Raw genomic sequence first — 56908 nt, 5'->3', positions numbered from 1 at the left:
ACGAAATCTTTCTCTAACACACCTGTGGAAAAAGACAGTACGTCATCTCTCGAGCTCAAGGCCCTCCCACTACCATCTGCCCCAAAAAAGCCCTCGGCTTCGACCTGATCGAAAGCCCCGCCCTCGAAAATTGGTTTACCTGAAGTTGCCTGGCCTCCCACTGTCGGAACTGGGAAATTTGGATCCGCAATTAGCTCCACCGATCCGGGTTTCCCTTCTTCAGTGAGGCGTCCTTCCGGCGACAGATGGAGTACCTGTGCTTTCGCATTCGGAAGGGGCCAAGACGATCCTGTAACCCAACGATTGCTTCCCATCTCAAATAGACGTATCTCGGGAGCAGGATTCTGTTTCTCAACCAAGACTTGGCGCATCCATTCCACACGGTGTTGAACCCACGTATGCCCAAAACCAGCGTCGAAAACAGCCTGCGAGCCAAACCAGAGGTCCCCAGAATTGGGAATGGTACGGTCCCCGTGCAGCCACGGTCCCATAATGAGAGACGGTTTAGTTCCTTTTTGGACAAAGGCGCGATAATTCCGAATCGTGGAAGGAACATACACGTCGTACCAACTTGACATGAAGAGCACTGGAATGCTCGGCATATCGTCATAAAATGCTGCGTTGTGCAGCCCGGGAACATCCCAGTATTCACCGAAAGCCCCTTCTCTCCATTGTCGAAGCAGATACTCTTCGTATTCTGGAAAGTCTGCCAATGGCGAGTTTCCTTCGGACCAAGGCATTTTTCGGAACCAAGCAGCGATCTCCGCCTTTAATTCCTCGGTAGGAGTCTCCTCTCCCCCTGAATGACTAAGGCTATTCAATGCCTTTGACTGCTTGAAAGCCCAAGTGGCCTGCTTTAGATCAAACGCTCCTCCTTGACGAATTCCCCAGCGATATGCGTTATCAAAACCGCCCGAATCAAGCACCATTGTTCTTAAACTAGGAGGATTCAAACACGCCGCCGCGAATTGAGTGTGCGCCGCGTACGATAGCCCAAGCATACCGACATCCCCGTCACACCAATCCTGTTCCGACAACCAGGCAAGTGTGTCATACCCGTCGGTGGCCTCATTAACGTATTTTTCAAATTTCCCCTCGGAGTCATGCCTACCGCGGCAATCTTGATAAACAACTGCCATCCCTTCGCGCACAAATGCTTGCGCGAACTCAGCCCTGTCAATCATTCGCCCATCTCCATTGATTTCTGAACGCGATTGGACAGATTTTCCATATGGAGTCCGCTCTAGAACGACAGGCCACGGTCCGGGTCCTTCTGGCAGATAGACATCTGTGGCCAGCCTCACGCCGTCTCGCATCTCTACGTACAAATTTGGAAATAACTCCACGTCAAGTCTCCTAGTATCCGACTGCCACCGCTACAGTCAGCATGGCAATTGCTATTAGAACCATCAAGCCCCAGAGCGGAAGCACATATTTAGCCCACTTAGTCCAGGGCACCTCTGCAGCGGCAAGAAAGATCAGAAGTCCGGAAGAAGTAGGGGTAATGACATTTGTAAGACCATTGCCCATCAAGAAGGCGAAAACGGTGGTTTGAGGAGTGACGCCAACAATTTCGCCTACCGGTCCCAAAATTGGCATAGTCACAGCAGCCTGTCCTGAAGTAGATGGAATCGCTACGTCGATGAATAGCTGGCTTATCATCATTGCGTAAGCCGATACATAGGGACCGTGACCACCAACAAGGCCTACAAAGAAACCAATAATAGTGTCGAGAACCATGCCCTGTTTTAGAACGATTGCCACTGCTGTTGCCATACCAATGAGGACAGCGGCAATCATGACTTTCTTCATTCCGGAAACGAATTCCGTCGCTACCTTTGAAGGGCCAAATCCTGCCAAGGAGCCAAAAACAATGGCAAGAAACAAATAATAAGCAGCCAACGCATCGGTCTTCCAGTGCCAATACTGGGACGCAAACACCATGAAAGCAACCCCAATTGCCAGGGCCACAAGAATCCAACCTTGACGTGCGCTCATCTCTCCGCCCTGGAATTCCGCTACGATTTCAGAGTTTTTACTTTGATGACGCCGAATAGTGAAGAGCACAAATCCAATCCCAACAAGCATCATGATGCAGTAAGTGAGAACCCGGAGCCACAATCCAGAAAAGACCGGAACTCCAACCAACGGTTGTGCTACAGACAGTGCAAAAGGATTCGTAATCGAAGCTGCATACCCAACCTTCACTGGCACAGCGACAATTGCAAGCCCTATCACCTTTGGTAGACCTAAACGATCCGTCATGGCTATGACAATAGGAATCACTAACAAGTATTCCTTCGCCATCCCCAAAAACGTTGAGCCGAAAGAGAACACCAACATGAGTACGGGAACCAAAACATACACGTTCCCCTTTGCAGTTTTAAGTAGTTTTTCCAATCCGGCGTCAATGGTTCCAGAGGCTTGCAAAACCCCGAACATACCCCCGATAAACATCACCATGATTATCAGATCTGCTTGTTCGATAATTCCTTGCGGAATCGCATGCACCATCTGCAATAGACTCACAGGTGCTGCTTTACCTTCTGCAGCTCCTGTTCCAATAAACACATCCAAAAAGCCAAAATCTTTTTCGATGGTGCGGTAGCTGTCAGGAACAATCTTCTTGCCATCTCGCTCAAAGGCTCCCGACTTAACGATATAAGTCAAGACAGTAGCTAGAGCGACAATTAATCCCATTACAATCGTCGGGTTCGTGGACTTCTTTTCTCCACTCCCCTTTTTCTCCGGACTCACTTGCCCTTCTGAATCATGCAGGGAAGCATCCCCTGCAGATCGTGAAACTTGAGATACCTTATCCCTCATAGTTCCTTCCTTAACCTCTCTTCTAATGACTAATAACTATCCCCAGCTAAACTGCCCGCAATACCCCTAAGCCCCTCTATAAGGGATTCCTTGTAAGGAATAGACATCCGAGCAGTGGGCACCGATGCCGATAGACATGCAATACAACGACCTTCAACAGAAAAAATAGGCACAGCGACCGCCTCTACACCTGCGGTCAACTCTCCAGATGAGTCGCTATAGCCTTGTGCCAGAATTTGACTTCGCAAGGACTCTTCCAGCAACTTCCCCTTATAACCCGAAGCTACGATTTCCTCCGGAGTCATATGAGCGAGCAATAGACGGCCCGAGGCACCAACTCCAAGCGGTCGACGATTTCTTTGGCTAGATATGACACGCAGACGTTGATTGGACTTTCGAGAAAAGACCTGGACATTTTCTGCTCCATCTCGGACACGGATTTGGATGTTCTCATCAAACTCTTCAGCCAGCTCGGCAATACGCTCCTCTGCAGCCCGGACTAACCCAGTTCCTTGCCTTGCATGCTGCCCAATGATCATCGCTTGGAGACCGAGTTGGTAGCCCTTGTCTTCAGACTGAACGACAAACCCCTCCTCTTCTAGGGTTAGGAGAATTCGATACGTCCGTGACTTCTTCACACCAGATACTCTCGCGAGCTCTGAAAGCCCAACGCCTGGGTTGCCGGCAACAGCCTTTAACACTCCCAATGCAGCCTGTACTGACTCTATAGTCACGTCGCCACCCTTCCTTTCCGGTCTGACAGGCGAACCAATGGTCCATCCGTCAACTAAAGCTACCATTGATCTGCATCACACTTCTTGCTGTTTTTGCCTGTAACCACGGGTATAGCCTTCCAGCCTGCACGGTTCTCTCAGCAGACCGGTAAACTCACAGTTACAGCGGGTTTAGGGGAGGCTCTCCACACTTCCCTGCGCGAGTCTTGTCCTGCGTTTCTTAGCTTCAGCGTGAGCATCGACAGCTTTAACTTCCCTGAGCCACTCACCGCTGGTGCCGGCATGGAAAACCTCCGATTGTGGGCTGTGCATGTATATGTCACAAACGAGTGCTTCCTCCCCGAACCCAATGCCCCGAGTTCTCATCAATGACAACCGTTTTGAGGCATGCTAGAAATGACCGTTCACCACAGAGGAGGCACCGATGGGTTTCAATACCAACATGCACCAACTATCGGCACTGATGCGTTCTACCGAGAACGGGGAGATTCAGCTCCCCGATTTCCAGCGAAAGTATAAGTGGGAAGACGAGCGCGTCCGCCAGCTCCTCATCACCATCTTCCGTGGGCATCCGCTGGGCATCATCATGTTGTTGGAAACTGGTAACTCCTCTGTCAGGTTCAAGCCACGCCCCATCGAAAGCACTGAAACTACGGCTACTTCCGAGCCCAAATTCTTGCTTCTCGACGGCCAGCAACGACTAACTTCACTCACCCAGGCTCTCAAAGGCGATGGCGTTGTACACACCAAAGACTCACGTGGCAAGCGTCTCGACCGCAGGTACTTCATCAATATCCAGAGGTCTATTGAAGACCCCTTCGAGCTGGATGAGGCAGTAATCTCTGTGCCAGCTGATGGAGTGATTCGGACCAACTTCAACCGCGATATCGTGCTCGATCTGAGCAGCATGGAGAGACAACACGAAGCGGGTTACATCCCTGTTTCGCTGCTCCTTGATCAGATGGGACTCTTCGAATGGTTCGGCAAACTGGGCGACACCGAACTCATGACAGCCTTCAGCGATGGGATTCTTCGCCAGGTCAACGAATACAAGATTCCCGCAATTGAGCTGGACAAGCAGACGGACAAGGCAGCGGTGGCCACCGTCTTCGAAAAAGTCAACGTGGGTGGACTTCCGCTCAACGTTTTTGAGCTCCTCACAGCAGTGTTTGCAGGCGATGCGGAGTATTACGACAAGTACCAGCGCGATTTCCGCCTCAACGATGACTGGGTGGAGACTAAGGCGCTGTGGAAAGAACACGATGTCCTCCACAAGGTAGAGAACACTGACTTCCTCCAAGCAATCACCATGCTGACGACTCTTGAGCGAAGCAAGCATTCCTCGGGAGGCCGCAAAGTCGGCCTGTCTGCCAAGAGAGAAGACGTTTTAAAGCTTGAGTTGAACGACTACCTCACCTGGCGCGACGCCCTGCGTCAAGGATTCATCTGGGTGGCAGGCTTTCTCGCAGATCTGCATATTTATCGTTTCAGGGATGTCCCCTATCCAAAGCAGTTGGTTCCGCTGGCCGCCATTGCGGTTGTACTTGGCAACGAAGCGGACAAGCACCACGTCAAAGAGAAAATTACGCAGTGGTTCTGGAGTGGAGTCTTGGGTGAGCTCTATGGTTCTGCCATTGAGACGCGCTTCGTACGTGACCTCGAAGGGGTGCCTGCTTGGGCGATGGGTGAAGAAACTACCGCCCCACGCACCGTGCAGGACGCTACCTTCGCTGAATCTCGACTTCATTCCTTGCGCACACGCAATGCCGCGGCCTACAAGGGCATTGCTGCGCTCATCATGGCACAGGGCTCAACAGACTGGGTAGAAGGAAAGCAATTCGGTGCATTCCAATACAGGGATATGGCCGTGGATATTCACCATATTTTCCCTCAGGACTGGTGCAAGAAAAACGGCATTGATAACGAACGCCGCGAGTCCATCGTCAACAAGACGACGCTCAGCGCACGCACCAACCGTGTCATCGGTGGCGTCGCACCGTCGCAATACCTATCCAAGGTTGAAAGCGAATCTGGCTTCGACGCCGACGGCGTGGACGGTGTCCTCCGCGGCCACCTCATCTCGCCCGAAGCACTGCGCCATGACAACTTCGATGCATTCTTCGAGCTTCGAAGGGAATCACTCTGCACACTCATTGAGGGTGCTCTGAAGAAGACGGTTCAGCGCGATGTCAGCGAAGGAAACGCTGTGGAAGACTCGTCATTCTTCGAGGAAGAAGCGCTTGAGGAGCCGAGCCCAGAAGAAGTAGCTCCTCGACCAGAGCCCTAGGGATCGAACTCTCTCGGCTGCCTATATGTAGTTTTAACGAGGGCTTGTTCTTCAAGCCTTTGGTACCCCCGACGACCGACAGACCTGGGTTCACTGTTCGAATTCGACGATTCGAACTCTGAGCTTGCTGTTCCCCTGTTTCCATTTCCCATCCGGCGCGTATACTCCTGATGTTCTTGTTACTCTCTTTCTCTCGTGGGGTTCCTGATATGGGATTTTTCAAGGTTGTCGCTGGGCTCTTAGCCGCCGGTGGAGTGGGCTACGGTGCCTATACCGTATTGGGGCCGGATTCCTCTGATGATGTCATTACGGTCCAGAACGTCGTCGACGGCGATACCATCGACGTAGCGCAGGACGGTGAGACCAAGCGCGTTCGCCTGCTCAACATCGATACCCCGGAGATGGGCAAAGAGTGCTTGGCCGAGGAAGCAAAGCAATACCTGGCCGGTCTGCTGCCAGTGGGCACGGTAGTGACGCTGGAGTACGACGATGAACGCGAAGACAAGTATGGCCGAACGCTGGCCGGAGTTTTCAAAGAAGGCTCGCTCATCAACGCCTCCGTTGCTGAGGAGGGTTTCGCTGTGCCGATGAAGGTGGGCGGCAACACTCGTTTCTTCTCGGAGGTCTCTGCCGCTGCCGACCGAGCCCGTGCTGCGGGCAAGGGCATCAACTCGGCCGGTCCGGAATGTGCCTTTGGCGACGACAGCGCCTACCAGTCCTTCCAGGACGCACGCTCCGCCGTGAATGAGGCGCAGCAGTTCCACTTCAATGACATGTGGAACGACGAGCAGCTCGACAAGGCTCGTAGCCATGCCACCCGTCTAGCCATCGCGAAGTTAGCCGTAACCAAGCTGGAGAAGGCTATGGCTCAACAGTCTGAGTTCCAGAAAGAAGCGTTTGGCAAGGAGCAAGCAAAGCTTCTCGACGAACTGAAGAAAGACGCCACTGAGCGAAAAGAATCTTTGGATCGTGAAATCTCCTCCGCCAATGAGGAACGCGAGAGGAAGCACGCCGAGGAAGAAGCAGCACGCGAGGCTGCGGAGGCCGCACAACGTGAAGCAGTAGAAGCAGCCCGCCGTGCCGAACAAGAAGCTGCGGAGGCTGCCCGTCGCGCGGAGCAGGAAGCACAGCAAGCTGCTCCCGCCTACCAAGCGCCGGCTGCTCCAGCGCCCAGCAATCCAGTGGACAACTACACCGGTTGCCGCGCCTACGGTGGCAACTACGCAATGACCAGCATTGACAAAAAGGGACGACCCTACGCCAAGATTGATTGCACCACGCGCGTGCAGATTGGGTAAACACGAGCTGCCGATACCGGAACTGCCCAGAAGAACGATAGTAGTTAACCCGTGAGAGATACTCGACTGCAATTGCACTGTCGACGATGCTCATACAGCATTGACGGAGAATCTCAACCTGCTCGTAACTCAGCCATTCTTTTGGTATACGGACACGGGACGTCTCCATGAAAATGAAAGGCCCCGGTCATTTATGCGTTCCCCCTCAAGGGGAAAAGGCCTGACCGGGGATCTTTCGTCCGTCAATTTACTACAACACACTACCTCACTGCAGGTGAGCGGTTACGCCTGGACCATAGGGTATTTCAAACGCGAAGAATACAAGGAATACGGCCAAGAAGGTGCAGAAGAACGCAATCGTATAGGGCAGCATGATGCTGATATACGTGCCCACACCCGCACTCTTGTCGTACCGGCGGATATACCCCAGGACGATCGGTAGATAAGGAGATACCGGTGTCACCATGTTCGCTGAAGAATCACCCATACGATAGGCCGCCTGGATGAAGCCAGGGTGATAACCCAGTTGCATAAAAAGTGGAACGAAAACCGGCGCTTCCAATGCCCACTTGGCGCTGCCTGACGGAATAATGAGGTTGAGCAGAGCTGTGAACACGATGTAGCCGATGATCAAGAAGATTCCGGTAAAACCAATTTCCTTCAAGAAATCACTACCGTTGACTGCTAGCCAGATGCCGATGTTCGACCATTCGAAGTACTTGATGAACTGCGCGATGGCAAAGACCATCACGATGTAGCCGGACATGCCGGAAATACCCTCTGCCATATATGACGACAGATCCTTGGAGTCCTTAATCTTTCCCATCAAGATGCCGTAGCTGGTACCGAGGAGCATGAAGAATCCGAGAATAATTGGAATGATGCCCGACATAAACGGAGAATCGATAATTGCCCCGTTCTCGCCCCGGAGTGGGCTGTCGGGGAGCAATACGACTACCGCAATAAGTACAATGTACGCCGTGCCAAGGGCAGAAGAAAATAGCAGAGCTCTGTCGCTTTCCTTTGTCTCTTCCTCTAGGTCCTCGGCATTTATTGAACCTTCGTACCTGCCGAGGCGCTTTTCGGTGATATAGGTAGTGACGAGTCCTCCAACGAGGGTAAGGGCAAAGACACACACAACGTTGAAGTACCAGTTTGCGACGGCTGTTACGTGCGCCTCTGGGTCGACAATTCTCGCGGCTTCGGTGGTAATTCCCGCCAGCAGTGCATCAGTACCGGCAACAAAGAGGTTTGCGGTGAAACCAATGCCCGCACCGGCGAAGCCTGCAGCGACACCGGCAATCGGATTTCTTCCCGCGTGGTGAAAGACGATCCCGATCAAGGGCGGAATGACAACCATCGCAGCGTCGGAAGCGAGGTTGCCGATCACTCCAATGAAAACCGCCGCGTAAGGGAGGGCCGCGAAGGGCACTCGACGAACTGTCTTTTGCACGGCGTGCTGAATGTAGCCGACCTGCTCGGTCAAGCCAATGCCGAGCATCACGGCGAGGACAAGTCCCAGAGGCGCAAAACCGGTGAAGTTTTCCAGCATCGAAGTCAGGATGTACTCGATGCCTTCACCCGACAGAAGGCTACGAATGTGGACGTCTTCCCCGGTTCCTGGGTGGGTGACCGAACCACCGAAAGCATGGCCTATCGCAGACATCACCATGACTGCTAGCGCCAGAATTACAAAAAGCAGGAAGGGATCTGGCAAAGCATTGCCGACCTTCTCGATCGTACGGAGAACATCTCGACCGAACTGACGAGTCGAGCGTGTGGATGACTTTTCCGCACTTTCTTGGGTGACCGGCGATGAGTGGGAGCTAGCGCTAGACATAGCCACTCCTTACTTAGTTTGCTGGGTTGTTATTCGTTGAAAGTTCGCTTCGCTTCTTCCACGACTTCGGGGTCGCGGAAACCGGCTAGCAAGGTGGTGGCGAGAATCAAAGCGCCGTCGATGATCGTTTTCTTTGCAACGGGACCGTCTGCAGCTGCTGCGAACTCACGGGTATGAGGCGGGGCATCCTGGGTCAAGCGGATCATTGGGTGGATAGCGGGGACTACTTGGCTAACGTTGCCCATGTCTGTAGATCCAGAGAACAGTTCGTTCGGAGTAGTCTGGCGTCCGACGGCCGAGAATGCTTCTTCGGCGATGGCGACTAGAGTCGGGTTCGACTTCAGCGAAAGATAGGGCGGAGTAGTCGAGGTGATGCTCACAGTGCAGTCGGTGGCAAGAGCGCCAGCTTCGAAGCAATTCTTAACGCGCGGAACAACGCTCTCGAGAAGATAATCGGAGTCCGATCCACGCACGAAAGTCCGAATTCCAGTTAGCTCAGGAATTACATTTGGTGCCTGCCCACCGTTAGTGATGATCGAGTGGATTCTAATATCATCCTTGACCTGCTGGCGGAGAAGGCCGATCGCATTTAGCGAGAGAGTTGCTGCGTCGAGTGCGTTACGCCCGTCTTCCGGCGCAGCCGCGGCATGGCTGGCCTTGCCTTTGAACTCAACATCGAGAGCGACGCGAGCAAGGCTCCCTCCCCCGACTTTTTCTTCGTTACTCGGGTGGATCATTACGGCGTAGTCAACCCCCTCGAGCACCCCATTCTCGATCAACGGAACCTTACCTGCCCCGCCCTCTTCACCGGGGCTGCCGATAACCACCAAGTGAGCGCCCGTCTTCCCATCGGCTTCCAAATCTGCTTTAGCGATTTTCGCTGCGCCCAAGCCGCTTGCTGCGATGATGTTGTGGCCGCAGGCATGGCCTACCTCTTCCAAGGCGTCGTACTCACAAAAGACTGCCAGTGTTGGCGAATCGGCGGTAGCACTGGCCGAGGACCACTTACCTACAAAAGCCGTTTCAAGGCCTCCGAAGCCGCGGGTGACATCGAACCCGGCGTCCTCTAACTCAGCGGTAAGCCGCTTGGCGGCGTGATACTCGGTGAAACGGATTTCAGGGTGATCCCACAGATCCTTGGCGACGTCGGCGAGGTTATCGGCAAATTCGTTGGCATAGCTTTGCAGCGAATTGACCAAACTCCTGATGTTGGTCGAAGACTTTTCTTGCTCAAACATGGAACTCCTTAACGAACGAAAGTGAGATATAGCCGCAATCCACGCCACATAATGTCGTGCATCACATTGTCGAGGTATGCTAATCAAATCGACTTTCCGAAAGCTCTAATTGTTTGAAAGATGCCCGGAATCAGGAGAAGGTATTCGATATGAACTCTGGAATAGATCCGCGAAAGCCCCTGATGTCGGAATTGGACTTCGCGTTATTTGATGCCCTTCAACGCAATCCCCGCGCGCCCTGGGCGGAAATCGCGCGGACAATTGGGGTAAGTGGCCCCACGGTGAGGCGACATTGGCACGCTCTGGTGGAGTCGGGAGCCGGTTGGATCGCTACCTACCCAAATAGGGTCCGTGGGTTGATGTGCTTCAGCGTGCGGGTCAAGTGCCAGCCAGGGTTCGTAGAGGCAGTCGCCAAGCAACTTTGTCAGGTCCCAGAAGTGATGTCGGTAAGTGAGATGACCGGCGCGTACCAGATTCAGCTCATTGTCTTTGTTCCTGACAAGAGCCGCGTGCGCCCAGTACTCAATGTGTCCATAGGTCAGGTCGAGGGCATATCCGAACTAATCATTTCACTAATGTCGGATGTCCAGCTTGAAGGTGCTCAGTGGAACAGCGGTACCCTTGGCCGAATCGAAAAACCACTCAACCATTACAAGTTCCCGGAAGTAGAGTTCGACGAACGTGTGGAAAAGACGCTTCGCGTGTTGGAATGCGATGGACGAGCCGGCGCCTCACGTATTGCTTCATCTTTGGGGCTCGGTGACCCACAGGCCCGACGGATTGTTAAACAGTTCCTCTCACGGCGGGTCCTTATCCAGCGAGTGGAGGCTGCACCGCTCCACGACGAATGGCCTGGGGTGCTGGCCCTATGGCTACTTGTCCCGCCGGCTAAGCTCGACGAGGTAGTCACGAAGATTAAGACCTTTCCAGACGCGCGCTTGTGTACAACACTGGTAGGTGGGGAAGCAAACCTCTACGTCATCTTATGGCTAAGGTCCTTCAGCCAAGCCAACGAAGTGGAATCTGACGTAGTCCGCGGCTTACCGACTCGCGTAGTCAGCCGCAGCATCCTCCTGCAACATCACAAGAGAGCGGGAGTTCTCCTTGACGAAGAGGGGAGGAAGATCGGCCACGTCCCCTGGACAGATAGTCCTTCACTGCATGCACATGTATTACATGCGTGCTGATCGTGAGGACCCCTCGTTTAGTGGACACTAAGCAGATGAGTTTGATGGGAATTGAAGGGTTTTCACCTCGTGATTGGATAACCTGGGAGTCCTGTAAATTTCAATGAAAGGAACCCCTATGAATCAGGATTTCGCCCTCCAGACTTCACGGCTCTCATTGTCGGTGCCTACGGATGCCGATATTGACACCATCTTTGCCATTCACTCGAATGTCCGTACCTACGAGCACCGCCCTGAGCTGGCTATGAAGACCAGGGATGAGGCCGAAGAGCTGGCACGCTCGTGGCAAGAGAACTGGAGTGAGAAGCAGCTGGGCTACTACGTGGTGTCCACTCACGATGGAACGACCATTGGTTTTACGGGTGTGCGGCATAGCGAAGAAGCCGGTGAAGAAGTACTCAATCTCTACTACCGCTTCGCGCCCGAATCGCAAGGCCGGGGCTATGCCAAGGAGGCCGCAGCCGCTGCGATTGCCAGTGCGCGAGAGCGTTTTCCGCAGCTCCCCGTTGTCGCGATCATCGACCCCACCAATGAGGCGTCGATTGCCCTAGCATTGAAGCTCGGACTTCAGCACGTCCCCGGCGCAGGTGTGCCGGGCGACTACGAGGTGTACCGACTGGGCTGAAAAAAGAATTACCTCATCGAGATCCATGTCGCATTGACGAAGAAGCTCAACTTATCACTCGCAGCCCAGCCACTCTTTTGATACGTGGGAATGACTCCGTAGAACTGAAATACCCTGGTTATTGATGCAGTCCCTGCAAGAGGAAGTGATCCGAAGGAAGATTTAGTTGCCACGAGCCCGGCAAGAAATTCTTCAAATAGCGAACAATCCCATCCAGTACAGTCTTGGGAGTAAACGCGATGAAGGCTCCTGCCAGTGCAGCAATCACCCCGATGGCAACGGCTGCTCCACGGGCTGCTCCACGCGAAGAGCCAATCGATGATTCTTCTGCCTTCCCACCGTCTGCGGGATCGTTTGGCTTATCAGGAGTCTTCAAAGGTGAGAGCTCACCATGCCGCTTGATGTACTCGGAAAAGACATCGACGTCGATTGCCGTGCCTGTAGAAGTAACGCGCGCATCGCTGAATGAATCGATCTTGTCGCCACCGTTTACCACGTAGTTGCTAATGGCTAGTGAATAGGTGGCATTCATATCCATTGACGTGCCATCATCGAGCTTTATCGCCGTGACGCGCTCACCGAATGGCGCATTCATGTCGTAATCAAACGTGAATCCGGCAGTCCGTGGGAAGCCATTCCCACCATCCGGATTAGATTCAATACCCTTTTCCAGTGCATCTTTAATCTGTGCGCCCGTTGCTTGAATCGCGATTGGTGAGTTACCGAAAGGAAGCACCGATTGCGCATCGCGACGGGTCAAGGTCCCTTCTTTCATGTCAGCACGCTGGCCGCCACCGTTCTGCCATCCGAGCTGAGTATCGAAATGTTCGCGGTATGCATCCGCTACCAACGGGCCTAGTTCTGCTTTTGATAAAGCCTGCGTCGCAGTACCAAGTTGCTCGCCCAGTTGACGGTCTAATTCACCGTAGAGTTTCTCGCTGCGTGCCTTCCACTCTTCGTTAGCAGGAAGCGATGGATTGACCGGATGGTTCACTACCTTCACCGTGGTCTTCTGCGTGGAACGGTCAACGGTGACGTCGAGGTGAACCAACGTTCCATAATCAGCACGCGGTGCGATAATCGGCCGATCATCTGCGGTGTAGGTTACTTCTTCCGGTGATTGCGCCTCGTTTTCTTCACGCAGCGCTGCTGCAAGCTCGGGAATCTCTTCCATTACCCGAGTGGTGTCTTCTTTTGAGATCTGGCTCAGCAAAACGATCGCATCAACGCCTTCTTCTTGGAGCTTGTTAACCCCGGCGCGTGCGGATTCAGCGAAGTCCCCCGTCACGACATCCTTGGCAGCTACGGTTCGATCAAGGTCGGCAGTAAGAGAAACAAACCCGACGGTGAGTTCACCGGATTTAGCAGTGAAGGTGGTCCCGTCATCGCTGATCGGCTCGCCATTCTGGGTAGTCAGGTTGCTGGAAATCCACGGAAACTCGGCCTTTTCGATAAGGCTACGAGTATGGTCCACGCCGTAATCAAAGTCGTGGTTGCCAAAGTTGCCGACGTCCACGCCGAGTTCGTTAAAAGCCTCGACAAATGGCTCACCGCGAAAGACTGAGCCGAATAGGCTGCCGGCAGCAAGTTCTCCACCAAAGGCGACGATAGGGTCGCCTTCTTCTTGGCGGATATTCTCAAGGGCAGTTGCTAGGTAGGCGATGCCGCCTTGGTGGCTCCCGTCATCCCAGGCTCGGGGCTCAAACTCCTTCATGTCCTGGAAGTAGACAACGTCTCCGGTCGCTACTGCCGCCTGACCTGGGTCCGATTCAGCAGCGATAGCGTTAGATGCGTTGAGAGAAAGAAGAGCAGTCAAAGCAAGAATGGTGTGACGATTGCGCATAGAGGCATTCTGCCTAACGCGGCTAGAGGTTCCCCGACCTTGAGGCAAAATCTAGATGAACATTCATAGTCCAGATGCTTACCGCTGGGCACGAGCTACGAAAACGCCTAGACCACGGGCATGTCCCTTCAGGAATCCCACGGCTCCAATGCCCTAACCGGGTACCGCCCATCAACGGTGAAACGCTGACACACCACCTGAGTGTCATCGTTGATATCTAGCTCTCCGATGTACTCAACGAACTCGGGTGAACGCCAGAACTGCTCGTGCCCGGCGCGCCAGTCGCTGGCGTCGGCGTAGCCCTCACCCTCGGCGATGGCGTGCTCGTCGCTGACGTCGGCAAGCCGGCGGACCTCGACCTCGGTGGTACGGATGACGCACACCACGTTGTCGTGTGAGTCGAGGACGGCCTCTAGGGTGCCCACATCCTCGCGCGGGTCGCGGCCGCGCGGGTGCTCAACCAGCAAGGATGACGTGGTGGTTTTCGTGCCGTTCAGGATGGCGGTAACGAGGGCGTCGCGAAGCGGGCCGGGGAAGGCAAACTCGCCACGGGGCAGTTCCGATATAGGTTTCAAAGCATCCTGAGTCATACGTTTACAGTACGTGGCTCATGAATGCTGTTAACCAAGCACGTGCTAGCTTGCCGTTTCGCCCGACTGGACGTTCGACCCGCGCGTTCGAATCATTCGCAACGATGTCCAGCCCCAGCCCTAATGTCAACGATGCCCCTACACGGAAGGCTGGGAATCCGCCCTTCTTCCCTATCACTCCGGGGCCGCGCCGCCACTTCCCATTGCTTAGCGGTGCGGCCCCTCTTTCAAACTTCACAGCTCTTCATAAACTTCAAAAAATTCAAAAACTTCATAAACTTCACAAGACTTCAAAAGCTTTGTGGTCTAGAGTGAGTGCCATGAATCCGAAACACACCAACCCTTTTACGGCTACCCTCGGCGCCACTCCCCCATTGCTGGTTGGCCGCAGTGATGCCATTCGTGATTTCGGTTTCGCGCTCGATGAGGGCCCCGGCGCCCATGAGAGGATCTCGCTCATCATCGGCCCTCGCGGCATCGGAAAGACAGTCCTTCTTAACGCCTTCGAAGACGAAGCACTCACGCGCGGTTGGCTCACCCTCAGCGACACTGCAACGGCCGGTTTCGTTGAACGCTTGCGCAGCAGCATCATTCAACTCTTGACTAAAGACAGGAAGCAGCTCAAAGGCCTCAACGTCTCCATCCTCGGCATTGGAGGCGGGCTCAACTGGGATACGCGAGCCATTGCGGAATCAACGTACTCGCTACGTAATGCGTTAAAGGATTTACTGGCCTATAAACGTGAGCTTGACCGAAAAGCCCGCCAGGAGCCTGGTGGTGTGCTCGTGACATTGGATGAAATGCACCACCAACGAAGCCAAGAGCTCATAGAGTTCGGCGCCACGATTCAACATCTGGTTCGCGAAGGTGAAGACATCTCCGTTGTCATGGCAGGCATCCCATCTTCAATTAGACCGTTGCTATCCGGAAAGCTGAACAGTCGCGGTGACGCCAATCCAGTAACCTTTCTTCGCCGCGCCAACCGCATTGAGCTAGGCAGGGTCTCCGATTCGGATGTTCGTGAAGCACTTGCCGAGCCCCTTCACAGCGCCGCCACCTCATGGTCACAGGATGCATTGGATACCGCGGTTGAGGCATGCCATGGATATCCATTCATGATTCAGCTAGTCGGCCAGTGCTCATTCAGGGAAAAGGAACGCACGTCGGATGGAGGCGCCGAAATCTCCGTCGACGCTGCCCGGCGCGGAGTTGCAACAGCACAGCGCAAGCTCGGCCAACTTGTTCATGAGCCCGCACTCTCGGATCTCTCCCCCGTCGACCGAAGCTTTTTGGTTTACATGGCCCAAAGCGATGGCCCTTCCAAGATGGCGGATATCAAGGCACGCTTCAATAAGACTGATTCTTATGTAGGCAACTATCGCCGCCGGCTTCTCGACGCCGAAATGATCACCACCACGGGCCACGGCGAAGTCGACTTCGCCTTGCCGTACTTACGCGACTACCTCCGCGAGCACGCAGCGAGTCTCATAGCCGAAGACTTCGACTCCCAATAGTGAGCACACGCTCGCCCCGGAGACTGCACGCCACAACTACCCCCACGCGTTTACTTCTCTACTATTCGGGCAGAGTTTCCATTCCTTTCAAAATTATTCATCTAGCTCACCAGGCAATGCCGCCCCTGCCAGCGCGGGTGTTGTCGCAGTGGTGGAGGGGTGGGGCGTCGGCAAGCGTGGCGTGAAACCGCACCATGCGCACGCCAGGACCGTGTGAATAAACGCGGATAATAGTATGCACACAGCCGCAAAACCTGCGTCTACGTGGCCTTTTCCTCACTGGCGGGAGCTTGAAAAAGTTCAAACTTATCTTAGAATTGTCACCTAGTTCACAATCACCTCTTGCGGTGCCACCTCTCACTACCACGTGACTAACACGGTGCACCGCACGCAAAGAAAGGTTCACTCAGATGGCAACTCCCCCATTGGGCGTCTGGTCCGAGGTCGGCAAGCTTCACCAAGTAATGGTGTGTGCGCCGGGGCTCGCGCACGAAAGGCTTACTCCCAACAATTGCGCCGAGCTGCTTTTCGACGATGTCCTCTGGGTCGACGAAGCCAAGAAGCATCACGCGGAGTTCGTCGCCCAGCTGCGCAGCTACGGCGTCGAAGTGCTGGAGATGCACAAGCTCTTGGAAGAAACTCTGGACACCCCGGGCGGTCGGGATTTCATCCTCGACTACAAGCTGCTGGATAAGAACGTCGGCGCGGGCATCGGTGGCGAGCTGCGCCACTGGTTCAATGAGATGCCCACGGCACGCCTGGCCGAACTTCTCATCGGCGGGCTGCCCTTCGCCGAAATCCCGAAGGGCTTAGGCCACGGAACCATCGACGCCATGCGTGAGGTCTACGGGCCGTCCGCTTTTGCGCTGCGCCCTCTGCCCAACACACAGTACGCGCGCGATAACTCGGCGTGGATTTATGGTGGGGTCTCCCTCAACCCCATGCGCATGCCGGCACGCCACCAGGAAACGTTGCTGACCCGGGCTATCTACAACTATCACCCGCGGTTTGCGCAAGCAGATTTCCAATTCTGGTACGGCAATACCGATGAAGAGCCGGGGCTGGCGGCTCTGGAGGGCGGAGACATCATGCCGATTGGTAAGGGCATCGTGCTGGTCGGCATGGGCGAGCGCACCACGTGGCAGGGCGTGAGTCAGCTGGCCATGCGGCTCTTCGAGGAAGGTGCGGCGGAGAAGATCATCATCGCCGCCATGGCCGCTGACCGCGCCTCGATGCACTTGGACACCGTGCTCACCTTCCTGGATGCCGATAAGGTCACTGCCTACCCCAAGGTTGTGGACACCATCCGGCCCATCGTGTTGCATCCCTCCACAAGCACGGCGCCTTTCGACGTCGAACTGCCCACCGACTCCTTCCTCGATGTCGTTGCCACCGCGCTCGGTATTGGACGCTTCGAGGTCATTGAAACCGGCGGGGACGTTTATACCGCCGCGCGTGAGCAGTGGGATGATGCCAACAACGTCGTGGCCATTGAACCTGGCGTGGTGGTGGCCTATGACCGCAACAAACACACCAACAAGAAGCTGCGGACTGCCGGCATTGAGGTAGTGGAGATCGGCTCGGCAGAGCTGGGGCGCGGCCGAGGAGGCGGGCACTGTATGACCTGCCCAATTGTCCGCGAGGCCGTCGATTACTAGAAAGTATTTTATGACTTCGTCCAAAGCCGACACCACTGCACAGACCACCGACCCGGGGGATTCCACACAGTCTGCGAGCACACCACCGAAGTCCGAAGGCACGGCGCTGAGTTGGGTTCTTGCGCTTTTTGGCACCGCGATGGGTGCCGGAATCCTCTTTCTGCCGCTACAGGCAGGAGCCTTTGGCTTCTGGCCGCTCGCCTTCGCCACGGTGATCATTTTCCCTTTGGTGTATTTCTCCCACCGAACCTATGCCCGCATTGTCGCCGGCGCCCCTGCCCAGGACTACGGGCTGGACATCTTGGAACTGGTGCGCAAGTACCTTGGACGCAACACAGGTTTGTTCGTGGCATTGATGTACTCCCTGGCCAACATCCCCACGGTGTTCATCTATGCCATCTCCGTAACAAATGCCATTGATAGCTTCATTGTTAACCAGCTCCATGGACCTTCCATCAACCGCTGGGTGCTTTCGGTGCTGTGCGTGGGCACCCTCACCGGAATTTTCGCCATCGGGCGCAAACCCATGCTCTGGTTGGCACAAATTCTGGTTTATCCGCTCATCATTTCGCTTGCAGCAACGTCGATCTACCTCATCCCCCAGTGGGATTTTCATTCCTTCCTGGACGTGGACTACAAAGACGGAAGCTGGCCAAATATCTTGCTCGGCGCCGTTCTTATTCTCCCCGTGCTGGCTTTCTCCTTCTCCCACATGGCGGCGCTATCGCAAATGTCAGTGGACATGCAATCCACTTACGGCAAGAACACCGAAAAGCGAGTCTCGCGCATTGAGCTCTACACGGCCGCGCTGCTGGTCATCTTCACCATGTTCTTTGTCTGGTCATGCGTCTTGGCGCTGGGGGCTGACGGTATGCGGGAGGCTTCCGAGCAAAACATTCCGGTGTTGTCCTACTTTGCCAATGTCACCGGAGTTCACGCGCTGGCCGTGTTGGCCCCATTAATTGTCATCTTCGCCATCGTGACCTCCTACTTTGGAACAATGCTCGGCGCAGAAGAAGGTACCGCCTACATGGTTGGCCTGCTGGCTCCGCGTACAGCAAACCGGGTCAACCGACGTACATTGCTAACCATTGTCTACGTCTTCATTTTCATCACCGGCACTGCGGTCTCCGTGTTTAATCCGCCGATTCTCAATCTCATCTACCTGGTGGGCGGCGTGTTTGATGCAATTCTCATCTTCTTGCTGCCGGTGTACATGTTTCACAAGGTCAAGGAGTACAAGAAATTCCGGAATGACCCATGGAATTACTTTGTCTTTGCCCTGGGTTCAGTCATTTTGGGCATTACCATCTGGGACCTGTTCTAAGAACAAAAGCCGCCTCCCCGGCGTGCGACTACCCTCCATATTGGGTAATCACAAGTTTGTGAACGAAAGGTCAAAAGGCTGGAAGGAAGTTACTTTACACCCCTAACTTTTCCTTGAAGGCCCGCACAAACCTATTGCCGGACTACCCAGCGCCTCCTAAGATGTACCCAGATTTTATGAATCTTTCCTTACTCTTTAACAAAATATAAGGACGGTACACAGGTGCTTATTAAGGGACTGCGTGCGCTTGCACCGCTGGCGGCAGCCGCGGCCTGCATTACCCCTGCGGCACAGGCGGCCGACATTCCGCCCATGCCACAGGCCTACCCCATTACTAACCTCTACAAGAGCTGCAGCGCAGCAGGCGAAGACAACGCCACACCCGAGTGGCACTTTGCCGAAACCGGCCGCCGTTACTTGAGCGACGGTACCCTGCAGTTCAAGAACACCACTGACCAAGAAGTGCCCTATACCGCTTCGGTAGAAACGGGCACCAACCACAAGATTGAAGCCAACTCCAAGGCCACGATGCCTTCCGGGTGGGACACCACGGCCAAGTCCGATATCGGATTGAAGCTAAGCAACGGCTGGCAGGAGAAGGAAACCTTCGGCCCTATCACGCTCAAGCCGGGCGAGTCCTTCCGCGTGGAATACGGCGTGATGGAAAAGGACTTCATCTCTATGTTCGTCGGTTGTAACGACGACCGCCTAGAGAACATGCCGGGTGCCAACGTCATCCGCGGCAAGGGCCCGGCCGAGCGCTATGCCTTTGCCTACATCATCAAGGCGGACGGCTCCGTTTCGGACCTGGCCATGGAGATCCCTTCCCGCTCCCCGGGCGCGAACTCCAAGCCCATCGAGGGCAACTACACCTCCGTATCTGGCCCCAGTCTGGAAAAGATTGCGGATCCGAAGAAGGATGAAATCATGCAGCCTTCCGAGGAACTGCAGCGCGATCCCTCCTGGCCCAAGGAGGGCGAGACCTGCGAGGGCCGCGATAGCTCCTGGTACCCGCTGGATATCACCGCGGTGGCGCCGACCTTCCGCAAGCCGGGCTACTCCACGGACTTCCTCAACTGGTCCAAGGGTGACTATGAGTATGCACCGGTTACTGACTTCGTCGTCGGCGCGGAGCACGCCCCCTACACCAACTGGCAGGGCAACCGCGGCGATATTCCGAAGGGCTGGCTGGAATCCGTCGGCGCGGTCAAGCGCGCCTACATGCCGGTGGGAACCGAGCTGCAGCACATCGACCTGGCCCCTGGTGAGCGCGTGCGCGTGGAGTACGGCACCACCATGACCCGCATCAACTACCGCGAAATCCACTGCGGCAAGGACGGAAAATACAGCCTGACCTCCAACTACAAGCAAACCACCGCTCCCAGCGGCTTCTGGGCGGAGGCCACCATCACGGGCAAGGACGGCTCCACTCGCACCGAGGACGTCACCCCGGAGGAGTACCGCAACCTTCCTGTTCCGACCCAAACCATCTACTAAGCACTTCCCTACTTTTCATCCAAGGAGTACACCCACATGTTCAAGACCAAGATTGCTTCCACCACCGCCGCCGTGGCCATCGCCTGCGGCCTGATCGCTACCCCAGCCGCCAACGCTCTTCCGGCACGTGACCTGGGCCCGGCTAACCCGACCACCATTGGTGAGCACTGCACCAACCCGGGTGATACCGGCCAGACAGTAGAGATCAAGCGCACCTACTTCGACGGCTCCGCTGGCTCCTGGACCATCTCCAACTACAACGATGAGCCGCTGCCGGTGACCCGCTCCATCAAGGAAACCAAGACCAAGACCTGGAACGTTTCCGCCGGCGTGGACTTCAAGCTGCTGGATCTGATCAACTTCACCTTCTCCTCCAGCTACACCGACTCCCAGTCCTACGAGGTCGGCGAGCAGGTCGGCCCGTACAACATCGCCCCGGGCAAGACCGCCGTCATGCGCGCTGGCTGGGTTGTCTCCGACTTTGAGGGCCAGAAGACCATCTGCGGTTCCGATAACACTTGGCAGGCCAACGGTGAGACCTTCACCGCTACCTTGCCGAAGGAGCGCCACGTGGAGGTCTCCACCCGCGACAACAACGATTGGGGCTAAGTCGTGCTGAAGAAGTCCATCGCGCGCACTGCCGCGAGCGCTTTCGCTGCGCTGAGCCTGCTGGCGGCCGCTCCCGTTGCCCACGCCGCGGACTTCGGCGGGGACTTCGAGCTGCCCCAGCGCTGGAATGAGGACCACAAGCCGGGCACTCACTGCGCAACACCCGGTGAGAACGGCACCTATGTCACCGCCACCCGCCGCTGGTTCAAGCAGACGGATGCCACCAGCGTGGCCAACCGCAACGATGAGCCCGTTCCGGTCAGCCACACCGTGACCCAAGCGCGCACGCAGACGATCGAGATCTCCGGCTCCATCAAGGGCGAAGACGAGCTGGCCAAGGTGCTCACCCAGACCTACGGTTTCACCTACGTTCACGAGCAGCACTGGAAGCTTGACCAAAAGGTCGGCCCGTACACGCTGCCGGCGAACTCCCAGGGCAAGCTGGTGTGGGGCTTTACCATGCTCGACACTGACGGCCAGGACGTACGTTGCAACGCTGATCAGGAATGGGAGGCTGTGGGCAAGCCCTACTCCGCCACCGTTCCGGAGGCGCGCTACTCCGAGCTGCAGCTTGGCGACGCCCCGTCTGGAACTAACTGAACTAGCTCACCTCCCCCAGGCCCCGCCACAGAGGGCACCCCTCGCGCTGCTTTACGACGGCTGAGGGGTGCCCTCTTTTCAGCGTTTCATAGCGTGATCGAACGGCAACGCAAGCATTGCAGAACGGCAACGGCCCCCTTGCAGAACGGCAACGCGGGAATTGCAGAATGGCAATGAGTTCTTTGCAAAACGGCAACGAGAGCCTTGCAGAACCGCAACATCGCAGGTAGATTGACTGTCATGACTGATTCTTTTCTACATAGAAACGCACAAGATCTGGCGGAGGAAATCCTGTCGGATACGCCTGTGCTGACCATTTCTGGCGCACGCCAGGTAGGAAAGAGCACCCTCGTTCATCAATTGCTCGAAGATAAAGAGCATAGGTTCTTTAATCTTGATGAGAGCGCTTCGCTGGCATCTGCACAAGAGGACCCAGACGGGTTTGTCAGGCAGATCCCCGAGGGGACACTAGCAATTGATGAAATTCAACGCGCGCCCGAGCTCTTTCGCGCAGTCAAAGGCGCACTCGAAGAAGATCGACGACCAGGACGCTTTATCCTCACCGGGTCGTCGAATCTCCTCAGTCTCACAGGAGCTGAAGAGTCGCTCGCTGGCCGTGCAGAAACAATCCGCCTTCACGGCCTTAGCGTGGGTGAACGCTTGGGCATCTACGATGACTTTGCCGGACGGGTGTGGTCATTAGGGGATTCAGGGCTGAATCCCACGTTTACTCCTTCCCGGAGTGACTACTTTCAGCTCTTCTGCACACCGAGTTTCCCAGGGCTTAGAGATGCTAGCCGGCGGCGACAGCACCGCTGGTTCGACGCCTACATTGAACGAGTACTGTCGAAGGATGCTGCCGAGCTCTACGGCATTCAATTCCCCGACCGCTTGAGCAATCTTCTCAACAAGTTGGCGGCACAAGGAACTGCGGAGCTTGTAGCTGCACACATTGGGCGCGCGCTCGATATTCCTCAACGCTCGGTCCCTACCTATGTGACTGCATTGAGTGACGTATTCTTGCTCAACCAGTTGCCGTCTTGGGGAACCAATCTAGAGAAGCGGGCAATTTCTAAGCCCAAGGTCTTTCTTTCGGATACCGCACTTGCTACAAGCCTTGCAGGACTCGATCCAGAGGCTTTGGAGATGAATATCTCCAGCACGATCACTGGAGGTATCTGTGAAGCTTTCGTCGCCAACGAGCTCTTGAAGCAGAAGGCCTGGTCTTCGATTGACTATCGCCTCTTCCACTTTCGTACGTCCACTGGCAAAGAAGTGGACCTCGTATTGGAATCGCGATCCCGGGACATCGTTGGCATCGAAGTCAAAGCTGCGATGTCGATCCAGCCGAAAGACTTTGCCGGCCTGCGCTATCTTCAGCAGGTTGCAGGCGCTTCCTTCCGCGCAGGAATCGTCCTGTATACGGGCAAAGACGTCCTACCAATGGGCAAGAACCTATGGGCAATGCCCATTTCCACGCTGTGGCACGGCTAAACCAGCAACAATGGATATACTGCGCCCCTATGTCCCACCGCATCTTTTCCGTGCCCTTCGCCGACATCTACCCGCACTACGTCAACAAAGTAGAGCGCAAAGGCAGGACTGTCAACGAGCTCCACGAAGTTATCTCCTGGCTCACTGGCTATTCAGTTGAGGGCTTAGAGCGGGCGCGAGAGGAGAAGGTCACCCTCGAGGAATTCTTCGAACAGGCACCACATCTCAACCCGTCCCGCTCACTTATCACCGGGAGCGTTTGCGGATACAAGGTGCAGGACATCGAGGACCCGCTGATACAAAACATTCGATACATGGACAAGCTCGTTGACGAGCTCGCCAAAGGCAAGGCCATGGAGAAGATCCTGCGCAGCTAATCTCTTCTCACTGCGCTATTCAGAGCCGCCGGACTTAAGCCACAAAAGGGTACGGCGGCGCGGTTTTCTCACGGAAGAAGTAACGCGCATGCGTGTGCCGGACGGATTCCAAGTTCGTAGCACCAATAGCAACGAGTTCAACATCGGGGTCATCGTTGATTTGATCAAGGTCATGACGGGCAAGAGTTGCCTCAGTCAAGGTTCCAAACTCGGTAACATTCAATGCACCCGTCGGGCGGTGATACTTGATGAGAAAAGCCGGCATGCTATTCGCTCCTTTCCGACCCATCGTCTGCCCATCTCTTGTCGAGCCGACTAATGAATCTATCCAACATCGTAGAAGTCTTTTGCCGCAATAAACGGGCTTCACGCAGCCCTACTGTTTCGAGGATATGCTCGGCAAACGGAGGGGAAAGCGCATCGAAATACCTCTCCACTTTGTACACAACGTCTGAAAGCTCATGGAGTGAGCGGACCTGGGTATTGAATTGCCGCGGTACTTGCTCACCAAACTCCAAGTATCGAATGCCCCGACCGTATAAGTCACCAGCCAGTTCGTAGAGGTTGGCCCATCGTGATTGGAGTGCTGTGCGTAGTTGGAACTCGGCACGGCCTGCCGGAGAATAAATGTGCAGATGGATCGCCCGATACCCAGAGTGCGGCTTTTCTCTCATATCCTGAATTTTGACGCGAGCAGCGCCTTGCTCTTCAAGGTCTTGGGCAAGTATTTCAGCGACTTTTGTTTGCTCCGAAAGCGAGACATCAAAGTCCATTCGCACTCCCGAAAAATCCTGGATGCTCTCCAGCGGAAAGCTCGGCATTCTCCTTAGTTTCTCAACAAGCACTGGCCGGGTCTTAACCCTCGATCCTACGAAGAAACGATTCGAATCCGGCTCCACAACGGCATTTGTCGAACGCTCCAGTGGCACACCCGATTTACTCAATGCTGATACGGCCAAGGACTCAAGATGGTCGCATAAGGCAGACTGTTGAACCAATATGAGCCGGTATAGCCCCTCATCGAACTCTTTCCCAGCGCGCAGCGCACTGCCTATTCGATGTATCTGCCCTTTACTAAAAGTTGTCGGCTTTTGTTCTAAGAACCTCATGGCTCCCCCTCGTGAATTGTGCAGCAGTCCTCTTCTGTGAACTGCATCCTATGCTGTGGACACCCTTTCGCCCCACAATGAACCGATTCCCCAACGCTTCAGATGTCTGCTTTACACATTAGAAAGAAGCTAAGACAATAACTCACACAATCGATCCCTTGTTCGACTGCCTCGACAATTACCAGCCGAATTCTGGCTATACAGTCAGGAAAGAATGGTTTGTTGACCAACAGAACCCTCCCATTTTTCAGCGCTCGGACGCGTCCCGCGATACAGTAAAGCCGCTTCCCTACTTTCCCTATTGAAGGAGACTTCTATGAATTCGTGGCATCGCCGGTCCGGCCTTGGAATAGCAACAGTCATCGCCGCAGGCCTCGTAGCGGTTCCTACTGCGACGGCACAGGAGCTCAACGTGGAATCCTCTCGGTGCTTGCGCGAAGACTGCTTCAGCGCATTTAGCAGCAAGGCAGACGAGGCCGAAGAGTACAAGCCATCTGAAGAAGATGAAGCCCGGGCTAAAGAGATGTGGCAGAACGCTGAAGACGCCCGCCTCAAGCTGGAAGAGCTAAAGAACTCCGGCGCTTCAGCGGAAGAGATAAAAGCAGCCGAAGAGGAATATCGGTCCGCCTCCCAGGCATGGGGCGAGTTCAACATGGATATCAACGTCAAAGACGCGCTGCGCGACGAGCATGAGCACGAACTTGAACAGATTGACGCGAAAGAAAAGCGCCTCTCCCTGCTCGCAGCCGGTGGCGTCGTTGCTCTCGTCACCGCGGCGGTGGCTGGGCTTGCTAAAGCAGCAGAGTTTTTCCTCCCGCAGTTGAAGGCTGCACTTTCCCTGTAGCACACAACCACGAAGCTGCAGGTCGTGATAGATGTCCGGGGTCTCTGTCATACTTGACGCATGACCACGCTAGAGAATTGGGCCAAAACCTGGGCGGAGACAATTGTGGACGCCCTCGAGCGCGAATTTCCCGCCGCAATGCACCACACGAGCAGCTCAGCTGATGATTGCACCGTGCGCCCACGCGAGCTGCACCCCAGTTTCTACGGCTGTTTCGACTGGCATTCCAGCGTCCACATGCAGTATTCCGGGGCGCTGTTGGATACCATGCTCGGGCCCAAGTCTCCCACCAGTCTTGCCACGCTTCTCGACGATCGCCTCAGCCCCCAAGCCCTCACCATCGAATACAACTACCTTGTCGAACACCCCGGGTATGAGATGCCCTACGGGCGCGCTTGGCTGTTGCAACTAGCCTCCATCCGTCCCAGCGAATCGATGGACAAGCTCGTCGAGCTCACCGCGCAGCACTGCCACGACTGGCTCGGTTCACTCAACCAACCAGTGCTCCACGGCATGCACTCCAATACCGCCTTCAACCTTTTCCTCATCCTCGAGGCCGCGGAGAAGATCGGGCAGGATTCGCTGGCGGATTCGGTGCGCAAGGCTGCGGTTCGCCTTTTCGGCGATGACCGCAACTACCCACTCGAGTGGGAGCTGTCCGGGCACGATTTCCTCTCTAACGGATTATCTGAAGCTCTGCTCATGTCGCGCGTTCTCCCGGACTTCCCGCAGTGGTTCGACGGTTTCCTCCCCCACCGCGCCGAAGCACTGGATTTTCTCACTGACATCCCGGAGGTGCTCGACCCGACCGATGGCCGCTTAGCCCATCTCTACGGCCTGGCACTCACAAGGGCGTGGATGATTGTTGAGCTCGCCGAGCATTTCGACGCCTCGGCCCTGCCGCGTGCCGAAGCCTTGGTGGCCAGCGCGCGTCCGCAGCTTGTCGACGGCCACTTCATGTCCACCCACTGGCTTATCACCTATGCGCTGCGCTATCAGCTTGCCGTCGGGTAGTACTGTATTTTTCTAATCATCTATCCCTCAGGAGCACACCATGGATTCTCGCTACTCGGCGCGGCGCGATAACTACCGTCTGCCGGAAGAGGGAATCCGCATCGATCTCCGCGCAGAACGCGCCCGCCGCCGAAGCCGCTCCTCATACGGCCGCGCGGGGGCCGTCGCCAAGCAGCAGCCCAACCGCCCACGACGCCGGTCAAACCAGGTCACAGCGCGCCATCGCAAGCCCAGCGACAGCCGTGGCCTCCGCCTCGTAGCCATTGTGGCGGTGGTGCTGGTCGGCATTATCGCCGCGCTCAAGCTCAATCAGGAACCAGACACACCCGCACCGCAGCCCACAGAAGTAGCAACGGAGCCTGCTACCGTCATCGAGCCCTCCCCCGCGGTGGAGATGTACATCCCAGCGATTGATGTGCGCGCAAAATTCGAGGAGGGCTCCTGCAGGGTTAAGGACAATAAGATCAACCCGGACTCCATGAATAAGGCCTGCACCTATACCGCGGACGATAAGCCTTACACGCTTCCTGGTACGGACTCGCCGGACATCGTGGTCATTGCTGGACACACGGGCGCGGGTGTGCCGGCGGTATTCAATAACCTCTACGACGGCCGCGCCGATGAGCACAAGGCCGCGGTGGGCGACAAGCTGTATCTGCGCACGCAGAACTCCGGCGAGCAGTGGCTGGTGTATATAGCCACGGATCTGCACGATCCTTCAAAGGAAGGCCTTGAGCAGGACGAGAGTATCTGGGGCGCCGATGCCAAACCGGGCCGCCTGCTGACCATCAGCTGCATTCAGCCGGCCAACCCACTGGCTTCTGCAGTACGCAACGCGGTGGTGGGCTGGCAGTTTGAGGGCGTAACAACCGCACCTGAGCCGGCCGCAAGCTAGCGCTCAATCGTACTTTTCAACCCCCGTACAGGGGTACCCGTTTTGACAGGTCGTTGTCGAACACCCCACAACCAGCAGCCCCCACCAGAACCTGCTCTTCTACTAAACAGCCAGCCCCTTTACATTACAACTTATACTTCACGCTCATCGAACACTGCCCCAGATCAGCACGACACATCTCCCATAAATTACGGAACATCTTCACGTAACCCCTGTGACTAATGTGAAAATTGTGACTATTGTGGTTCTGGTCTGATGGACTCCCTCTCACAAACCCACTAGGAGAAACATATGAAGCGCATCCACCGCACCCTGACCGCAGCCGCACTGGCTGGCTCCCTCGCACTGGGCGGCACCGCCGTTGCCTCCGCACAGATTCCGGCCCCGGCCGTCTTCGAACTCGATGGCACTACCTACCAGCGCCAGGCCGACGGCACCTACAAGAGCACCAATCCGCTGGGCTCCGTCTCCCTCACCGCAGAACAGGCACAGGCCGCTTGGGAGCGCCTGCAGGAGAAGGAAGCCCCCGCCGACAACCCCGCCGAGGATCCAGCAGCCCCGGTTAATGAGGACTCTCAGGGCAACGCCCCGAGCGCCGAGGAGAAGGCCGCTTCCGAGCAGTTGCTCAAGGAGAACAAGGACGAGGTCATCGCCCAGGGTGGTCAGGTTGCCGAAAGCACCGCCGAGAAGTCCCAGGTACAGTCGCGCGGTATCTCCGCTGAGACCGGTTCCAACACCGTTGCTCGTGGTCTTGCCGCACTGGCCATCGCAGCCATGATTGCAGCTGGTGCTTTCGCCGCCCGCCGCAAGTTCTTTATCTAAGAGTCCCTGCGCCGCGTTCCCCGCGTGCCTCCAGGCCTTACCTTGAAGAGCCTGGAGAAACGCGGTTCTCGCGGTTTTGCGCCCATCAACTAATCGCGCTCCCACGCTGCCCCACCGCAAGTGATCTTTCAGACGTTAACCGCATTTCGCTTTAACGCTTGAGGTAGCGTTAATATAGTTGAATAGCCCCTGTACACCAAGGGTTTTACAGCTTTCACTTTCCCTCGCTCTATTTCTAGGAGAATTCCATGAAGAAGGCTTCACTCGCTCTCGCCACCACCGCCCTGGCAGGCTCTCTGTGTGTTATTGGCTCGACCATCGCCACCGCCGACGAGTCCACCACAAACGCCACCAACACTTCGGCTACCGAGATCAATTTCTGCTGGGCTCCAGCCGAAGAGTTCACCACCACCATCGAGGACACCGAGCACACCTTCAAGCAGGAGGAATTCGGACTCTGGCGCGCCACTGACAATGAAGAATTGACCCTGAACCGCGCCGAGGTCATGGCGATTGCCAAGGACGACGCCTCTGCCTGTGGCAAGCAGGACACCGCAGCCGCTGAAATCCAGGAATCCCTGGCCAAGAACCCGCCGAGCTCGACGACGTCCACGACGACAACGCCGACCACCCCGACGGAGAAGCCCGTGGAGCCAGCGGATGACCCTTCGCAGGCGCCGACCGGCACCAATGAATCCAGCTCCTTCGATGAAGCCCTCAGCTCCAAGGACGGTGAGCCGACCGATCTAGGCATTGCCGCCATCGTCACTGCTGTCTTGGGCGTCATCGGCGCCATCGCTGCTGTCGCTCCGAGCGTGGCAAAGTCCCTGGGTATCAAGCTGCCTTTCTAACAGCTCCGCCCGCTCAAGAAAAAGCGCTCCTCACCACCAATCGTTGAGGAGCGCTTTTCACGTAGCAGGACGTGTATCGATCTACTTCAGAGTCACCTTGTAATACAGCGGCTTCGACTTCCACGTAAAGATCACATCATCGACACGCTCGGAGTAGCCACCAGTGGAGTTGGTGTACCACAGCGGGATTGCTGGAAGGTCCTTCATGAGTACCGCTTGGGCATCGTTGACCCGCTCAACACTCTCCTCTTCGTTGGCTGCCGCCGCCGCTTTCTTCAGAAGCGAATCAAACTCGGGGTTGGAATAGTCGGCGTCGTTAGTCGCAGCGCCCGTGGCATACAACGGTTCCAAGAAGCTCGACGGCGAGGGGTATACCGACTGCCAGCCGGTGCGGAACGCACCCTCGATCGTCTTGTTCGTAACTTCATCGCGCAGCGATTTGAAATCCGGATACGGCGCTGGCTGCGCATCAATGTCAAGGGTGTTTCGAATGAAGTTCACGACAGCATCGACCCACTCCTTGTGACTACCGTCGGAATTGTACGCCACGGTGAACGGCCCCTCAAACGGTTTCATCTCCTCCGCCTTGGCCCACAGCTCGCGCGCCTTGTCCGGGCTATAGGTCAGGACCTCGTTGCCGGGAATGTCCGTGGCGCCGTCGTTAAGCACGGGCGATGTGAAGTCCACCGCCGGAGTGTTCGTCCCTTGGAAGATGGTCTGGGTAATCTCGTCGCGGTCAATGGCCATGGACAGTGCTTGTCGACGCAACTCCCCCGCCTCCCCGCTAAAGTTCTCATCCCCTGCGGGAATAGTGATGGACTGGAAGATGGCAGCAGGTTCATTCACTGCACGTTCGCCGAGATCAGTTTCAAAGTTGGCCATGGCCGAGGACGGAACCGAGTCCAAAACATCCAGGTTCCCCGAAAGCAAGTCAGCATAGGCCGCGCTGGCGTCGGCATAGAACACGAAGTTCAGACCATCGTTCTGCGCCTTGCGGTCACCTTCATACTTCTCGTTGGGAACAAGGATCGCATTTTGGTTATGGTTCCATTCCTGCAGCTTATAAGGGCCACTTCCCACTGGGTTTTGGCCGTAGGCGTCGATGTCATCGAAGGCTGATTCGTGCATGGGGAAAAAGACGGAATAGCCCAAACGCGTCTCGAAATCCGCCGTGGGCTCATCAAGTTCAATGGTGAACGTCTTCTCATCGACAACCTTGAGCCCTTCCATGCTCTCTGTTCCTTCTTCGTAGCCCTTGATGGGCTCGAAGAAATACGCAGAGAGCATGCTGTTCTTTACGGCGTTGTTCCACGTATCGACATAGTCCTGGGCACGCACCGGGGAGCCATCGGAGAACACCGCGTCCTCCTTGAGCGTGACCTTGTACGTCACGTCATCGGTCTTCTCTATGCTCTCTGCTTGGTCGTTGTGCACCTCACCATTCTCATCGAAGTACACGAGTCCCGAGTAGATGAGGTCGATGAGCGTTGCTCCCGGCACATCGCTGGTGTCCGCCGGGATGAGCGGCTTTTGGGGTTCGGTGGAGTTAGTACTGATGAAATCAACATCCGCCGCACCACCCGATCCGTCTCCTCCGCATGCAGTCAGGCCAGCTGCTGCGACGACAGCGGCGAGGCTCGCGCCGACTTTTGTCCCTTTCATGAGTTCTCCTTAGGGGTATCGTATGCGTGACTTCCCTCATAACAATACGGCGATATGTTGCGCTTCACTCAATAAATGCACTCTCCGCCGCCGGAACCTTGCGCAGATCCCCTGTGTAACGCCTGTCAACATCCTCGGCTCCTACCCCACGCTTTCTCCCCGACCGCACCACCGCCATACAGTCTTTTTTCGCGTTTTCGTAGCAACACAACCGCGCCAGCAAACATTATTGCGCGCTGATAAGCCCTTGGCAGCTGTCGTGGAATACCCATATAACCTTTCACAGCTTGCCCAATCCCTTTCCGACCTTCGTTAGCATGTGGGAGGTCGAATTCAGTAAGCGATAACGAACATCGCCTGATGACGGCTTTCACTTTCATAAGACGTCCCCGATTTGTTCCCAGGAGAAATAATATGAAGCGCATTTCCCGCAACCTCACCGCTGCCGCTCTGGCGAGCTCCCTCGCACTGGCTGGCGCCACCGCCGCCAACGCGGAGGAGAACACTGACGTAACCGTCAACGACGCCATCAACGCCATCACCGAGGCCGGCAACAACGCTGGTGAGACCGAAGGCGAGACCGGCGGTGACAACGAAACCACCCCGGGTGAGGATGAGACCACTCCGGGCGAGGGCGAGACCACCCCGGGTGAAGGCGAGACCACTCCGGGCGAGGGCGAGAACAACCCTGGCGAAGGTGACGGCAAGAAGCCGGACGACGGCAAGAAGCCGGAGGAGAACAAGGAGAAGAGCTCCTTCGACGACATTAAGGCCAAGCTGTCTTCCGAGGAAGGCAAGCCGACCAATCTGGGCATCGCTGCCATCGTTCTCGGCGTCCTTGGCGCAATCGCTGCTGCCGTTCCGGCCGCTGCTCAGGCTCTGAACATCAAGCTTCCGTTCTAATCACTGAAGCTTGAACGTCCTAAGGGACGTCGTTAAGCACACAGGCACCCCCACCACCATCGCGTGGATTGGGGGTGCCTTTGCGTGTTCATGGGGAGTACTCCCGAAAATCGAAGGTTTTTCGTCTTACATCAGCCGCACGCGTGGGATCTGGGTTACACTCCGAACCCAACCGATCCCGGTTAACGGAATGATTCATTCCACTTTCCATCACCTATCCACCTACTAGCTATTCTCGGAGTTTTTATGTCTAACTTCTCTCGCGGCCTGCTTGCCGCAACCCTGACCAGTTCACTCGCATTCGCTGGGGCCACCGCCGCCAGCGCCGAAGAAACCGCCACCTCCTGCGGCTCCCCGAAGGCCGAGTTCACGGCTACCGTTGATGGCAAGGAGCACACCTTCAAGAAAGTCAGCGAATTCGTGTGGCAGGCCACCGACGATGAAAAGGTTGAGCTAAACCGCGCCGAGATCTTCGATCTGGCCAAGGATGGTGAAGATGTCTGCGATTCCGAACCTATCGATATCGACGAGCCGGACACTGACAACGATGGCGGCGGTTCCGAGGATGACGAGACCGACGGCGACGATGAGTCAGACGACAACACCGGCGACGACGAGTCCGAGGGCGGTGACGATGACGCCGACAACGACGACGAGTCCGAGGGCGGCGATGATGACGCCGACAACGACGACGATGACGAGTCGGAGGGCGACGACGATAAAAACAAGGACAAGAGTTCCTTTGATGGCATCAAGGATGCACTGTCCTCCAAGGACGGCAAGCCGACCGACCTGGGTATCGCAGCAATCGTCATTGGCGTCCTTGGCGCTCTGGCTGCAATCGTCCCGAATGCTGCACGCGCACTGGGCATCAAGCTTCCGTTCTAACCTGAAGAACTAAAGATGCCGCAGTGTCGGCGTTGACCAGCCACCCCCAATCACTTAGTTCAAGTGATTGGGGGGTGTTTTCGATGCCCGGATACACCCGTTAGCTAAAGGTCAGATTAAAAATGGTCAAATTTACATTCAAAGCTGCGGCATCCACTGCACGAGCGACCTACGCTCTTTCCTCAGCCGATACCGGTTATCGGATTGGTTCTATAACCTTTCCGATTCACTATTTATCACTTCTATTTCATCTCTCTAGGAGACAACATGAATAACTTCTCCCGCGCCCTGCTCGCCGCTACCCTGACCGGCTCTCTCGCGTTCGCTGGCACCACCGTCGCCTCCGCTGAGGAAGCCGCCACCGCTACCTCCTGCGGCTCCCCCAAGGCCGAGTTCACCGCCACCGTCAATGACAAGGAGCACACCTTCAAGAAGGTTAGCGAGTTCATCTGGACGTCCACCAGCGATGAGAACGTCAAGCTGAACCGCGCCCAGATCTTCGATCTGGCCAAGGCGGGTGCACCCGTGTGCGACTCCGAATCGATCGACCTCGGCGATTGGGGCGCCTCCCAGGGCGGCCCGGGCAAGGTCGACTACGACATCGTCGACGGCGAGCGTCAGGATCCTGCACCTGTCGAGGATGAGGACAAGGACAAGGACAAGACCCCATCCGAGGATAAGGATAAGGACAAGAACGAGCAGGATAAGGATAAGGATAAGGACAACAAGGACAAGGGCGAGCCGTCCAAGGACAAGAAGAGCTCCGTCAAGGATGAGCTCTCCTCCGAGGACAACAAGCCGACCCCGCTCGGCATCGCTGCTATCGTTGCCGGTGTTCTCGCCGTCATCGCAGCTGCCTTCCCGTTCGTCAAGAACGCCCTGAAGCTCTAAGTCTTTAACGCCTGTTCCACAGGCACCTAGTACCAGCGCCTCCGCGCCACAGCACCTGTGGCACGGGGGCGCTTTCACTTACCCCCACAACGCAGTTGCGGGACACACTTCACAAACTGACGTGATGCGGACTACACTAGGCACCCATAGATTGTTCAACAATTCGAGAACTATAGAAGAGGTGTCCTCCTGTCATGAGCACGCTGCACATAGACCTCAACGCTGACCTCGGCGAAACCACCGCCGGCAACCCCGTGGCCGATGACGCCGCGATGCTCCAGCTCGTCTCCTCCGCCAACGTCGCCACTGGCTTCCACGCCGGCGACCCGCACTCCATCGCGGGCACCCTCAAGGCGGCCGCAGAAGCAGGCGTCACCGTCGGCGCGCACGTGGGCTACAACGACCCAGCAGCATTCGGCCGCCGCTTCATCGATTACGCTCCCGCCGAGCTTGCCGACGAAGTCACTTACCAAATCGGCGCCCTCCAAGCCCTGGCCCAGGCCAACGGAACCCGCGTGGCCTACGTCAAGCCGCACGGCGCGATGTACAACACCATCGTCCACCACGAGGCCCAGGCCCACGCCGTTATCGACGGCATCAAGGCCTTCGGCGATCTGCCCGTCATGCTGCTTCCTGGCGGCATCGCCGTCGACATTGCGGAGAAGAAGGGACTGACCGTCATCCGCGAGGCCTTCGCCGACCGCAACTACAACCCCGATGGCACGCTCGTCTCGCGGCGCGAGGCGAATGCGGTGATGGGTGATGAGGGGGACGTCGTCAAGCGCGTGCTCGAAGTCGCTGAAACCGGATCCATCACTGCCATCGACGGCTCCGTGCTCAACGTGGATGCCCAGTCGGTGTGCACGCACGGTGATTCGCCCGGCGCGGTGAAGCTGTTGCGCGGTGTAGTCAAGGAGCTGCAGGCGCGCGGGATTGAGATTCGGAGCGCTATCTGATGCATATTCACCCCGTAGGAACGCGCGCGCTGCTCGTGGAGCTGGAGGACTTGTCCCAGGTCATGGCGTGGCATGCGGCCCTCGACGCTAATCCGCTCAAGGACCAAGTCGACGCGATTGCTGCTGCCACCACCCTGCTGTTGACCTTTGCCACGCCGAATTCCGCCACCGCTGCCGCTGAGAAGCTGCAGGATTTCCACCCCACCGCGCAGGCGGGCGAGGATCCGCGCTTTGTGGAAATCGACGTTCTCTATGACGGCGAGGACCTCGATGAGGCCGCCGAGTTGATGGGCATGTCGCGCGAAGGCCTCATTGACTGGCACACGTCCACCGAGTGGCTCGCGGCCTTTGGCGGCTTCGCGCCCGGCTTTACGTATTGCACCCCGGCTGACCCGGCGCAAAACTTTAACATCGAGCGCCGTGCTACCCCGCGCACCGCGGTGCCGGCGGGTGCCGTGGGTATTGCAGGCGGTTTCTCCGCGGTCTACCCGCGCGTCTCCCCGGGCGGCTGGCAGCTGTTGGGCACCACTTCGACTCCGATGTGGGAGTCTGATGCCCACCCGCCGGCACTCGTCCAGCCCGGTGACCGCGTACGCTACCGCGCGGTGAGCTCGCTGCCGGAGGTGGTGTCTACCACGCCTTTTGGCCGTCGCACCCCGGCGCGCCTGCCGCGCTTGGAAGTCCTCGACGCCGGCCTGCTCACCCTCTTCCAGGATCAGGGCCGCCCTGGCCGCGGCAACCTGGGCGTCACGCCCTCGGGTGCTGCGGACTTGGCTGCGGCAGCCACGGCCAACGTCGCGGTGGGCAACCCACGCGGCGCCACCGTGCTGGAGAATATCGGCGGCATTCGCTTGCGCGCGCTGACCGACGCCGTCGTGTGCGTCACCGGCGCCCAATCCCGCGTCCTGCTAGACGATATGCCGGTGCACCTCGCACGCCCGGTGCTCGTCACCGCTGGTTCGACGGTAACCGTGGATCCCGCAACGGTGGGCCTGCGCAGCTACATCGCCATCCGCGGCGGCATCGTGGCGGATGCGGAGCTGGGCTCGGCCTCCACCGACGTGCTCTCCGGACTGGGGCCTGCCCCGGTGCGGCTGGGCGATGTCATTGGTGTCCTCCCCCGCTCCACCGCAATGACCGATGCGCAGCTGAGCAACCCCATGCGCGTTCGCGAAGGCGCACACGGACAGACCGAGGGTGTGCTGCGCTGCGTGCTCGGCCCGCGCGATGACTGGTTTACGCCCGAAAGCCTGGAGGCATTCCTGGCCACCGAGTGGACTGTGACCGCGCAGTCCAACCGCGTGGGCGTGCGCCTGGTCGGCCCGGAGGGATCCGTGTCTTTGGGCCGCGCCCGCGAGGGCGAGCTGCCCTCGGAGGGCATGGTGGCTGGCTCCGTCCAGGTTCCGCCGAGTGGTGAGCCCGTGATTTTCCTCCGCGATCACGCAGTAACCGGTGGCTACCCGGTCATCGCCACAGTCCTCGAAGAAGATATTGATATCGCCGCACAGCTCCCACCGGGGGCGACGGTCCGCTTTGAACTCGCTTAACCACTAGTAAAGGAACACCCACCCATGATCTCTGCAGTCCTTATTGCTAACCGCGGCGAGATCGCCGTCCGTATCGCCCGCACCGCGCGTGACCTGGGCATCCGCTCCATCGCCATTTACTCCGAAGCCGATGCTGGCGCCCTGCACACCCAGGTGGCTGACGAAGCTTATGCGCTTCCCGGCAACTCCGCGGCGGATACCTACATGAACATCCCGGCGCTCCTCGATATCGCCGTGCGCGCCGGCGCTGACGCCATCCACCCCGGTTATGGCTTCCTCTCGGAGAACGCCGACTTTGCCCGCACCGTAGCGGAGGCCGGCCTGACGTGGATTGGCCCCTCACCGGAGTCCATCGAGCTGCTCGGTGACAAGATTGCTGCGCGCCGCGTGGCCGAGGAGGTCGGCGCCCCGCTGGCACCGGGTACCTCCGATCCCATCGATGACTGGCAGGAGGCCCGAGCCTTCGCTGAGGAGCACGGCCTGCCCATCGCCATCAAGGCGGCTTATGGCGGCGGCGGACGCGGCCTCAAGGTGGTGGAAAACCTCGAGGACATCGAGGCCGCCTTCAACTCCGCCGGCCGCGAGGCCAAGGAGGCTTTCGGGCGTGCGGAATGTTACGTGGAGAAGTTCCTGACCCACCCGCGCCACGTGGAGGCGCAGATTCTGGCCGATACGCACGGCAACGTCGCCGTGCTGGGCACCCGCGATTGCTCCACGCAGCGCCGCTTCCAGAAGCTCATCGAGGAGGCCCCGGCACCCGCGCTTAGCGACGAGCAGCGCACCGGCATCCACGAAGGCGCCCGCGCCATCTGCGCGAAGGTCGGCTACACCGGTGCAGGCACCGTCGAGTACATCGTCTCCGAGGATGGCACGATTTCCTTCCTCGAGGTCAATACCCGCGTGCAGGTGGAGCACCCGGTGACCGAGATGGTCACGGGCGTGGACATCATTGCGGAGCAGTTCCACATCGCCTCCGGCGAACCGTTGTCTTTCCTATCTGACGCTCCCGCGTCCGATTCACCGTCTGATTCCACGTCTGAAGCGCACGCTTCAGACGCTTCAGACCCTGAGATGAACGGCCACGCCTTCGAGTTCCGCATCAACGCCGAGGACATCCTCAACGGCTTCGCGCCGTGCCCCGGCACCATCGTGCGCTTCGAGCCGCCGACGGGTCCTGGCATCCGCGTGGATTCGGGCGTGCGCTCCGGCTCCATCGTCCCGCCCTACTATGACTCGCTCGTCGCGAAGCTCCTGGTGTGGGGCCCGACCCGCGAGATCGCGCTGAAGCGCGCGCAGCAGGCGTTGAAGGAATTCGACATCGAAGGTGTACGCACCGTGCTGCCCTTCCACCGCGATATGGTCTCCTCCCAGGTCCTCGTGGACCATGGCGACGCCGATGCCGCGGCCGGCATTTACACCGACTGGCTCGACCACAACTACCGCCCTTCCGCGGAGGCCACGAGCACAACGGTCCCCGTCGAGGCCATCTACGCGCAGCGCACCCGCGTGGCACTGGAAATCGACGGCAAGCTGGTCAGCGTGGGCTTCCCCACCGATATGTTGTCGCAGGGGCCGGTGAAGGGGGCGTCGGCAAGCGCGGCCTCCGGTGCCAGCGCCAGTGGCAACGAAGTGACCAGCCCCTACGAGGCCAACCTCGTGGCATGGAACGTCGAGGACGGCGAGACGGTCGAGGAAGGCCAGGCCATCGCCACGATTGAGGCCATGAAGATGGAATCTGCGGTCAAGGCTCCGTCCGCGGGCAAGCTGAGCCGTGTTGCGAAGGAAGGCTCGAGGTTGGAACCGGGCGCGGTAATCGCCACGATTTCTTAAGCGGCGGGCTACTGTAAGTCGCATGCTTGCAGATACCGTTGCCTCCGCGCTCCGCGCCGCCATCTCCGAAGGCGAGTACATGCCTGGGCAGCAGCTCAGCGAGGTCCGCGCGGCCGAGCGCTTCGAGTGCTCCCGCAACACGCTGCGGGAGTCCTTCGCCATGCTCGCTTCCGAGCGCATCGTGGAGCGCATCCCGCACAGGGGCGTGTTCATTGCCACCCCGGATGCCAATTTCGTGCGCGATCTTTATCTGGCGCGCGCAGCCATCGAGCCGGCCGCGGCGCGCTATGCCACCTTCGAGGACCCAGGCGAGCTGGTTCGGCTGACCGAATCCGCCGTGCTTAACGACGCTCCCCGCCCCCTCATCAACCAGCGCTTCCACAAGCAGCTGGTCGCCGGTTTGGGCTCGCCGACGCTGGACCGCTCCATGTCGCACCTGCTGGCACGGATGCGACTCACCTTCTTGTTGACCCTGGAGCGCTACCCGCAGATTCACGATAACCACGTGCAGGCCAACATCGACTTAGCCCACCTCATCGCGCAGGGTGAGCGTGAGGCCGCCGCCGATGCCTGCCGCGCGGACCTGATGCGCGCGATGGAATCGATTCTCCGAGTCCTCTAACTGTGCCTGCGCTCCTGTTAGCCGGTTCCACCCGCGCGAAACTGCTCGGCCCACATGGTTCTAGTGAGATGGTTCGGGTCAAAAGGTTCGTTTACCCCCAAGTGAACCATGTACGCATTCACAGAAGGTTTGTTTGCCCCCAAACAAACCTTCTGACCAGAACCATCTGAGTAGAACCATGTATCGGCGTCATGAGAGCTAGAGGAAAACGCCACCGAACTGGGGCTCAGGGGATGAGGAAGTCGCGGTCCGGGATGTCGGTGACCAGCATCTTGCCCGGGGCATGCGTGATGGCCAGGCTAGGCCGCGAGTTCATCACGATGGCCTGCGGGGTCACGCCGCATGCCCAGAAGACCGGGATTGTGCCCTCAGGAATGTCGACGGCTTCGCCGAAATCGGGCTGCGATAGGTCCTCGATGCCGATGGCAGCCGGGTCGCCCACGTGAACCGGGGCGCCATGGACGCCTGGATAGCGGGAGGTGATGCGGACGGCATCGGACACCTGGCTCGCAGGAATGGGGCGCATGGAGACCACCATCGGCCCCGAGAAGGCACCCGCCGGGGTGCAAGGAATCGTCGTGCGGTACATCGGCACGTTGCGGCCCTGCTCAATATGAGCGATGGAAATGCCGTTTTCTACGAGTGCGTTCTCAAAGGTGAAGGAACAACCAATGAGGAAGGAGACGATGTCTTCGGAGTAGAAGGGGGAAGCGTCGCCAAGCGTCTGCGTGAGCTGGCCGTCCTCGTAGAGGTTGTAGGCGGGGATGTCGGTGCGGATGTCCCCGCCCGGGATGAGGTCGGAGGTGAACTGCCCCGCCTCCAGCACGCCCACGATTGGGCATGGCTTGGGATTGCGCTGCGCGAAAAGAAGGAAGTCGAAGGCGTACTCGCGTGGCAGCGCAATGAGGTTGGCTTGCATGAAGCCGCGGGCGTGGCCGGCGGTGGTGGTCATGTCGTGTGCGCGGGCGAAGGCGCGCACTTCTGCGGGAGTCTGCATCATGCCCATAGGTTAACGATTCCGGAGATGGACTTGATGCCGATGAAGATTTCCAGCACGAGCGCTAGCACGCCAGCGATGAGGAGCCACATCGGCTGCTTGACACCGTGGGTGAGGTCGTGGCGCTTGAACGCGACCCACATGATCATGGCGAAGGCGATAGGCAGGATGATGCCGTTGAAGGCGCCCGCGAAGATGAGGAGTTTCTGCGGCGCAGAGTTGAGAATGCCGTAGAGGATGGCGCAGACCACGATGAACCCGACGGTCAGGAAGTTGCGGGTGCGCGGGCTGACCTTCTGGGTGGTCACGAAGGTGATGGAGGTGTAGGAGGCACCGATAACGGAGGACAGACCTGCGGCGAAGAGGACGACGCCGAAGGCGCGGAGGCCGAACTCGCCGGCGGCGTGGCGGAAGGCATCGGCGGCCGTGTTGTCCTCAGAGAGCGCAACACCAGTAGACACAACGCCGAGGACCGCGAGGAAGAGCAGCACGCGCATAATGCCGGTGATGATGATGCCGAGAACGGAGGTCTTGGTAATCGCGTTGACGTTCTCCGGGCCCGAGAGGCCGGAGTCGATGAGGCGGTGTGCACCGGCGAAGGTGATGTAGCCGCCCACCGTACCGCCGATGAGGGTGGTGATGACGAAGAAATCGACGCTCTCCGGCATGACGGTGTTCTTCAGGGCCTCCCCTACCGGCGGCTGGGAGACAATCGCCACGTAGAGCATGAGCAGAATCATGATGGCGCCGAGCGCGGCGACGATGCGGTCCAATGCTATGCCTGCGCGCTTGGACAGGAAGATGAAGATGGCGATGGCGGAAGCGATGAGGCCGCCGATGCGGGCATCGATGCCGAGCATGGCGTTCAGGCCCAGGCCGGAGCCGGCGATATTGCCGATATTAAAAACCATGCCGCCGATGAAGACCAGGATGGCGAGGAACCATCCGAGGCCAGGCAGAACGGTGTTGCCCAGCTCGTTGGCACGCATACCGGAGATGGCAAGCACGCGCCACACGTTCAGCTGAATAGCAATGTCGACGATGATCGACAGCGCAATGGCGAAGGCGAAGGCCGCACCCATCTGGACGGTGAAGACGGAAGTTTGGGTCAAAAAGCCGGGGCCGATGGCGGAGGTAGCCATGAGGAACATGGCGCCGGCCATGGCGCCGATGCCCTTGGGAGGCTGCACCTCTGTCGGCGCGTTGTGGGCGGCTTCCCGGGAAGCGGAGGGGTTGGTGGGTTCCGAACTCATTGTTGGGCACCTTTCGTGACGAAGGTCGCATTAAACGTTGGTGAAAGCATAGGGGTTGTTCAACAATCTGTAAACAGCGCGGGGGTGGCGCACGTTACACCCTTGCCAAAATTGCAGCGGCCCGCACACCCTGACCGCACACCGTTGCACACCTCCAAAAGGTGACCTAGGATACTAAGTTAACTAATCATCATTCGTATTCATCAACGGAGGAACCCATGCCCCAGGACATCTACATCGCCGGGGCTGCACGCCTGCCCATCGGCAAATTTGGCGGCAGCCTCGCGCGCCTCTCCCTCACCGAACTCGGCTCCCTGGCCGCCGAAGCAGCTATTGAGCGTTCGGGGCTTACCGGAGCAGACCTCGATACCGCCGTAGCCTCCAACGTCATGCCAGTGGTTCCAAAGGACCTCTACCTCTCCCGGGCGATTGCCAAGAACGTGGGCATGCCAGACTCCTCCACCGCCATGGGAGTCAACCGCCTCTGCGGCTCCGGCGTCCAGGCCGTCATCAGCGCGGCCCAGCTCCTGCAGACTGGCGACGGCTCCCTGGCGCTGGCCGTCGGCGCGGAATCCATGAGCAACGCGCCCTATTCCGTCGAAGGCGCGCGCTTTGGCAAGCGCATGGGTGACGGCAAACTCTACGACTGGCTCACCGGCGCGCTTTCCTGCCCTTTCGGCACTGGGCATATGGGCGTGACCGCAGAAAACGTCGCCGCGGATAACAGCATCATCCGCGAGCGCCAGGACGAATTCGCCGCCGAATCCCAGGAGCGCGCCGCGAAGGCCCGCACAGAAGGTGTGCATGCCGAGGAAATCGTCCCCGTCGGCGAGCTGGATTTTGATGAGGGGGTGCGGGAGACGGACGTCGAGAAGCTGGCAAAGCTCAAGCCCGTCTTCGTTAAAGATGGAACCGTCACCGCCGGCAACGCCTCCGGCATCAACGATGGTGCCGCGGCCGCCGTGCTGGCCACCGCGGAGGAGGTGACCAAGCGTGGCCTGGACCCGCTGGCAAAGATTGTGTCCTGGTCCGTCGCGGGCGTGGACCCGACGCGCATGGGCATTGGCCCGGTCGCCGCCGTGCCGAAGGCTTTAGAGAAGGCCGGCCTGAGCCTAGACGATATCGACCTCATCGAATCCAACGAGGCCTTCGCCGCCCAGGCCATCGCCGTGCAGGATCATCTGGGTTTCGACCCGGCGAAGACGAATATCTATGGCGGTGCCGTCGCGCACGGCCACCCGGTTGGCGCCACGGGCATCATCCTGCTGACCAAGCTGGCTTATGCGCTGCGCCGTCAGGGTAAGCGCTATGGCCTGGTCACCATGTGCATCGGCGGCGGTCAAGGAATCGCCTTGATTATTGAGAATGGAGCGAAGTAAATGAGCATCACCAAGGTAGCCGTCATCGGCGCGGGTTCGATGGGTTCCGGCATTGCGGCGCTCTGTGCGTCGGCAGGCATGGACGTCGTGCTGCTGGACCAGAACGCGGAGGGTGCCCAGAGAGGTGTCGAGATCCAGCTCAAGCGCAAGGGCTTCCACCTGCCAGAGTTCGCCGAGCGCGTGCGCGCCAGCGATGACTACGCGCTGTTGGAGGACCGCGAGTGGGTCATCGAGGCCATCTTCGAGGACCTCGGCGCCAAGCACTCGCTCTATCAGGCCATTGAGCCTTATTTGTCTGCGGATGCTCTGTTGAGCTCGAACACCTCGACCCTGCCGCTGGCCTCTCTTCTTGAGGGCGTGCCGGAGGCCCGCCGCGAGAAGTTCGCTATCACGCACTTCTTCAACCCGCCGAAGGTTATGCGTCTGGTGGAGCTCATCGCCTCCGGGTCTACGGAGGCTGCGCTGCGCACGACCATCGAGCAAACCCTGGGCAAGATTGCGCTCGAATGCCGCGACACCCCGGGCTTTATTGCCAACCGCGTGGGCTGCTACTGGATGGCCGCCGGCGTGGCCCGCGCCCGCGAGTTCGATGTGAGCTACGAGCTTGCGGACGCCGCCTTTGGCCGCGCCTTCGGCATTCCCCGCACCGGCATTTTCGGGCTGCTCGATTACATCGGTCTCCAGCTGGTCAAGCCGATTTGGACGTCATTGGAGACGGCCCTGCCGGCGGGCGATCCACTGCTTAACGTCCCCCTCGGTGATGATCCCTTCATCGCAGGGCTCGTTTCTCGGGGGCTGACCGGCCGCACCGGCGAGGGTGGCTTCTACCGCGGCCGCAACGAGGTCATTTCTGAGTCCTACGAGTATGTGCCCCGCTCAACGTTGTCTGATCCCGTCGTGGGCCTCAAGGATCCCCGCGAGGTCATGGACACCGACTCCCCCGGCGGCCGCTTCGCCCGCGCGGTCTTCCTCGATACGCTGGCCTACTGCTGCGAGGTAGCACCCTCCATCGCGGACCATGTGGGCCTCATCGATGAGGGCCTCACCTTGGGCTTCGGTTGGAAGAAGGGCATCTTCGCGCTTGCCGACGCCATCGGCATCGACCACGTCGCCTCCGCCTACGGCTCCGATGTTCCTGCATTGGTCTCGGCCGCTGCTCAGGCGGGTGGCTTTTATGGCGAGGGCTCGGTGCTCTCCTCGACTGGTTCGCGCCAGGAGCTCGCGCCGCGCGAGGGTGTGGTGACCTTGGCTTCTCTTGAGAAGGAGACCATCGTGTCTCTGGACGCGGGCGCGGTTCACGCGGTGTCCACGTCTGCTGGGCGCATCGGCATCATCGACCTGCATACGCCGATGAACTCTTTGCCTACCCCTGCCCTTTCAGTTATTCGCGCTGCTCTCGACGCTGTGTCCTCAGAGAATCTCGTCGCGCTTGTCATCAGCAACGACAAGCCGGTCTTCTGCGCGGGTGCGGACCTCGCTTCCATTGCGGCTGCGGGTGAATCGGGTTCCGCTTCGCGCGTCGAATCATTGATTTCGGATGGCTCCAAGACCCTGCGTGCGCTCAAGTTCGCCCCGGTTCCCGTGGTAGCGGCTGTGCGGGGTGTTGCCTTGGGTGGCGGCTTTGAAACTGCGCTGTCCTGCGACCGCATCGTGGCGCACGCCGATGCGCGCCTCGGTTTCCCGGAGCGCACGGTGGGTCTCTACCCAGGCTGGACGGGCACTATCTCCTCGCTGGAGCGCCTCAAGGCGGCCGGCGTTGAAGACTACCACCAGAAGGCCTTCGACTTCATCGCCTCGGCGCGCAACTTCTCTTCTGCTTTCGAAGCCCAGAAGGCTGGCTTCTTATCCTCGGATGACGTCGTGCTCATGTCCTTCGACCACGTCCTCGCTCACGCTTTGCTCGAGGCCGCGGACCTGGCTGCCTCCTACACCCCGCCCGCGGACGCTTCTATCGAGATGTACTCCGGCTCCCCCGCCTTGGACCATGACTGGCCCATCGAGGGCACCACCGAGAACGACCACGTCATCGTGGCCAAGCTCGCCGAGATGTACACCGGCTCTGGCTCACTGAGCTTCACCGAGTTCTGCGAGCGCGAAGTGGAGTTCGACGTGCCGTTGGTATTGCTGCCGGCCAACGTGGAGCGCGCCAAGCACATGGCCGCGACCCGCAAGCCCCTCAACAACTAGCCTCGGCCGCTTCCTCTTCCCAACCCCGCTCCATTTTCCGGAGCGGGGTTTCTCCTTATACATGGCCTGGACCTGGACCGGCAATTGACAAGCAGGTTCAAGCTGGTCACTTGCAAGCTTGGGCTGGGCATTCTCTTTACAACTTTTAGCCTTGCAGATGGTTCCACTCAAAAGGCATTAGTCACATGGTTTACTTGCCCCCAAGTAAACCATCTAGGCGTTTACAAACGGTTCGTTTGTCCCCAAACAAACCTTCTCACTAATGCCTTTTGAGTGAAACCATCTGGCAGCACTCTCGGACTGCCAAGGAGGAACGCTAGGCTGAACGACGTTGCACGGTGTTTAACGCACCGCGCACCTCGTTGAGAACCTGTTCTCGGTTCTGGAGAAGATCCCGTGGTGAGTAACGCAGCACGATGTACCCGAGATTCTGAAGGTATTTTTCTCTTTGCCGCTCAGCCCGTATCACCGCTTCGGTAGACTTTCCGTAGGTCGCTCCGTCGTACTTCACCGCGCCGTCTATTTCCATGATGACTTTGCCGTTGATAAGCAAGTCCGGCCGATACCCACCCTGAAGCTCTGGCTGAACCACGAGCTTCTTTCCCAGGCCTTCCACAATCAACATGCCGCGCGCATAGGACTCATAGGGAGATTCGGCGAGGGCGGTAGCATGCATAACCACTTTCCTAGCCTGAGCAGCACCTTTTACACGGCCCATTGCCGTGATCATTGACCGTAAATCGTCAATGCTAACGAGTCGTTTGCGCAAAGCGGAGTCGACAGCCATCAGCCCTTCCTCAAACGTCGCAAGCCTTGCGACGTCGATGCAGGTGCGCGCAACCGACGTGCACCGAAGCCCGAAGCGCTCCATAATGTCTGAGGTTGGCAGCCACATTTTTCGGTACATCACCTTGCTATCCCATTGCCGTCGCGGCGGGACTGTTTTGGATTGCCGTGCTAGAACAACCTGCGCGTCCCGAGACGACAGCGTCCACAAGCCCAACAGTTTGGCCGCAGATCTTTCCACGAGAACTGACCGATGAGCGCTACGCCCGAAGGCAACGATGTCAAAGAGATGGCGTTGGTAGTAAGGAAGAGCTGAATAGTACTCGCTGTTTATCGCGTAACGCGAGGTGAGGCGAATAAGTTCACCTGAAGCAAGTTGTTTCCACACAGGGTGGTTGTTCGAAAGGGGTCGTAGGTAAATGAGGTGTGAATCGTCAATCATGCTTCCATCATCATGGCTTCCAGCCCTCAAAAGCTACGGTCGATTCCCCGTCTGTGGATAACTACAACTCATCCATCGAATTGGCTGATCCTTCAACAAAGTAATCCACAAGGTTCCACTCACAAGGCTTCACTCAGAAGTCTCTAGTCAAAAGGCCCGTTTGCACCCAAGTAAACCTTCTAACAGCACAAAGAAGGTTCGTTTGCCCCCAAACAAACCTTCTCACTAATGCCTTCTGAGCAGAACCATCTTCGACCGCTCACGACGGTTCCAACAGAGGCCTCCCCACCAGGACTCGAACCTAGAATGACCGCGATAGTGGGAAAAGATGGGCACGGTGGAATATGGGGCCACTTCGAAACGCTACTTGTAGGCCGAGAAACCGGTAATCTTCTTGCCCATAATCAGGGATTGCACGGTATCGGTTCCTTCGTAGGTGTGCATGGCCTCGATGTCGGCGAAGTGGCGCGCGATGTCGTTTTCTAGCAGGATGCCGACTCCACCGAGCATGTCGCGGGCATCAGCGGCAATTCGACGAGCAGCGCGGGTGTTGTGGAGCTTCGCCGCCGAGGCCTGCTCCGGGGCCAAGGTCCCCGCGGTTTCGCGCAAAGAGACCTCACGGCAGGTCAGCATCATTTGGCTCAAGTCAAGCACCATATTGGCCAAGCGCTGCTGAATAATCTGCGCCTTCGCCAACTCCCGACCAAATTGCACACGCTCCAGCACGTACGAGCGGGCAATCTCGTAGCAGGCCACCGCGGAGCCCAGCGCCATCCAGGACACACCAATGCGGGTAGCGGTGAGAACGCGAGACACATCCTTGAAGCTGCGGCAGCCCGGCAGTTGGTTGGCGGCGGGGATGCGGCAGTCGGTCAACGTAATGTGTGCCTGGTGGATAGCGCGAAGAGACAGCTTGCCTTCGATAACGGAAGCCGAGTAGCCGGGTGCGTCCTGCGGGACGATGAAACCGCCAACATTGCCGTCCTCCATGCGCGCATAAATGATCGTGATTCCGCCGGAAGCGCCGTTGCCGATCCACTTCTTCTCGCCATTAAGCACCCATTCATCGCCGTCGCGCACCGCGGTGGTCTCCAAAGCAATTGAGTCCGAACCGTGAGCCGGTTCCGTCAGCCCGAAGGCACCAAGCAAAGAGCACGAAGCCATCTGCGGCAAATACAAGGCCTGCTGTTCCGGAGAACCCAACATCGAAATTGAGCGCATGGCCAGCCCAGCCTGCACCGCAATCACCGTGCCCATCGAGGCATCCGCGCGCGTGACCTCCATGAGTGCCAGGCCAGCACCAAGCGTGGACATCTGCTCGTGGCCTTCCACCGCCAGGCCATCCGTCATCACGTCCAAGTCGCCCAAGCGCTGAACCAAGTCCAGTGGGTACTCCGCAGCCTGCCAGTGCTGGTTGATCACCGGGGCGGAGTACTCGCGGAAACGAGCAGCTCGCTTCCACCCCGCAGCATCGGACTCAGAGAGGTTGTCAAAAACACCCAGGAAATCAGTGGTGGACTCGAAGAGGTTGTGAGACATGGTGAGTTCTCCAATAAACAGGCAATACGAATGGCTATTAGCCCTAATTGTGACCTGAATCTCCATTGACTGTCAAGTGCCCCCACACACACAACGTGGTGACCCCACACTCAACGTGACACAACCACATATAACGTGACACGACCACGCACAACGCGGCATGACCACGCAAGGACAGGCACAAGACAAACCAGCCCCCAACCGTCCCCCCACAACCCACATCGCAGGTACACTAACCACCATTAGCTCATTGAGGAGGACTCCCACCATGGCCAACCAGAGACGCCGCGACCAAATCGCCGCCGCCGCACTCGACCTCTTTGACCAGCGCGGCTACCACGCCACCGGCATGGAGGACATCGCCAAGGCCGTCGGCATGCGCGCCTCCAGCCTGTACAACCACTTCTCCTCTAAGCAGGAACTCCTCGCCGAAGTCACCATCACCGCCATGGAGGATCTCCTCCGCGCCAACGCCGCCTGCCTCGCCGGGCTCGGCGATCCCCGCGACAAGCTCGTCGCCACCATGAAAGCCCACGTCATCTACCACGCCACCCACGCCCGGCGCGTCCGCGTGGTCAACAACGAGCTCACCAACCTCGAAGAGCCCCACAAGTCCGTCGTCCTGCAGCTACGCCGCGACTATGTCGCGCGCTGGATGGCCGTGGTCAACGAAGGCGACTTCCACGCGGAGAACCTCAAAATCGCCTGCTGGGCGCTCATCGATATGGGCATCGGTGTGGCCCAATGGTTCAGCCCCGACGGTGATTACACCGCCGAGGCTTTAGGTGATATGTACGGCCAGTTCGCCCTGCGCCAACTTACCTAGGGCGCGCAGCCAATCTGCTGCTCTTCCTCACGCCCATCCGGGTACTGCACGCGCACGCGGGAGTAGACCTCGGCGTGGTAGCCGCACGCCACGCGCTTGTCGACGACCACCTTTACCCGATCCTCATTGAATGTGCCTTCCGCGCAATTGGGGTCGCAGTCGTTTTCGATGGCCACGCCCTCTGCCTCCGCGGAATCGGCTCCCCAGCGCTGCCAGTCCAACTCATTGACCAGATAGTTATTGTCAGCACAGGCCAGCGAAATGCGGTCCGGGCCTTCCAATCCGGTGACGGAGACGCAGTCCAAGATCGCGGTGGCATCGATGGTGGTTTCCACGTCTGGGCCTACGAGGCCGACCACGCGCACCAGCTGACCGGTGGCGGGCAAGACGGAGAAGGAGACCTGGTCGGAATCGCGAATTACAGTGACCAGCTGGTCCTCGCCTTCGCCCTCAACAGTGCCGACCTCATTGCCTTCCGATTCCGCCAGCATGTCATAGGCGATCTTCTGCTGCTCGCTACTCAGGCCCGGCTGGAGCAGCAGCTCCAGCGCGCCTAGCGCGCGATTCGGGGCGGAATCCGCCAGCTTCTCCAACCCGGCGCGATCGGTCGCAACGACGAGGTCTTCTGGGTTGATGGAGGGCTGCGGATCGAAGCCTGGCACCTCGCCCTGTGAGGAAACCTCCACGGCACCGCCAGCATCCACCGCATATTCGGTGATAGCGGTGGCATCGCCAAGCGTGTCGACGCGCTTCATGTATTCCTTCGCGGTCACGCCTTTATCCACGGCATCGGGCTGGGTGGCCGCAGCTTCGCCGGCCTGGGTCAGGATCTCCGCGGCCGAGGCCACGGGCTCCGAGTTATTGAGCAGCGGGAAGGCACCGCCGATGAGCGCGAGCACCGCGACGGACGCCGCCGCAATGGTCCACGTGGGGCGGCCCTTCGTGATCTTTGCGAGGGTGTCTTCGGAGCGGGTGAGGGAGGCGTCGTCAAGCGCGGTGTCGGGAACGGGGTTGGCGGCGCGGAGTTTGTCGAGAGAGTTAGACATCGGTTTCTCCTGTGAGTTCGGAAAGGTGGGTACGTGCGCGGTGCAGGCGAACGCGCACGTTGTTGCGGGAAATGCCGAGGACCTCGGCGATATCGGGATGGTCGAGCCCCTCCCAGGCGTGGAGAGTGAGAATTTCGCGCTCGGCGTGCGAGAGCTGCATCAGCGCGCGCGTGATATCGAGGTTGGCATCGACAGCGTCATAGCCGGCATAAGACTCCAGCTCGTGATCATCGAGGTTCTCCGTCTCCCGGCGGGTGCGGTAGAACTCGCGCATCACGTTGCGGGCGATGCCATACAGCCACGGCAGCGGCGTGCCACGCAACGAGTCGAAGCCGGCCCACGCCCGCTCGAAAACGTCGGCCGCCAGCTCTTCGGCATGGCTCGGTGGGACGCGGCGGCGCAGGTAGGCCAGCACCGCCGGATAATGCTCGCGGAACAGGCGGGAGAACTCCCGCTTGCGCGAACCAGGCAAGGTAAGGACAGACACTAATTAACTCCAGATTCCTATTGGGCTCACTGAGTATGTTGCACCAGACGCCCAAGCGTTACAGCGGACTGATCAAATGGTTTACTAAAGGGGATGGAACCTCTCGAGCTCTCCGCCCTGACGGGCACGCAGTCGCGCACCTACGGCACGCGCAAGATCACTAAACACATGATCTCAGCACCTGTGCACGTGGCCATTGCACTGTGGGACGAGCGCTGGGATTCTGCGGAGGACGGGACTATCGACGGCTGGGTCATTGCCGTCAACACCACGAAGACGCGCTTTGTGCGCAAGGGCCAGATCATGAAGGGCGACATCGTTGAGGTGGCCGTCCGCGAATTGGAGAAGGCCACGAAGAATATTCGGGGGCGCAAGTGGATCGTCACCGGCCGCCGGCAGGCAGCGCTGCGGGCTGCGTTGGAGGAGCGCGGTTACACCGTGACGGGGAGTTTTGCGGAGGAGAATAGGGCGTCGAAAAGCGCCAGCTCCGTGCGGCGCAAGCAGGCCGGCATCACCGCGCGCCGCGCGAAGAAGGAGGGCGAGGCGCCGCGCAAGAAGCAGGTCGTAAAGGTAGAAACGCCGAAAGCGCACTGGTGGCCGAACTTCTCGACGGCCTCCTCCTGGCCGGAGGGCGCCACCGTGCGCATCGCCACGGATGCCTCCTCGGACACGGTATTCAAGGGCTCCATGTGCTTCGTGGCCAGCAATGGCGACTACCGGTTGCGCACGCGCAAGACGACGGCGAGCACCGATGAGCTTGAGCTCGAATCCTTGACGCTCGCACTGAAGTACCTGCTCAAGGTTGGCGCAACCAAGGCGATCATCGAGTCGGACTCCGTCGCCGCCTTGGAGGCGGTGGAGCAGATTCGGACGAAGGGCTCAAAGGCGGTGCGCTCCCGCGGCATGTGGCGGGGGCTATCCTCGGGCTCGCGCTCGCGCTTCCAGCAGGCATGGCACGACGTGGAGGGGATCTGCGAGGTAACCATCCGTCGGGTGATGGGGCATGCGGGTGACCCGCTGAACCGGGCGGCGGACCAGATTGCGTACATGGGCCTGCGCGCAATTGCGCATCCGATGAAGCAATCGCGGGCGACGCTGAAAGAGGGCATCGCGAAGACGCTGGCTAAGCTCTAATTCGGGGTTCGGCGCACTGGTGGCCTAGGGTAAATCGCATGAGCAATCCCTTTGACTCCAATCCTTTCGAGGAGCCGGCCAAGCCTTTCAGCGGCCGTGGAGCGAACCCCTTCGCGGAGCCCGCGCGTGAGGCGTATGCGGCGCCTTCTGCGACTCCGCCTGTGACGCCTTTCGCGGATCCTTTTGCTGAGCCTTTTGCCGAGTCTGAGCACGCATACGCCCCGGCCCCGCTGCAGGACTATTCCCTCGAGCAGCACTCAACGGGCGGCAAGGTTCACCGCTTTTCCGTCTTCAAGGGCCTGCTCAGCCTGTTCTCATTCTTGGTCGGCTTCACCGCGATTACCGATGGCGACGTAGCCTTCGGCCTCGGCTTCGCTTTGCCCGGCGCGTGGTACTTCATCAAGACGCTGCAGCAGAAAGCCAACCCGACCACGCCGCAGAAGCGCCACTGGTTTGTCATTTGGCTCATCGCCATCGTGCTCATGTTCTTCGGTGCCTAGGCCACAAGCCGCCGCCACACGATGCGCAGCAGCGAATGCGGGGTCGCCACTACCTCGCGCAGGTAGTTCCACGGGCGGTCTTTCCGCGGGGTGCCAACGCCGTGCATGCGGACCCGAATCCCTAGGTGCCAGGCCCACATGCGGGTGCGCAGCACGTGGAAGTCATTGGTCACAACGCGAAAATAGCTATAGTCCGGGCACAGCGCATGTGCGCGCTCAAGGTTCTCGTTGGTGCTCGTAGCGAGTGGTTCGAGGCGAATCCGCTCCGGATTAACGCCCCGCTCGATGAGGTAGCGCGCCATCGGCTCCGCTTCCCCGTAACCGGATACGATGATCGGCTCCTCCGGCAGCATGCGAGCCATCACCACCGCGCGGTCCAAGCGGCTGCGCAGCAGCGAGCCAGGCTCGCCGCCCTCCACGCGCGCGCCCAACACCAGAAGCGGAAACTGCATGCCCGCTAGCTTAGCGTGCATACTGGTCAGCATGAGTATGTGCGTAGTCGGCTCTTAAGATCAATCTCCCCGGTCGACTTCCCGCTTTATTCGCCGAGGAGCTGGGAACGCAGGTTCTCGTCCTTCTTCTCTACCTCGGCGGCCATGTTCTCCTGGTAGGCCGCCATCTTCTCCACGAGGGCTGGGTCGCCCGCGGAGAGGATGCGCACGGCGAGCAAGCCGGCGTTCTTGGCACCACCGATGGATACGGTGGCCACCGGAACGCCACCCGGCATCTGCACGATGGAAAGCAGCGAATCGAGACCATCGAGATCCTTCAGCGCGCGCGGGATGCCGATGACCGGCAGCGGCGTGGCCGCGGCAACCATGCCCGGCAGGTGGGCCGCACCACCGGCACAAGCGATGATGGCTTTAAGCCCGCGCTCGTGGGCAGACTTGGCATAAGCCAGCATCTTTTCTGGGGTGCGGTGCGCGCTGACGACGCCCACCTCGAAGGGCACGCCGAACTCGGCGAGCACCTCGGCGGCGGGCTTGACGGTGGGCCAGTCGGAATCGGATCCCATGATCAGGCCGACGAGAGGTTCCATGAAAAATCTCCTTCTTTACTAAGGCTTAAGCTCGCTGCGGGCTTAAGCCCACTGCGCGTGGACGAGGAAGTGGGCAGCATCGTGAGCGATGCGGCGGGTTTCCTCCACATCCTCACCGACGACGTTGACGTGGCCGATCTTGCGGCCCGGCTGGTGGTCCTTGCCATAGAGGTGGACCTTCGCCTCTGGGTAGCGCTCCATGACTTCACGGACGCGCTGCGGCATGGGCATCTGCGGATCTTCTTCGGCACCCAGCACATTGGTCATGACGGTGACCGGCGCTAGGGCTGCGGTGGAGCCGAGCGGCAGGTCCAGCACGGCGCGCAAGTGCTGCTCGAACTGGGAGGTCACGCAACCATCCTGGGTCCAGTGGCCGGTGTTGTGTGGGCGCATCGCCAGCTCGTTGACGGCGATGTCTTCTGCCACGCATACTCCCGGCGCACCGGAGGCGGACGCAATGATGGAGCCGGCGTCTTGCTTCGTCGCAAAGGCGAAGAGCTCCACTGCAAGCACGCCAGTCACGCCGAGCTCGGTAGCTACCTTGATGCCTACCTGCATGGCGCGCTCTGCCAACTCCGGGGACAGGTTCGGGGCGGGTGCGAACGCTTCTGCACAGATACCATCTCGTTGCACGGACTCGGTGACCGGCCAAGCCTTCACTTCGCCGGAGGGGCGGCGGGCGACGAGCACGGACAGCTCGCGGGTGAGGGCTACTTTTTCCTCAGCCATCAGCGGGGTGCCTGCTGCGAGAAGTTCTTCTACCAGCGGCTCCAGCTCCTCCGCGGAGGGGAACCACACGCCGTGGCCGTCGTAGCCGCCGCGGCGGGCTTTGAGGCACACGTGATCGTCGACAAGCGCGGCGAAATCCCGCGCATCCTCCACCGATTCGATGGCGGCAAAGCGCGGCACTGGGGCGCCCAGCTCGGCCAGCTTCTGGCGCATGAGCAGCTTGTCCTGCGCGTAGAGGAGGGCGGAAGGCTGGGGCTGAACGTTGAGACCGTCGGCGATGAGCGCCTGGACGTGCTCCGTGGGGACGTGCTCGTGCTCAAAAGTAATTGCGTCCGCGCCTTCCGAAGCGGCGGTGAGCACGTCGAGATCGTGGTAGTCGCCCAAAACGACGTCCGGGATCACCTGGGCGGCGGACTTGTCTGGCGCGGAGGCCAGCACGCGCAGGTGGATGTCGAGCTCAGCCGCGGCCGGCTGCATCATGCGCGCAAGCTGGCCATCTCCAAAAACAGTAACGGTTGGTTTGTGTTGTTCACTCACTCCTTCAATACTAGCCTTGGGGCCATGATTGTCCGGCATACCATCTTCCAAAACTCGCTCATGACCGCCCTGTTGGACGGTATTTACGACGGCGAAATGACCATTGGTGAGCTTTTGGGTAAGGGCAATTTCGGCATCGGCACCTTCGATGCGCTGGACGGGGAGATGATCATCCTCGACGGCATCTGCTACCAGCTGCGCGGTGATGGCACCGCAACCGTCGCCGACCTTGACCAGGGCACCCCTTTCGCCGTTGCGACGAATTTCGTACCCCGCATTAAGGTGGCCGCGCCCAAGGGGCTCAAGCGCGAGGAGCTGTCGGCCTTCATCGATGAGGTGGAGCCTTCCGCCAACTACATGTACGCGGTGCGTATCACTGGGCGCTTCAGCAACGTGGTTACCCGCACGGTGGACAAACAGAGCAAGCCTTATCCGCCGATGGCTCAGGCAGTAGGCGGCGATAAGGAGCTGCGCTTTGACGACGTTGAAGGCGTCATCGGCGGTTTCCGCACACCGGTGTTTGAGAAGGGTATTTCAGTCCCCGGATGCCACGTACACTTTATCGACGCCGAGCGCACCTCCGGCGGACATGTACTGGACTACACGGTAGATGAGGCCACCATTGAGCTCTGCCCTGGCACGGACCTCGACCTGCGCCTGCCACTGACCCACGAATTCCGCTCCGCCAACCTGGCACCTGATGACTTAGACCAGCAGCTGCACACGACAGAGATAAAGGACTAGCCCCAGACTGGTTGCTCGTTGAGGATGTCTTCGACTCGTTTGGCTTTGGGGATGGATGGGAAATACATCGGCTTCTCATAGCCGTGGAGTGCCAGCGAAATCCCGCCGCGGCGGCGACGCGCGCCGCGGATATCGGTGAGCGGGATGGAATCAACGCGCTTGCCCTCGCGGGCGATGACACGCAGGTTGGTCACGATGAAGCGCTTGCGGCGGGCTTTCACCAAGGGAAAGATGAAGCGCCAGGCAGCAAGCAGGGCCCATATAGCTACTAAACCATTGCGAATCGACAGGTCAATACCGTTATAGTCACACCAGCCGATGGCAATCCAGCACACACCCGTGACGACGACGAGCTCTAAAAAGGGAAAGAGCAGTGTCCGAAACGGGGCGGTCATGTCCGCGCGCACAACCTCGCCGCGGCCCATCTGCATGAGGTTCATGGGGCACATGGTACCTACCTTCTCACTCGTTCCACGGTCCTCCCCCGCTACCCGAGCGTGAGGGGTGACCACCTCCTAGCCTCGGCAGTCCGGCGGTCCGGCGCGGCATCGCACATGGCATTTCCTAAAAGGCATCAGTCGAAAGGCGTCTTTGCCCCTGAAAACACCATCTGTCGGCCTACAAAAGGCGTCTTTGGGAGTAAAGACGCCTTTTGACTAATGCCTTCTGACAGACGCCTTGCGAAAAGCGCCATACGGGAATCTCGATATCGGGCCTGCCACCACGTCAGACGCGGAAATTTCTAGACCTCACGACTAGTGCACGACACAAAACCCTTGACAGCGGGAAAGGCCGGCAGTAGGTTGAGAAACACCTGTGCAATCGATTGCACTAGATGCCACAGGAGGGAGGATTTCATGCCTGGAGCCACATTAAAAGATATTGCCGCTGCGGCCGGGGTTTCAGTTTCCACCGCCTCGCGTTCCCTTGCCGGAAATCCTGCTATCTCCGAGAAAACACGGGCGAAGGTAATGAGCATTGCGCAACAGCTCAATTATTTGCCCAACGCTCAGGCACGAGCCTTGAGAAACTCTCGGTCCGACGCCATAGGGCTCATCATCCCTAACTTGGACAATGCCTATTTTGCTGCCATGGCCGCTGCAGTGGAAGAAGAAGCGAACAAGCGCAAACTCTCGACCATAATTACCAGTTGCGGAGAAGACCCAGAGCGCCTCATCAAAGCTCTCGACACCCTCTCCCAACGCCAGGTAGACGGAATCATCAGTGTCCCGCTCGAAGGTGCAGAAGATGCACTGCAGCGCGCGGCGGAATCTCGCCCACTGATACTCATCGATCGTTCTCTTAAAAACCTCCCAGCCGTGGTCTCAAACCCAACTACTGGGATACATGCTGCCGTGGCCCAGCTCAAGAGCAAGGGACACACGTCAATTGGGTATCTCTCTGGCCCCCAAGAAACGTCCACCGGACGCGAGCGCCTCAACGCATTCAAGGATGCGACAACCGGAATGGATATCCACATCCATCACGGCAGCTTCCGCCACCGATCTGGATACAAGGGCGCCATCGCGCTTCTTCACGAAGGCGTCACAGCCATAGTCGCAGGCGATTCCATGATGACCGCAGGCGCGCTAGAAGCTTGCCATAACGCTGGCAAAAGAATTGGTGAAGAAATCGCACTAGTTGGCTTCGATGATTTCATCTTTTTACGTTTCCAACCAGCGCCAATCTCTGTCATAGACCAGAACGTCACGCGCATGGGAGAAGAAGCTACCGCTCGCTTGGTTGACGCAATTGATAACAAGCGGCAGCCCGAATCGACGGTCATCGATACCCGCTATATCCCACGAATGTCCACCGCCTACCGATTCCCTGGAGAACTCACATGAGTGAAACCGTCCTAAAACTTGAAGGCGTAACCAAGTCCTTCGGCCCCGTTGATGTCATTAAAGGGGTCGACCTCAACGTTCGGCGAGGCCAAGTTCAAGCCCTTTTGGGCGAAAACGGCGCCGGTAAGTCCACGCTCATCAAAATGATTGCGGGCGTACACGAACCGGACTCTGGCCGCATACTAGTAGATGGCAAAGAAGTTAGAATCCCCGATACTAAGGCCTCCGAGGCCCTCGGTATCGCCACTATTCACCAAGAACTCAACTTGGTGCCGACGATGTCAGTGGCTGAAAACATTGTGCTCGGTCGCACTCCGCAACGCTACGGACTTGTCAACCGCAAGCATCTCAAGGCTCAAGCGCAAGCAGCCCTACACCTCATCGGACTTGATGTTGACTTGGATACTCCGGTGGGTGAGTTGGGCGTCGCCAAGCAGCAGCTGGTTGAGATCGCCAAAGCCCTTTCCATGAATGCGCGCATCCTTATCTTGGATGAACCCACAGCCGCGTTGACCGGCAAAGAAGTCGATGCGCTCTTTACAGTTCTCGAAGGGCTCAAAGCAAAAGGCGTGGCGATGGTGTTTATCAGCCACCACCTGGATGAACTGGCACGGATCGCGGAGACCATTTGCGTACTGCGCGATGGTGCCTTCATCGCCGAGGTCCCTTCCGATACAGATGAGGATGAACTGGTCCGGCTGATGGTCGGTCGCAGTATCGAAAACCAGTACCCGCGCGACACTCCGCCCGAGCGCGGCGAGGTCTTGCTTGAAGTTGCAGGCCTGACTACACAAGGTTCGTTTCAGGACATCTCCTTCGAGGTCCACTCCGGCGAAGTTGTCGGTCTCGCCGGACTTGTCGGCGCTGGCCGCACGGAGATCATTCGTGCCATCGCTGGCGCAGACACCTACGATTCAGGATCCATTCGTGTGAATGGCCAAGAACTTCGAGGCGGCGACATCGGCGCCGCAATTCGCGCCGGAGTGGGACATATCCCCGAGGACCGGAAAGCACAGGCGCTAGTCCTGGATGCTTCGGTAGCAGATAATCTCGGTTTC

General features: G+C 58.5%; 52 protein-coding genes (2 of these 52 cut by a window edge). 32 read left to right on the top strand and 20 right to left on the bottom strand.

Annotation, left to right across the window (positions count from 1 at the left end):
• The 3 genes in view from HMPREF2932_RS12000 to HMPREF2932_RS11990 are tightly spaced (at most 40 nt apart) and all read right to left on the bottom strand, a layout consistent with a single transcriptional unit that may run on beyond the window.
• Positions 1 to 1316, bottom strand: partial view of a CocE/NonD family hydrolase gene (locus HMPREF2932_RS12000; RefSeq protein ID WP_246818677.1) — the 5' portion only. 397 nt of this gene lie to the left of the window's left edge; only the first 1316 of its 1713 coding nucleotides appear in the window; the start codon lies at positions 1314 to 1316; its stop codon lies off the left edge, out of view.
• A 40-nt stretch (positions 1317 to 1356) separates the two neighbouring features.
• Positions 1357 to 2826 (bottom strand): YfcC family protein, encoded by a 1470-nt coding sequence (locus HMPREF2932_RS11995; protein ID WP_084739041.1) that lies wholly within the window; start codon positions 2824 to 2826, stop codon positions 1357 to 1359.
• 29 nt (positions 2827 to 2855) lie between these two features.
• Complete coding sequence (locus tag HMPREF2932_RS11990) at positions 2856 to 3560, bottom strand: IclR family transcriptional regulator (protein ID WP_071410227.1); 705 nt, start codon at positions 3558 to 3560, stop codon at positions 2856 to 2858.
• Positions 3561 to 3984: 424 nt separating this feature from the next.
• Between HMPREF2932_RS11990 and HMPREF2932_RS11985 the strand changes: the two genes are divergently transcribed.
• Both HMPREF2932_RS11985 and HMPREF2932_RS11980 read left to right on the top strand, forming a co-directional pair.
• A complete protein-coding gene (locus tag HMPREF2932_RS11985) occupies positions 3985 to 5847 on the top strand; it encodes a GmrSD restriction endonuclease domain-containing protein (RefSeq protein WP_071410226.1) in 1863 nt (620 codons plus the stop codon).
• Between the two features lie 209 nt (positions 5848 to 6056).
• On the top strand, positions 6057 to 7145 hold the full coding sequence (locus tag HMPREF2932_RS11980) for a thermonuclease family protein (RefSeq protein WP_071410225.1): 1089 nt from the start codon (positions 6057 to 6059) through the stop codon (positions 7143 to 7145).
• A 265-nt stretch (positions 7146 to 7410) separates the two neighbouring features.
• Here HMPREF2932_RS11980 and HMPREF2932_RS11975 read toward each other — a convergent pair whose 3' ends face one another.
• A complete protein-coding gene (locus tag HMPREF2932_RS11975) occupies positions 7411 to 8985 on the bottom strand; it encodes an AbgT family transporter (RefSeq protein WP_071410224.1) in 1575 nt (524 codons plus the stop codon).
• 29 nt (positions 8986 to 9014) lie between these two features.
• Positions 9015 to 10223: a M20 family metallopeptidase gene (locus HMPREF2932_RS11970; RefSeq protein ID WP_071410223.1), complete on the bottom strand. Its 1209-nt coding sequence runs from the start codon at positions 10221 to 10223 to the stop codon at positions 9015 to 9017.
• 149 nt (positions 10224 to 10372) lie between these two features.
• Between HMPREF2932_RS11970 and HMPREF2932_RS11965 the strand changes: the two genes are divergently transcribed.
• Together HMPREF2932_RS11965 and HMPREF2932_RS11960 are read left to right on the top strand one after the other, a co-directional pair.
• Positions 10373 to 11410, top strand: coding sequence for an Lrp/AsnC family transcriptional regulator (locus tag HMPREF2932_RS11965; RefSeq protein ID WP_071410222.1), 1038 nt, complete (start codon positions 10373 to 10375; stop codon positions 11408 to 11410).
• 118 nt (positions 11411 to 11528) lie between these two features.
• A complete protein-coding gene (locus HMPREF2932_RS11960; RefSeq protein ID WP_071410221.1) occupies positions 11529 to 12035 on the top strand; it encodes a GNAT family N-acetyltransferase in 507 nt (168 codons plus the stop codon).
• A gap of 118 nt (positions 12036 to 12153) precedes the next feature.
• Here HMPREF2932_RS11960 and HMPREF2932_RS11955 read toward each other — a convergent pair whose 3' ends face one another.
• Positions 12154 to 13878, bottom strand: coding sequence for a bifunctional metallophosphatase/5'-nucleotidase (locus tag HMPREF2932_RS11955; protein WP_071410220.1), 1725 nt, complete (start codon positions 13876 to 13878; stop codon positions 12154 to 12156).
• A 128-nt stretch (positions 13879 to 14006) separates the two neighbouring features.
• The gene (locus HMPREF2932_RS11950) at positions 14007 to 14468 is read right to left on the bottom strand and encodes an ASCH domain-containing protein (RefSeq protein ID WP_046649199.1); all 462 of its coding nucleotides are present in this window, start codon (positions 14466 to 14468) and stop codon (positions 14007 to 14009) included.
• 320 nt (positions 14469 to 14788) lie between these two features.
• On the opposite strand from HMPREF2932_RS11950, the gene HMPREF2932_RS11945 reads away from it, so the two are divergent.
• From HMPREF2932_RS11945 to HMPREF2932_RS11910, 8 genes are all read left to right on the top strand, one after another.
• Complete coding sequence (locus tag HMPREF2932_RS11945) at positions 14789 to 15982, top strand: ATP-binding protein (protein WP_084739035.1); 1194 nt, start codon at positions 14789 to 14791, stop codon at positions 15980 to 15982.
• Between the two features lie 410 nt (positions 15983 to 16392).
• Positions 16393 to 17640, top strand: coding sequence for an arginine deiminase (locus tag HMPREF2932_RS11940; protein WP_071410219.1), 1248 nt, complete (start codon positions 16393 to 16395; stop codon positions 17638 to 17640).
• Between the two features lie 10 nt (positions 17641 to 17650).
• Positions 17651 to 18967, top strand: coding sequence for an amino acid permease (locus tag HMPREF2932_RS11935; RefSeq protein WP_071410218.1), 1317 nt, complete (start codon positions 17651 to 17653; stop codon positions 18965 to 18967).
• Positions 18968 to 19189: 222 nt separating this feature from the next.
• Complete coding sequence (locus HMPREF2932_RS11930) at positions 19190 to 20464, top strand: hypothetical protein (RefSeq protein WP_070517212.1); 1275 nt, start codon at positions 19190 to 19192, stop codon at positions 20462 to 20464.
• Between the two features lie 36 nt (positions 20465 to 20500).
• The gene (locus tag HMPREF2932_RS11925; RefSeq protein WP_070517209.1) at positions 20501 to 21073 is read left to right on the top strand and encodes a hypothetical protein; all 573 of its coding nucleotides are present in this window, start codon (positions 20501 to 20503) and stop codon (positions 21071 to 21073) included.
• Positions 21074 to 21076: 3 nt separating this feature from the next.
• Positions 21077 to 21673, top strand: coding sequence for a hypothetical protein (locus HMPREF2932_RS11920; protein WP_071410217.1), 597 nt, complete (start codon positions 21077 to 21079; stop codon positions 21671 to 21673).
• A gap of 240 nt (positions 21674 to 21913) precedes the next feature.
• Complete coding sequence (locus HMPREF2932_RS11915; protein WP_070517202.1) at positions 21914 to 23167, top strand: ATP-binding protein; 1254 nt, start codon at positions 21914 to 21916, stop codon at positions 23165 to 23167.
• A 29-nt stretch (positions 23168 to 23196) separates the two neighbouring features.
• The gene (locus HMPREF2932_RS11910) at positions 23197 to 23544 is read left to right on the top strand and encodes a DUF2200 domain-containing protein (RefSeq protein ID WP_070517200.1); all 348 of its coding nucleotides are present in this window, start codon (positions 23197 to 23199) and stop codon (positions 23542 to 23544) included.
• 34 nt (positions 23545 to 23578) lie between these two features.
• On the opposite strand, the gene HMPREF2932_RS11905 is transcribed toward HMPREF2932_RS11910, so the two are convergent.
• Entirely contained in the window at positions 23579 to 23809 is a 231-nt protein-coding gene (locus HMPREF2932_RS11905) for a hypothetical protein (RefSeq protein ID WP_070517199.1), read from the bottom strand.
• Position 23810: 1 nt separating this feature from the next.
• Entirely contained in the window at positions 23811 to 24653 is an 843-nt protein-coding gene (locus HMPREF2932_RS11900) for a RelA/SpoT domain-containing protein (RefSeq protein WP_084739033.1), read from the bottom strand.
• 316 nt (positions 24654 to 24969) lie between these two features.
• Here HMPREF2932_RS11900 and HMPREF2932_RS11895 point away from each other — a divergent pair, with 316 nt between their 5' ends.
• The 5 genes from HMPREF2932_RS11895 (at position 24970) to HMPREF2932_RS11875 (ending at position 29079) form a co-directional block, all read left to right on the top strand.
• A complete protein-coding gene (locus HMPREF2932_RS11895; protein ID WP_071410216.1) occupies positions 24970 to 25497 on the top strand; it encodes a hypothetical protein in 528 nt (175 codons plus the stop codon).
• A gap of 60 nt (positions 25498 to 25557) precedes the next feature.
• Positions 25558 to 26511 carry a DUF2891 family protein gene (locus HMPREF2932_RS11890; RefSeq protein ID WP_071410215.1) on the top strand — a complete coding sequence of 318 codons (954 nt, stop codon included), beginning with the start codon at positions 25558 to 25560 and terminating at the stop codon, positions 26509 to 26511.
• A gap of 40 nt (positions 26512 to 26551) precedes the next feature.
• On the top strand, positions 26552 to 27406 hold the full coding sequence (locus HMPREF2932_RS11885; RefSeq protein ID WP_071410214.1) for a sortase family protein: 855 nt from the start codon (positions 26552 to 26554) through the stop codon (positions 27404 to 27406).
• A 291-nt stretch (positions 27407 to 27697) separates the two neighbouring features.
• The gene (locus HMPREF2932_RS11880; protein ID WP_071410213.1) at positions 27698 to 28228 is read left to right on the top strand and encodes a hypothetical protein; all 531 of its coding nucleotides are present in this window, start codon (positions 27698 to 27700) and stop codon (positions 28226 to 28228) included.
• 248 nt (positions 28229 to 28476) lie between these two features.
• Positions 28477 to 29079: a hypothetical protein gene (locus HMPREF2932_RS11875; protein WP_071410212.1), complete on the top strand. Its 603-nt coding sequence runs from the start codon at positions 28477 to 28479 to the stop codon at positions 29077 to 29079.
• 81 nt (positions 29080 to 29160) lie between these two features.
• Here HMPREF2932_RS11875 and HMPREF2932_RS11870 read toward each other — a convergent pair whose 3' ends face one another.
• On the bottom strand, positions 29161 to 30741 hold the full coding sequence (locus tag HMPREF2932_RS11870; RefSeq protein ID WP_071410211.1) for a peptide ABC transporter substrate-binding protein: 1581 nt from the start codon (positions 30739 to 30741) through the stop codon (positions 29161 to 29163).
• A gap of 414 nt (positions 30742 to 31155) precedes the next feature.
• Between HMPREF2932_RS11870 and HMPREF2932_RS11865 the strand changes: the two genes are divergently transcribed.
• The 7 genes from HMPREF2932_RS11865 to HMPREF2932_RS11835 all read left to right on the top strand — a co-directional run bounded on the left by HMPREF2932_RS11865 (position 31156) and on the right by HMPREF2932_RS11835 (position 38378).
• Entirely contained in the window at positions 31156 to 31644 is a 489-nt protein-coding gene (locus tag HMPREF2932_RS11865; protein ID WP_071410210.1) for a hypothetical protein, read from the top strand.
• A gap of 246 nt (positions 31645 to 31890) precedes the next feature.
• Positions 31891 to 32532 (top strand): hypothetical protein, encoded by a 642-nt coding sequence (locus HMPREF2932_RS11860; protein WP_071410209.1) that lies wholly within the window; start codon positions 31891 to 31893, stop codon positions 32530 to 32532.
• A gap of 267 nt (positions 32533 to 32799) precedes the next feature.
• The gene (locus HMPREF2932_RS13750) at positions 32800 to 33423 is read left to right on the top strand and encodes a hypothetical protein (protein WP_071410208.1); all 624 of its coding nucleotides are present in this window, start codon (positions 32800 to 32802) and stop codon (positions 33421 to 33423) included.
• Positions 33424 to 33617: 194 nt separating this feature from the next.
• The gene (locus tag HMPREF2932_RS11850; protein WP_070680367.1) at positions 33618 to 34379 is read left to right on the top strand and encodes a 5-oxoprolinase subunit PxpA; all 762 of its coding nucleotides are present in this window, start codon (positions 33618 to 33620) and stop codon (positions 34377 to 34379) included.
• On the top strand, positions 34379 to 35926 hold the full coding sequence (locus tag HMPREF2932_RS11845; RefSeq protein WP_071410207.1) for a 5-oxoprolinase subunit B/C family protein: 1548 nt from the start codon (positions 34379 to 34381) through the stop codon (positions 35924 to 35926). The genes HMPREF2932_RS11850 and HMPREF2932_RS11845 overlap by 1 nt, the downstream gene beginning before the upstream one ends.
• Before the next feature lie 24 nt (positions 35927 to 35950).
• The gene (locus tag HMPREF2932_RS11840) at positions 35951 to 37756 is read left to right on the top strand and encodes an acetyl/propionyl/methylcrotonyl-CoA carboxylase subunit alpha (RefSeq protein ID WP_071410206.1); all 1806 of its coding nucleotides are present in this window, start codon (positions 35951 to 35953) and stop codon (positions 37754 to 37756) included.
• Between the two features lie 22 nt (positions 37757 to 37778).
• Positions 37779 to 38378, top strand: a complete 600-nt coding sequence (locus HMPREF2932_RS11835; RefSeq protein ID WP_071410205.1) for a GntR family transcriptional regulator — start codon at positions 37779 to 37781, stop codon at positions 38376 to 38378.
• A gap of 226 nt (positions 38379 to 38604) precedes the next feature.
• Here HMPREF2932_RS11835 and HMPREF2932_RS11830 read toward each other — a convergent pair whose 3' ends face one another.
• Together HMPREF2932_RS11830 and HMPREF2932_RS11825 are read right to left on the bottom strand one after the other, a co-directional pair.
• A complete protein-coding gene (locus HMPREF2932_RS11830; RefSeq protein WP_371326344.1) occupies positions 38605 to 39384 on the bottom strand; it encodes a putative hydro-lyase in 780 nt (259 codons plus the stop codon).
• Positions 39375 to 40538: an NRAMP family divalent metal transporter gene (locus HMPREF2932_RS11825; protein ID WP_175974499.1), complete on the bottom strand. Its 1164-nt coding sequence runs from the start codon at positions 40536 to 40538 to the stop codon at positions 39375 to 39377. The genes HMPREF2932_RS11830 and HMPREF2932_RS11825 overlap by 10 nt, the downstream gene beginning before the upstream one ends.
• Before the next feature lie 308 nt (positions 40539 to 40846).
• On the opposite strand from HMPREF2932_RS11825, the gene HMPREF2932_RS11820 reads away from it, so the two are divergent.
• Both HMPREF2932_RS11820 and HMPREF2932_RS13970 read left to right on the top strand, forming a co-directional pair.
• The gene (locus HMPREF2932_RS11820) at positions 40847 to 42007 is read left to right on the top strand and encodes an acetyl-CoA C-acyltransferase (RefSeq protein WP_071410204.1); all 1161 of its coding nucleotides are present in this window, start codon (positions 40847 to 40849) and stop codon (positions 42005 to 42007) included.
• Positions 42008 to 44194: a 3-hydroxyacyl-CoA dehydrogenase/enoyl-CoA hydratase family protein gene (locus HMPREF2932_RS13970; protein ID WP_071410203.1), complete on the top strand. Its 2187-nt coding sequence runs from the start codon at positions 42008 to 42010 to the stop codon at positions 44192 to 44194.
• A 316-nt stretch (positions 44195 to 44510) separates the two neighbouring features.
• Here the strand turns inward: HMPREF2932_RS13970 and HMPREF2932_RS13280 are convergent, their stop codons facing one another.
• Together HMPREF2932_RS13280 and HMPREF2932_RS11805 are read right to left on the bottom strand one after the other, a co-directional pair.
• Positions 44511 to 45422: a DUF559 domain-containing protein gene (locus tag HMPREF2932_RS13280; RefSeq protein WP_084739030.1), complete on the bottom strand. Its 912-nt coding sequence runs from the start codon at positions 45420 to 45422 to the stop codon at positions 44511 to 44513.
• Positions 45423 to 45785: 363 nt separating this feature from the next.
• Positions 45786 to 46961, bottom strand: coding sequence for an acyl-CoA dehydrogenase family protein (locus tag HMPREF2932_RS11805; protein ID WP_071410202.1), 1176 nt, complete (start codon positions 46959 to 46961; stop codon positions 45786 to 45788).
• Between the two features lie 268 nt (positions 46962 to 47229).
• On the opposite strand from HMPREF2932_RS11805, the gene HMPREF2932_RS11800 reads away from it, so the two are divergent.
• Entirely contained in the window at positions 47230 to 47787 is a 558-nt protein-coding gene (locus tag HMPREF2932_RS11800) for a TetR/AcrR family transcriptional regulator (RefSeq protein ID WP_049156327.1), read from the top strand.
• Here HMPREF2932_RS11800 and HMPREF2932_RS11795 read toward each other — a convergent pair.
• Positions 47784 to 48833 carry a hypothetical protein gene (locus HMPREF2932_RS11795; protein ID WP_071410201.1) on the bottom strand — a complete coding sequence of 350 codons (1050 nt, stop codon included), beginning with the start codon at positions 48831 to 48833 and terminating at the stop codon, positions 47784 to 47786. The genes HMPREF2932_RS11800 and HMPREF2932_RS11795 overlap by 4 nt on opposite strands.
• On the bottom strand, positions 48826 to 49320 hold the full coding sequence (locus HMPREF2932_RS11790; protein WP_046647003.1) for an RNA polymerase sigma factor: 495 nt from the start codon (positions 49318 to 49320) through the stop codon (positions 48826 to 48828). Before HMPREF2932_RS11790 ends, HMPREF2932_RS11795 begins: the two co-directional genes overlap by 8 nt.
• A 93-nt stretch (positions 49321 to 49413) precedes the next feature.
• Between HMPREF2932_RS11790 and HMPREF2932_RS11785 the strand changes: the two genes are divergently transcribed.
• Positions 49414 to 50454: a ribonuclease HI gene (locus HMPREF2932_RS11785; RefSeq protein WP_071410200.1), complete on the top strand. Its 1041-nt coding sequence runs from the start codon at positions 49414 to 49416 to the stop codon at positions 50452 to 50454.
• Positions 50455 to 50492: 38 nt separating this feature from the next.
• On the top strand, positions 50493 to 50954 hold the full coding sequence (locus tag HMPREF2932_RS11780; RefSeq protein ID WP_049156335.1) for a hypothetical protein: 462 nt from the start codon (positions 50493 to 50495) through the stop codon (positions 50952 to 50954).
• Here the strand turns inward: HMPREF2932_RS11780 and HMPREF2932_RS11775 are convergent.
• The 3 genes from HMPREF2932_RS11775 to HMPREF2932_RS11765 all read right to left on the bottom strand — a co-directional run bounded on the left by HMPREF2932_RS11775 (position 50951) and on the right by HMPREF2932_RS11765 (position 53298).
• Positions 50951 to 51406 carry a YdcF family protein gene (locus tag HMPREF2932_RS11775; RefSeq protein WP_071410243.1) on the bottom strand — a complete coding sequence of 152 codons (456 nt, stop codon included), beginning with the start codon at positions 51404 to 51406 and terminating at the stop codon, positions 50951 to 50953. The genes HMPREF2932_RS11780 and HMPREF2932_RS11775 overlap by 4 nt on opposite strands.
• A gap of 86 nt (positions 51407 to 51492) precedes the next feature.
• Complete coding sequence (gene purE / locus HMPREF2932_RS11770) at positions 51493 to 51993, bottom strand: 5-(carboxyamino)imidazole ribonucleotide mutase (protein ID WP_046647007.1); 501 nt, start codon at positions 51991 to 51993, stop codon at positions 51493 to 51495.
• Between the two features lie 42 nt (positions 51994 to 52035).
• Positions 52036 to 53298 carry a 5-(carboxyamino)imidazole ribonucleotide synthase gene (locus HMPREF2932_RS11765; RefSeq protein ID WP_071410199.1) on the bottom strand — a complete coding sequence of 421 codons (1263 nt, stop codon included), beginning with the start codon at positions 53296 to 53298 and terminating at the stop codon, positions 52036 to 52038.
• On the opposite strand from HMPREF2932_RS11765, the gene budA reads away from it, so the two are divergent.
• Entirely contained in the window at positions 53284 to 54003 is a 720-nt protein-coding gene (gene budA, locus HMPREF2932_RS11760) for an acetolactate decarboxylase (RefSeq protein ID WP_071410198.1), read from the top strand. The genes HMPREF2932_RS11765 and budA overlap by 15 nt on opposite strands.
• Here the strand turns inward: budA and HMPREF2932_RS11755 are convergent.
• A complete protein-coding gene (locus tag HMPREF2932_RS11755; RefSeq protein WP_071410197.1) occupies positions 54000 to 54443 on the bottom strand; it encodes a hypothetical protein in 444 nt (147 codons plus the stop codon). The genes budA and HMPREF2932_RS11755 overlap by 4 nt on opposite strands.
• Before the next feature lie 417 nt (positions 54444 to 54860).
• Between HMPREF2932_RS11755 and HMPREF2932_RS11750 the strand changes: the two genes are divergently transcribed.
• A complete protein-coding gene (locus HMPREF2932_RS11750; protein ID WP_071410196.1) occupies positions 54861 to 55850 on the top strand; it encodes a LacI family DNA-binding transcriptional regulator in 990 nt (329 codons plus the stop codon).
• Positions 55847 to 56908, top strand: partial view of a sugar ABC transporter ATP-binding protein gene (locus HMPREF2932_RS11745; RefSeq protein WP_071410195.1) — the 5' portion only. The gene runs 477 nt beyond the window's last position; 1062 of the gene's 1539 nt are visible here — the first part of the coding sequence; it begins with the start codon at positions 55847 to 55849; its stop codon lies off the right edge, out of view. The genes HMPREF2932_RS11750 and HMPREF2932_RS11745 overlap by 4 nt, the downstream gene beginning before the upstream one ends.

This window comes from Corynebacterium sp. HMSC074H12, from assembly GCF_001813755.1.
In the GTDB taxonomy this organism is placed as follows: domain Bacteria; phylum Actinomycetota; class Actinomycetes; order Mycobacteriales; family Mycobacteriaceae; genus Corynebacterium; species Corynebacterium hiratae.
Note: the sequence above shows the minus strand (reverse complement) of the source record. Positions and strands in the feature narration are given on the sequence as shown.

Excerpts from the sequence above, each read along its gene's own strand:
- HMPREF2932_RS11915 (WP_070517202.1), top strand. The coding sequence starts at position 21,914 with ATGACTGATTCTTTTCTACATAGAAACGCACAAGATCTGGCGGAGGAA.
- HMPREF2932_RS11885 (WP_071410214.1), top strand. The coding sequence starts at position 26,552 with ATGGATTCTCGCTACTCGGCGCGGCGCGATAACTACCGTCTGCCGGAA.
- HMPREF2932_RS11945 (WP_084739035.1), top strand. The coding sequence starts at position 14,789 with ATGAATCCGAAACACACCAACCCTTTTACGGCTACCCTCGGCGCCACT.
- HMPREF2932_RS11875 (WP_071410212.1), top strand. The coding sequence starts at position 28,477 with ATGAAGAAGGCTTCACTCGCTCTCGCCACCACCGCCCTGGCAGGCTCT.
- HMPREF2932_RS11785 (WP_071410200.1), top strand. The coding sequence starts at position 49,414 with ATGGAACCTCTCGAGCTCTCCGCCCTGACGGGCACGCAGTCGCGCACC.
- HMPREF2932_RS11960 (WP_071410221.1), top strand. The coding sequence starts at position 11,529 with ATGAATCAGGATTTCGCCCTCCAGACTTCACGGCTCTCATTGTCGGTG.
- HMPREF2932_RS11935 (WP_071410218.1), top strand. The coding sequence starts at position 17,651 with ATGACTTCGTCCAAAGCCGACACCACTGCACAGACCACCGACCCGGGG.
- HMPREF2932_RS11780 (WP_049156335.1), top strand. The coding sequence starts at position 50,493 with ATGAGCAATCCCTTTGACTCCAATCCTTTCGAGGAGCCGGCCAAGCCT.
- HMPREF2932_RS11980 (WP_071410225.1), top strand. The coding sequence starts at position 6,057 with ATGGGATTTTTCAAGGTTGTCGCTGGGCTCTTAGCCGCCGGTGGAGTG.
- HMPREF2932_RS11840 (WP_071410206.1), top strand. The coding sequence starts at position 35,951 with ATGATCTCTGCAGTCCTTATTGCTAACCGCGGCGAGATCGCCGTCCGT.
- HMPREF2932_RS11895 (WP_071410216.1), top strand. The coding sequence starts at position 24,970 with ATGAATTCGTGGCATCGCCGGTCCGGCCTTGGAATAGCAACAGTCATC.
- HMPREF2932_RS11755 (WP_071410197.1), bottom strand. The coding sequence starts at position 54,443 with ATGAACCTCATGCAGATGGGCCGCGGCGAGGTTGTGCGCGCGGACATG.
- HMPREF2932_RS11955 (WP_071410220.1), bottom strand. The coding sequence starts at position 13,878 with ATGCGCAATCGTCACACCATTCTTGCTTTGACTGCTCTTCTTTCTCTC.
- HMPREF2932_RS13970 (WP_071410203.1), top strand. The coding sequence starts at position 42,008 with ATGAGCATCACCAAGGTAGCCGTCATCGGCGCGGGTTCGATGGGTTCC.
- HMPREF2932_RS11975 (WP_071410224.1), bottom strand. The coding sequence starts at position 8,985 with ATGTCTAGCGCTAGCTCCCACTCATCGCCGGTCACCCAAGAAAGTGCG.
- HMPREF2932_RS11925 (WP_070517209.1), top strand. The coding sequence starts at position 20,501 with ATGTTCAAGACCAAGATTGCTTCCACCACCGCCGCCGTGGCCATCGCC.
- HMPREF2932_RS11820 (WP_071410204.1), top strand. The coding sequence starts at position 40,847 with ATGCCCCAGGACATCTACATCGCCGGGGCTGCACGCCTGCCCATCGGC.
- HMPREF2932_RS11910 (WP_070517200.1), top strand. The coding sequence starts at position 23,197 with ATGTCCCACCGCATCTTTTCCGTGCCCTTCGCCGACATCTACCCGCAC.
- HMPREF2932_RS11775 (WP_071410243.1), bottom strand. The coding sequence starts at position 51,406 with ATGCAGTTTCCGCTTCTGGTGTTGGGCGCGCGCGTGGAGGGCGGCGAG.
- HMPREF2932_RS13750 (WP_071410208.1), top strand. The coding sequence starts at position 32,800 with ATGAATAACTTCTCCCGCGCCCTGCTCGCCGCTACCCTGACCGGCTCT.
- HMPREF2932_RS11995 (WP_084739041.1), bottom strand. The coding sequence starts at position 2,826 with ATGAGGGATAAGGTATCTCAAGTTTCACGATCTGCAGGGGATGCTTCC.
- HMPREF2932_RS11765 (WP_071410199.1), bottom strand. The coding sequence starts at position 53,298 with ATGCCGGACAATCATGGCCCCAAGGCTAGTATTGAAGGAGTGAGTGAA.
- HMPREF2932_RS11825 (WP_175974499.1), bottom strand. The coding sequence starts at position 40,538 with ATGGCCGGCGCCATGTTCCTCATGGCTACCTCCGCCATCGGCCCCGGC.
- HMPREF2932_RS11830 (WP_371326344.1), bottom strand. The coding sequence starts at position 39,384 with ATGGGCATGATGCAGACTCCCGCAGAAGTGCGCGCCTTCGCCCGCGCA.
- HMPREF2932_RS11850 (WP_070680367.1), top strand. The coding sequence starts at position 33,618 with ATGAGCACGCTGCACATAGACCTCAACGCTGACCTCGGCGAAACCACC.
- HMPREF2932_RS11865 (WP_071410210.1), top strand. The coding sequence starts at position 31,156 with ATGAAGCGCATTTCCCGCAACCTCACCGCTGCCGCTCTGGCGAGCTCC.
- HMPREF2932_RS11750 (WP_071410196.1), top strand. The coding sequence starts at position 54,861 with ATGCCTGGAGCCACATTAAAAGATATTGCCGCTGCGGCCGGGGTTTCA.
- HMPREF2932_RS11970 (WP_071410223.1), bottom strand. The coding sequence starts at position 10,223 with ATGTTTGAGCAAGAAAAGTCTTCGACCAACATCAGGAGTTTGGTCAAT.
- HMPREF2932_RS11880 (WP_071410213.1), top strand. The coding sequence starts at position 27,698 with ATGAAGCGCATCCACCGCACCCTGACCGCAGCCGCACTGGCTGGCTCC.
- purE (WP_046647007.1), bottom strand. The coding sequence starts at position 51,993 with ATGGAACCTCTCGTCGGCCTGATCATGGGATCCGATTCCGACTGGCCC.
- budA (WP_071410198.1), top strand. The coding sequence starts at position 53,284 with ATGATTGTCCGGCATACCATCTTCCAAAACTCGCTCATGACCGCCCTG.
- HMPREF2932_RS11950 (WP_046649199.1), bottom strand. The coding sequence starts at position 14,468 with ATGACTCAGGATGCTTTGAAACCTATATCGGAACTGCCCCGTGGCGAG.
- HMPREF2932_RS11805 (WP_071410202.1), bottom strand. The coding sequence starts at position 46,961 with ATGTCTCACAACCTCTTCGAGTCCACCACTGATTTCCTGGGTGTTTTT.
- HMPREF2932_RS11965 (WP_071410222.1), top strand. The coding sequence starts at position 10,373 with ATGAACTCTGGAATAGATCCGCGAAAGCCCCTGATGTCGGAATTGGAC.
- HMPREF2932_RS11800 (WP_049156327.1), top strand. The coding sequence starts at position 47,230 with ATGGCCAACCAGAGACGCCGCGACCAAATCGCCGCCGCCGCACTCGAC.
- HMPREF2932_RS11845 (WP_071410207.1), top strand. The coding sequence starts at position 34,379 with ATGCATATTCACCCCGTAGGAACGCGCGCGCTGCTCGTGGAGCTGGAG.
- HMPREF2932_RS11985 (WP_071410226.1), top strand. The coding sequence starts at position 3,985 with ATGGGTTTCAATACCAACATGCACCAACTATCGGCACTGATGCGTTCT.
- HMPREF2932_RS11890 (WP_071410215.1), top strand. The coding sequence starts at position 25,558 with ATGACCACGCTAGAGAATTGGGCCAAAACCTGGGCGGAGACAATTGTG.
- HMPREF2932_RS11860 (WP_071410209.1), top strand. The coding sequence starts at position 31,891 with ATGTCTAACTTCTCTCGCGGCCTGCTTGCCGCAACCCTGACCAGTTCA.
- HMPREF2932_RS11835 (WP_071410205.1), top strand. The coding sequence starts at position 37,779 with ATGCTTGCAGATACCGTTGCCTCCGCGCTCCGCGCCGCCATCTCCGAA.
- HMPREF2932_RS13280 (WP_084739030.1), bottom strand. The coding sequence starts at position 45,422 with ATGATTGACGATTCACACCTCATTTACCTACGACCCCTTTCGAACAAC.
- HMPREF2932_RS11795 (WP_071410201.1), bottom strand. The coding sequence starts at position 48,833 with ATGTCTAACTCTCTCGACAAACTCCGCGCCGCCAACCCCGTTCCCGAC.
- HMPREF2932_RS11870 (WP_071410211.1), bottom strand. The coding sequence starts at position 30,741 with ATGAAAGGGACAAAAGTCGGCGCGAGCCTCGCCGCTGTCGTCGCAGCA.
- HMPREF2932_RS11905 (WP_070517199.1), bottom strand. The coding sequence starts at position 23,809 with ATGCCGGCTTTTCTCATCAAGTATCACCGCCCGACGGGTGCATTGAAT.
- HMPREF2932_RS11940 (WP_071410219.1), top strand. The coding sequence starts at position 16,393 with ATGGCAACTCCCCCATTGGGCGTCTGGTCCGAGGTCGGCAAGCTTCAC.
- HMPREF2932_RS11900 (WP_084739033.1), bottom strand. The coding sequence starts at position 24,653 with ATGAGGTTCTTAGAACAAAAGCCGACAACTTTTAGTAAAGGGCAGATA.